The following is a 55,430-nucleotide window of genomic DNA, read 5'->3' on the forward strand; positions in this document are numbered from 1 at the left end:
AACCTGCTCCGCGCTGAGGGCATGTGCCTGGCTGGTGTCGCCGTTACTCGGTCCGAGTCGCGTGTTACTGCGTCCGTTGATCCGGAGGCGGCCGAACCTGCTCCGCGCTGAGGGCATGTGCCTGGCTGGTGTCGCCGTTACTCGGTCCGAGTCGCGTGTTACTGCGTCCGTTGATCCGGAGGCGGCCGAACCCGCTCCGCGCTGAGGGCATGTGCCAGGCCTGTGTCGCCGTCACCCGGTCCCACTCGCGCCTTATCGCGTCCGTTGATTTGGAGGCCGCCGACCCGCTCCTCGCTGAGGGCATCGGTGTAGTCGGCCGAGTTGCGCGTTCCGCGTTGTGCGCGGCGGTCGCGGAGCAGAATCGACAGGCGTGAACACCGTTGACCCAACCGTGGACCTCGTGGACCGCGCACTGACCCAGATGGGTGAGGTCATCGCGGCGATCCGGCCGGAGCTGGCGACGCTGGCGACACCCTGTGTCGGCTGGAATGTACAGGCGCTCGTGCGACATGTCATCGGGCAGAGCCTGCGGAATTTCCTGGATTCGGCGCGTGGCGAGATCGCCGATTGGGCGGCGCCGCCCGCCGAGCTGAGCCCGAACTGGACGGCAGAGTACCGCGCGGCAGCCGCGCCAGTTCTCGATGTCTGGCACCGGGCCGACCTGGAACGCCCGGTTCCGGTACCGGGCGGCGCAGAAGCGCCTCTGCGCAGCCGAGCCGACCAGCAGATCACCGAATTGGCCATGCACACCTGGGATCTCGCCCGCGCGACCAACCAGACCATCGACCTCGATCAGGAAGTCGCCGAGTACGGACTTGCCTGGTCGCACAAGATGCTGCGCCCGGAATTCCGCGGACCGGATAAGGCTTTCGACCTCGAGGTGCCCGTACCGCCCGACGCTCCCGCATACGATCGGCTAGCGGGATGGTTCGGCCGGGATCCGTCTTGGAAGTCACCGGGGCCGCAGGACTGATCGGTAGCCACCCGAAGGTCGGGAGCACGCGCCTGGCGGTCTCGACCGCGCCGGCCGGGGCACACACGGCGAGGTCGTCGCCGCCCCGCGACGAATACCGTGTTGCGGGTGGGGCAGATACGCACAGAAGATCTCGGCGACTGAGAAGCGCCGCTCGCAGTCCGTCTTCCCGGCATAGCGTGGTCGGGTGGAGAGCCGATTGTCGAGCAGCCCGACTCGAACATCGGCGAATCGGGTTACCAACCAGGCAGGTGGGCCGTCCGGTGTCCGGACCCGGTGCACCCCACCGTCCTCGCGCAATCGTCGCAGCGTGGGCCACGGATTCGCGGCGAACTCGGCATCGAAGATCTGCAAAGTCACGCCGCCATCATCCGGTGCTTTCCCCGCACGAGATCACAGCAACCCCCAGGTGTGGCGAAGGTCGCAGAATGTGCTGGTCATTTGGTCGGCGAGGTGCAAGGCTTAAGCGGTGACACATCCTCCGGATACCACGTCGGTCGCTACGGATCCCGCGACCGACAAGCTCGACATCGCGGTTTTCAAGGTGGCAGGAGTGGTCGTGCTCGGCGCGATCATGTCGATCCTGGACATCACCGTCGTAACCGTCGCGATCCCCAAATTCCAGAACGAGTTCCACACCACCACCGCGATCGCGGCCTGGTCGATGACCGGCTACACCCTCGCGCTGGCCAGCGTCATCCCGTTGACCGGTTGGGCGGCGGACCGGTTCGGCACCAAACGGCTGTACATGCTCGCGCTGACGCTGTTCGTGCTCGGCTCGGTGCTGTGCAGCCAGGCGTGGAGTATGGAGACGCTGATCGCCTTCCGCGTCATCCAGGGTCTGGGCGGCGGCATGCTGATGCCGCTCGGCATGACGATCATGACCCACGCGGCCGGTCCGCAACGAGTTGGGCGGGTCATGGCGGTGCTCGGGGTGCCGATGCTGCTCGGCCCGATCTGCGGTCCGATCCTGGGCGGCTGGCTTATCGACAGCTACGGCTGGAAGTGGATCTTCCTGATCAATGTTCCGGTCGGGGTTGTCGCGCTCATACTCGCCTTCATTGTGTTCCCCGCGGATAACCCGGAGCCGTCGGAATCCTTCGACTTCCTCGGCATGCTGCTGGCCTCGCCGGGTCTGGCGCTGTTCCTGTTCGGCATCTCCTCGATTCCGGGTGAGGGCACGGTTGTCGCGGCCAAGGTGCTCATACCCGCCGCCATCGGCCTGGTGCTTATCGTGCTGTTCGTCTTCCACGCGCTGCGCACCGAACATCCGCTGATCGATCTGCATCTGTTCCGCAACCGGTCGCTGACCTTCGCGGTGTTGACCATGGTGCTGTTCGCGACCGCCTTCTTCGGAGCGGGCCTGCTGCTGCCGACCTACTTGCAGCAGGTGCGCGGCGAAACGGCCATGGCGGCCGGTCTGCTGATGGTGCCGCAGGGTCTGGGCGCGATGTTGACGATGCCGATCGCGGGCCGACTCGTCGACAAGATCGGTCCGGGCAAGATCGTGTTGACCGGTATCTCGCTGATCTCACTCGGCACGGTGTTCTTCGTGCAACTGAAGTCGGATACGTCGTATCCGTTCATGTTGGGCGCGCTGTTCGTGATGGGCCTCGGCATGGGCTGCACCATGATGCCGACCATGACCGCGGCGATCCAGACGCTGACCCACCAGCAGGTCGCGCGCGGTACGACGCTGATGAACATCATCAACCAGTCCGCCGGGTCCATCGGCACCGCGACGATGTCGGTGGTGCTCAGCAGCTTGCTGAACCGGCATCCGTTCGCCAAGCCGGCGATCGCGTCGAACTACGATCCCTCGATCGCGGCGCAGCTGCCGCCCGGTGCGGTCGAGACCGGATTGAGCCAGGCCGCGACGGCGTTCAGCCACACCTACATCGTGGCAGTGGTGCTCATGGTGCTGACCTTGGTGCCCGCGGCATTCCTGCCGCGCACCAAGCCGAAGTTGCCCGAGGTCGCGGACACGCCTGCGCTGGTGCACTAGCGGCAGGATCCGAGTTCGCCTGTGTACCAGGCGAACTCGGATTACGGGCGGTTCGCGTCCAGGAATTCCAGGACGAGCGGGCTCGCGGTGCTTCGGAATTCGTCGAAGTAGGCGTGCCGAGCTCCCGGGATCCACGCCAGCCGCGCATCCGGAATCCGTTCCGCGAGCAGCGGTGCGTTCGCAGCGGGATTGAACCGGTCCTCGCTCCCGTGCACGATCAGCGTCGGAACCGCGATATCGGCGAGCACATCCCATGCGTCGTGCCTATTGCTCGCGTAGAGATGTATGCGCTTCGCGTAGGCAGGCATGCTCGGATCGCCGAGGGTGTTGAACGGTCCTGCGGCGCTCGCCAGATGCTCCGGGGTATACATCAGTTCCAACAGCGCCCGCCGCGCGGCGACCTGATCGGGCTGGGCCAGTGACTTCCGTACCTCGGCGTCCCGCTCGACCGCGTGGCGTCCACCAGGTGAGGTGCAGCCGAGCACCAACGTACGCACCCGATCCGGGAACCGCGCGACCAGCCACTGCGCGACCCGACCACCCATGGATGTGCCGTACACCGCGGCCTGCTCGATGCCGAGCTCGTCGAGCACCGCGATCGCGTCTTCGGCGAGTCCGAGGGTGCTGTACGGGATATCCGGCTTATCGCTGTCTCCGGTGCCGCGATAGTCCAGTGAGACGGTGCGATACGCGGTCTCGAAGTCGGCGCGAACTCCATCCCACCAATGATGGTTATTGGCCTGCCCGGCGAGCAGCAGCAGCGGCGCACCCGCACCGCCGGTCTGATAGGCGATGCGGACGCCATCCGCGGCCTTGGCATGCGGCACGTCGAACTCCTCAGCTGTAGAGCGCGACGAAACGCTCCAACGAGCATTCGATATCGCCCTTCAGCGCCCGCGCGACCCCGGAACCGATCGGGCCGAACAGTGGCGCGCCACCCAGATCGATATCGACGGTGACCTCCGAGCCCGCACCCTTCGCGGCAACGAGCAGTTCCAGCTTGAATTTGGTACCGCCCTTGCCCGCGCCGCTCAAGGCGAGTCGGCGCGGCGGTTCAGCGGCCTTGACCGTCCACGTGACCCGATTGCGCAATCCTTTGACCGATGCGACACCGACCAGTTGGGTACCGACGGTCAGCTCGGCGGGCACCTCGTTGCGCCACGCCTCGTGCATGAGCAGCCATTTGTCGAGTTCGGTCAGGTTGGAGGTATGCGACCAGGCCTCCTGCGGGGAAATCGGCACGTCGACGGACACCTTCAGCTTTGCCATTCGCGCATAGTATCCGGTACCCGCGGTTCGCTATTTATGGCATTCGGTCATACCGATCGGGTGGTAAGCGAAATCCATGGGGGCGCTAGCAGTTCGAGGAATCGGAATGTGGTCCTCGGTTCGAGAGAGACTTCCGGGCGATGCTGCTACTGTGGGCGGGTCGTCGGGTGCCGAGCTACTTATCGGCTCGATCCGCGCGGTAGGTGATTCTTCGAATCACTTGCCCTGCGGGCACTCTGGGGTTGGTGCCGCTGTCGATGTGGCCGCATTCGACGAATGTTGATCCTGGTCGGCGTCGCGAGGAAGGCAAGACAACGCGCAGTGACACCGGCTGTCGCAACGACGAGAGAGCTGATGAATCAAGATATCGCCGTGGTGCTTTCATGGATCCTCGCCCCCGCTCTCATTATTGCGGTGGCGGCGGCGTTGTATGTAGCGCAATACGCGAAACAACAGAAGATCCGCGCCGACGCCCTCAATAGAGCTAATCGGGCGCAAGAGGAAACCCTCGAGCACTTCGCCGGCCAGACACTGCCGGCGATGACCGAGGCGGTGCGTCGCTTCGAGGCACCGGTTTCGGCCATCGAGGTGCCGACGGGTCAGGAGAATTCCCGGTTCGTCCAGTGCCTGCAATGGATTTCCGAGCGTTACGCAGATGACCTGCGCCTGGTGCAGTCCGAGGCGCACGAGCAAGCCGCGCGCGAGGCCGAGGAAAAAGCGCAGCAGGCGATCAAGGCGACCGAGGAGGGCACTCGCGCCGAGATCGAATCCGCCTCGCGGGCCGCGACCAGTGCGGCGGTGCGCTCCTTCGGAACCTCCGTGGTCAGCCTCGGCGCGGATGTCAGTCAGGTGGTGAGCGCCGCGCTGCGCGAGCACCGTGACGACGAGGTCTACGCCACCCTGACCCGCATCGACCACACCGTGCAGCAGATGCTGCGGCAGGCGCAGTCGTATGTGATCGTCTGTGGTGGTCTGCCGGGTCGGCGCTGGCCCGCCCAGTCGCTCACCGATGTGGTCGGCGGCGCGATCGGGCGTGTCCGTGACTACCTGCGGGTGCGGGCCAACCAGCTCGACCGCATCGTCATCAGCCGCGCGGTGGAACCGCTCGTGCACACCCTGGCCACCCTGCTCGACAACGCGCTGCGCTACTCCCCGCCGACGTCGTATGTGGATGTGAGCTTCCAGGAGGGCCACCACGGCGTCACCGTCATCATCGATGATGCCGGTGTGCGGATGAACGCGGAGCAGATGGAGGAGGCCAGGCAGGTACTCGCCAACGAGCGCCCGATCGACATCCACCAGCTCGGCCCGTCCCCGCGCGTCGGTTTCCCGGGCATCGCGGCACTGGCCCGACGCTACGGGTTCACCGTCTACATCGATGGCCCGAACGTCTACGGCGGTATGCGGGCGATGGTCTACATCCCCGAGGCGCTGCTGGTCACCGCGGTGACGAACGCCGAGCCCGCCTTGCCCGCCGTCAACCCGGCCCCGGAGCCCGTGCCGACCGCTGTCGCCGAGGATAAGCCCTTCGAATTATCCCCGGTTCCGGTCTTGGCAGGGGTGAGCGAACAACCCGCCGAGAACGAGGACTTCGCTGTGCACGAGATCACCAGTGGCGGCCTACCCAAGCGACGCCGTCGGGCGGTGTCTTCGGTGCCGGCTCAGACCGGCACCGAATCCGAAGCGGGACAGGCTCGTCCCGAAATCGCTTCCGCCTGGCAGATGGGTTCCAAGAGCGGCCGCGAGGCTGCTGCCTCCGATAACAGCGAAGGGATGTCATCCTGATGAGCACACCGGTGACCGACAGCAGCAATAGGCTGGGTTGGCTACTCGAGGATCTCAGCAACGTTCCCGGCGTCCGGTTCGCGGTGCTGCTGTCCGACGACGGGCTGCGGATCGCGCATTCCGACGGTGTCAATAAGGATGATGCCGAGCGTTTCGCCGCGGCTGCCTCGGGTCTGCGCTCACTAGGTAAAGCGCTCGGCGAATTCTGCGGTGGCCTAGACAATGGTGTGCGCCAGAACATGACCGAATACGACCAGGGCATGATCCTCATTACCGCGGCGGGTGAGGGTGCGCTGCTCGGTGTTTCGACGACGCCCGAGACCGATATCGGGCTGGTCGCGCACCGCATGAACGAACTCGCCGGGCGGGTCGGGCACGAGTTAGGCGCCCAGCCGCGCGGAAGGGTTGAGGGCGGCTTGACGTCATGACGAGGTCCCGGCGAGATCCCGACTTGGTCCGGGCCTACGTGCGCACTGGCGGGCGAATCCGTCCCAGTCGTGAATTGGACCTGGTCACCCTGGTCGTCGCCGCCAAAGATCCGGCACCTGGTGCGACACCCGATGCGCGCCAGGTGCTGAACCTGTGCAGCCGTCGCAGCGCCCTGTCCATCGCCGAGATCGCCGCCTATCTCGACCTGCCGCCCTCGGTGGTGAAGATCGTCGTAGCCGATCTGCTGGACAGCGATCACCTGGCCACTCCGACCCCGGCCGAAGTCATGCCGGAGATCACCCTGCTCGAGGAGGTACTCAATGGGCTCCGCGCTCTCCCGGCCTGAGCGCACTGTCGACTATGTGCCGGAGACCGTGACCCGGTCGGTAAAGCTCTTGGTGGCAGGCAATTTCGGTGTCGGCAAAACGACATTCGTGAACAGCGTTTCGGAGATCCGGCCGCTGCGCACGGAGGAGACGATCACCGAGGCCAGTGTCGGCGTCGACGATATGGCCGGATTACCCGGCAAATCGCAGACGACCGTGGCGATGGATTTCGGCCGTATCACGCTGAATCCCACGCTCGCGCTCTACCTTTTCGGGACGCCGGGGCAGCGGCGTTTCGTCCCGCTGTGGGAGGAGCTGGCGCGCGGTGCGCTCGGCGCCCTGGTCCTGGTGGACACCCGGCGCATCGAGAAGGCCGACGAGGTGTTGTCCGTGCTCGAGGAGCGCGGGGTGCAGTATTCGGTCGCGGTCAACCAGTTCGAAGGCGCAAAGCGCTATCCGCTCGAAGAGATCCGGGACGCACTGGATCTCGCACCGGATACTCCGCTGACCTCGCTCGACGCGCGCCAGCGCAGCACCTGTCTGCGGTCGCTGATCACGCTCGTCGAGTTCCTATTCCATCGCCAGGAGTCCCGGAAGTAACCGACGCATTGTCTAAAGCTAGAAACCAGCCCGCCTCCGTCGCGTTCGGTTCGCCGATCGATACCGATGGCCCGCGCGTAGCGCTCTACTCCGAGGAGTACGCGGCAGATCCGCACCGCGCGTACCGGGAAATGCGCAGCCAGTACGGATCTCTGGTGCCGATCGACCTTTCGCCCGGTGTACCGGCCACTTTGGTGATCGGCTATCACACCGCCGTACGAATTCTCAACGATCCAGACCACTTTCCGGCGGATCCACGCACCTGGCAGCGAGATATTCCCGGCGAATGCCCGGTGCTACCGATGCTGGAATGGCGGCCGAATGCCTTGCGCAGCGCGGGAAATGAGCATTTGCGCTATCGACAGGCAAATGCGGTAAGCCTCGCCGAAGTCGATCTACACGCGCTGCATGCCGTCGTCGAACATGCCGCCATCCCGCTGATCAATGCCTTCTGCGGTGATGGTGCGGCCGATCTGATCAGCCAATACGCATTTCCGCTTACCTTCCAGGTGCTCAATGACCTGCTCGGCTGCCCGCCGGAGATCGGCCAGCAGGTTGCCACCGGGATGGCGGCCATCTTCGAAGGTGTGAATGCCGATAAGGGCAACGCGATGCTCACCGATGCGCTGTTCGAGCTCGTCACACTGAAGCGCAGCGTCCCCGGCGACGACATCACCTCGCGGCTGATCGCGCATCCGACCGTGCTCTCGGACGAGGAGATGATCCACCAGCTCGTCACCATCTACGGTGCGGGCATCGAACCGCAGCAGAATCTCATCACCAACACACTGCTGCTGATGATGACCGACGACCGATTCGCGGGCAACGTGCACGGCGGAAGTCTTTCCACCCGTGACGCACTCGACGAAGTGCTGTTCACCGACCCGCCGATGGCGAACTACTGCGTCTCCTACCCGAGACAGCCGATCCTGATCGACGGCGTCTGGCTGCCCGCACATCAACCGGTCATCATCAGCATGGCCGGATGCAATAACGATCCCGCCATCGGGGTGAGCGAATTCGGGCCCAACCGTTCGCATCTGGCGTGGAGTGTGGGTCCGCATTCCTGCCCGGCGCGGTCGGTCGCCTATCTCATCGTCCAGGACGCCATCGACCAACTGCTCGACGCACTTCCCGAAATGCGTTTGGCGACAGAGCCCGAACAACTCAGCTGGCGCCCTGGCCCGTTCCACCGGGCCCTGGTATCGCTGCCCGTCACCTTTCCCAAATCCCCTCCGCTGGTAATCCTTTAAGGAGATCTGTGGCGCAACAACCTACTACCCTGGATCTGACGGGAACCGATATCCAGGGCGAATCCGTACGCTTGCGTGAGCGTGGGCCGGTGGCGCTGGTGGAATTGCCCGGCGGTGTGCGGGCCTGGTCGGTGACCGATGCCGGGCTGCTCAAGCAGCTGCTCGTCGACGCGCGGGTGTCCAAGGATGCGAGCCAGCACTGGCCGGCCTTCATCAATGGCGAGATTCCGCAGGACTGGCCACTTTTCCTGTGGGTCGCGGTGAACAATATGTTCACCGCCTACGGTGCGGACCACAAGCGGTTACGCAAGTTGGTCGCGCCCGCATTCACCCATCGGCGCACCGAGGCGATGCGCGGGCAGATCGAGCGGATCACCGAGGAACTGCTCGCCGAACTCGCGAAGACGCCTGCGGGCGAATCGGTCGATCTGCGTGAGGGTTTCGCGTATCCGCTGCCGATCCAGGTCATTTCCGAATTGATGGGTGTGCCCGCAGAACTCAATCCGGGCCTGCGCAAATGCGTCGACGGAATATTCGACACCTCGCTCGGTCCAGCGGAGTCGCAGGCGAACTATATGGAGATGTATCGGATCCTGGGCGAGTTGGTGGCGTATCGACGCGACCATCCCGGCGACGATATGACGAGTCTGCTGATCTCACACCGCGATGAGGACGACGGGTCCCAGCTCACCGAGCAGGAGCTGATCGATACGCTGCTGCTGGTCATCAGCGCCGGGCACGAGACCACGGTCAACCTGCTCGACCAGGCGATCTTCGCGCTGCTGACCAATCCGCAGCAGCGGGCGACGGTTGTCGAGGAACGGGCGACCTGGGCCGATCTGGTCGAGGAGGCGCTGCGGTTCGAGGCGCCGGTCGCACATCTGCCGCTGCGGTTCGCGGTCGACGATATCGAGATCGACGGGGTGCATATCGCCAAGGGAGAGCCGATTCTCGCCTCGTATGCGGCCGCCAACCGTGACCCGAAAGTGCATGGTGACACCGCCGATCAATTCGATGTGTCCCGAGACAGTAAGGACCACTTGGCGTTCGGTTACGGCGTGCACCATTGCTTGGGTGCGCCACTGGCTCGCCTCGAGGCGCTGGTATCGTTGCCCGCGATCTTCGCGCGGTTTCCTAATATGCGGCTGGCAGCGGATCCGTCCGAGTTGGGGACGGTGGCTAGCTTCATCTCCAACGGGCATGCCAGGCTGCCGGTTACGCTGGATTAGTCCACCTGAAAAGCCGGGCCCCCTTCCGATTTCGATCGGGAGGGGGTTCGTGTCTTTCCTGGGTCAGCTCGATGCGGCCCTCTGATTGCTTCAGCTACCCTGCACCAGAGAAATTGACGGCGATCGGGGGATGATATTGACGCAGGGGTCATCGTCGAAACAGGTCGAACTCATCGGTCCGGTTGCGGGTGTGCTGGCGTATTGGATCGCCGGCGGCCTCATACTGACCGGGCCGATCTTCGCGCGGACCGGTGAGTCGTTGGCCAGTGGTCTGTGTCCGGGAATCCTCACACTCCCAATCGGAATCGGTATCGCATTCAGCACCTACGAGTGGCGGCGAACCGAGAAGCGATTCCGGATCGCCGGGGTCGCGGCGACAGTGGAGATCATCGCCGTCCACCGGATAATCCCTGGCGGCGAAAATCAGGACACCGCCGAACTGAGGGTGCGGATCAGCGGCCGAGAAATCGAACCGTTCGACGCGGACTGCGAGGTACCGACCGGCAGTCGGCCACCGCAGGTCGGTGACCGACGCAATGTGGTTGTCGATCCGTCCGACAACACCTTCGCAATCGGCTATGACCACCTGTTCCAGCAGGATTGATCGCCTGAGCAGGTCCATGATTCATTTCACCGGCGAGTCGGCCAATGACCCGGACGGCTCCCAGCAGTGATCCGCTAAGTCTCCGGCCGCTGATCGAGCAGTCCCGGTCGATTAGTTCGTGCACCCGCCCGACCGCGAACCGATGGCGGCCGGATCGGTGGCCAGGGGGCCACCGATCAGCAGACAGGCCAGGCCGTGGACCGTCGACCAGGCGGCGATTTCGGCACCGGGCCTGCGTTCCGGGTCCAGCAGTCCGGCCGACTGTGCCGATCCAGTGCGCGGCCGAGGGATCGCAAATCAGCGGATATGTTGACAGCGGTCACATGGGGTCGCATACTCGAAGATGTGACCAGTGGTTACTTTACGGTCGCTTCGTTGTCGTATACCGAAAAGTGCTGAAATGAACGATATTTCGATCGAAATCCCGTACGCGACCGGCATCTCCCGGCTCGGCATCGAACGCGCACTCATCGCCGCGGGCAGGAATCTCGGCAGTCTCCGGCCCGCGGATCTCGCGCTGGTCGAGGACTTTCACACCATGGGTCGCATCGCCACGTATCAACTGGTGGAGCTGACCGGCCTCACGCCGCGCAGCCGGGTGCTCGACGCCGGTAGCGGGATCGGCGGCACCGCCCGTTTCATCGCGGACCGATGCGGTTGCCCGGTGACCGCCGTGGATCTGACCGCCGACTATTGCGACACGGCCGAGTGGCTCAATGAGCTTGTCGGACTGCGGGATCGGATTGCGGTGCACCGAGCCGACGTCACCGCGCTGCCCTTCGCCGACGGCAGTTTCGACGCGGCCTTCAGCCAGCACGTGCAGATGAATGTCGCCGACAAGGAACTGCTCTACCGAGAAGCCCGCCGAGTCCTGGTAGCGGACGGGCTGCTCGCAATCTGGGATATCACCGCAGGTTCGGGTGGTGACCCCGACTACCCGTTGCCCTGGGCCGAACAACCGGAGCAGAGCCATCTGGTGCCTTTCGATGCATTGCGCGGGGCAATCGAGACGGCGGGTTTCGTCATCGAGCAGTGCAATGATCTGACCGAACAAGCGGCCGCGACCATGCGGACGATACTGGCTTCGCCACCCGATCCCGTTGGGCTGCATGCCTTCGTGCGGAACTTCGCTGAGAAGGCCGAGAATCTGACCCGCGGTCTGACTGGCGGTAGCCTCCGGGCCGTCCAGGTGATCGCTTCAGCAATCGCACCGTAATTGCAGAACCGTCGATCACAACATCTCGGACGCGGTGCCGAGGATGACGTCGAAGTACTCCGGGAAATGGGTGTCGAGATCGTCGCGGCGCAGACTGTGCATGCGGCAGGCCCCACGCTCCCGTGCCTGCAACGCCCCTGCCTCTCGCAGCACCCGCTGGTGGCTCGCCGAACGTCAGCGCCGCAAAGCCTTCGTGGGAAGAGCTCAGCCCGCCGCGCGCACTGCGGCGGCGCTGAGATTGTCGATGTTGGCGCAGGCGTCGGATGGGAGTGGCGGCCAGCTACCGTCCGACGGGTGATCGGGGTCTCCGTACTGGGCCAGAGGGACCGCGGTCCAATCGACGGCAAGGCGGATGAGATGACCGTTCAGGCGGCCGTCGCTACTCGGCCGGTATGTGAGGCTGACGGCGCACCGCGACGGGCCAGGGCCGTAAACGTTTGATCGGAGGATGATCCCGCTCAGGCCCGCTGCCTGGTAGGGGCCGTTGCCGGGTCCGGAGGATGCCTTCTGCTCGGTATCCATGCGGTATTCGAGATCGACCTGCAGGGTGTATTTCGCGCCTGGCTGGGTGAAATTCAGTTGGCAGCGATACGGAGCGATCCAGCTGGTCGAGTTCAAGGTCCAATCGCTGTACTGAGCTTTTACCGCGTCTGTGGCGGTGCAGGGATTCTTGCTGTACAGCACCCTCCCGTCGGCTGGCTTGTCGCGGGGAGTCAGGCTGTCCAGCCGATCGACGATCTTGCTGACATAACTCTTTGCTACATCGCACTTTTCGAGCCATGGCGTCTTGTCCGGTGCGCCGTCGGCTGGAACTTTGCGCAACCGCATCCGGTGTGCGTAGCCGGTGTGCCCGGCAGGTACGTAGTAATAGCAGGTGTCGGCGAAGGTGGGGTCGTCAGCCAGGTGGGAGCGGTAGATTGTGCGGCCGTTTACCGTTTCGGCCTTGTCCTGAGCACGGTCGGCATCGTCGTATACCTCACCGAGTGACAGTTCGAACAGGTAGAGCCCATCCTTCGAAGCGGGTTCGCCAACATGATCGCCTACCCTGAGTTGGCATCCGGCCAGGCCTGGCCCCTCGCGCGTCGCCGACTTCGCTCCAAGATTCATCGACTTCAACGGCTCGGTGTCCAACATTGAGCACGGATCGGTGGCGCGGATCCGTGCCATCAGCGGCTCAGCTTCGGCGCCGGTGACGATGGTGTCGTGCTTGCCTACCGAGTCCACGGGAGTGGATGGCCCGGTGGTGGTGGTTGGCGTGGAAGTTGTTGTTCCGGTTGACTTGGGGCTGCTCGCCGCCACCGGGTGCCCGGTTGCGTTCTTTCCGCAGCCGGTCGCCGCGCTCGCACAGAGGAGTGTCAGCGCGGCGGCTGCGGCCAAGGTACGGAGTGTCATTACATCCCTGTCGAAGTGCTCGCGGAGCAGGATACCTCGAACGCGCCGTCTCGAAAATTATCTCATAATTCGCTCGCCTGCTTGCTCAAGTGTCGGTAGAGCGTGGCACGCGAGACATCGAACTCGGCGGCAATCTCGTCGATCGGACGGCCGGAATCTCGCATGCGGCGAGCGGATTCGATCATGTCCGAGGTCATTGCGCCGGGGCGGCCGCGGCGGTTCGGGCGGGTGGTGGGGACCGCGGCTACCGGCAGGTGGATGGGGCGAGTTTGTGCGGCCGACGCGCCGAGTAACCGCCGGGCACCATCGAGAATCGCCGCACGCAACTCGTCGGCGGGCCGGTCGGCGAAGATGACCACCGGATCGCTCAGTGCCGCATAGACCTGCGCGGCCCGCACTCGAGTGGTGAAATCGGCATGCGGCCCGGCGATCAGTTCCTGTGCCGATAGCGCTATGGTCCGCAACCGCGCGAAGGTTGCGTCGTCGGCGGATAGTGCCTGGTCCTGCATCTGCATCCGCAACAACTGACCATGTGAAAGCCACACCTCCAGTAGCCCGCCCACCACCGCCCAGCGGCGCGCCTGCGCGTCCCGCCCGCGTGCCGCCGCCTCGAGCACCATTTCGCTGTCGACCAGCAGCGGCTCGACGAGCGCGGCGACAATCTCGCTCTTGCTTGGAAAGTGGTAGAGCACAGCGGTTTTCGTCAGCCCGACCTGTTCGGCGATCTCGCGCACGGACACCGTGTGGTATCCGCGCTCCGCGAACAGATCGAGCGCGGTCCGCAGGATGCGGGCACGCGAATCATCGGCCATGGTGACCGATACTACCGCTTGACTGACCGTTGGTCAGCGTCATACAGTTGCCTCGCTGACCAACGGTCAGATGTTTTCGAGACAAGGAGCGGGCAATGCGGATTCTGATCTCCGGTGCGAGCATCGCCGGACAGACATTGGCGTATTGGCTTGTGCGGCACGGCTTCGAGCCGACCATCGTCGAGCGTGCGGCCGGACTGCGCGTCGGTGGCCAGGGGGTGGACGTGCGGGATCAAGCGATCGAGGTCGCCGAGCGCATGGGCATCATGGCGCAGATCCGGTCGGCGGCCGCCGATGTCGCCGGTATGCGGTTCGTGAATGCCACCGGCGATCCCATCGCCCAGGTCGATATGCAGAAGATCAAAGACAAATATGCCAGCGCCGAGGTGGAGATCATGCGTGGCGATCTCGTCCGGATCTTGCACGACAACAACACCGACGTGGAATACCTGTTCGGCGATTCGATTCGGGCCCTCGACGAGGACGACGACGGCATCACCGTCACGTTCGAACACGCCCCGCCACGGCGGTTCGACCTGGTCATCGGCGCGGACGGCCTGCACTCCACCGTGCGGCGCTCGGCCTTCGGCCCCGAATCGAATTTCGTCCGCCACCTGGACCATTACTTCGCATTCGGCAACGCCGATGCTGCGCTCGGGCCCGACCGCTGGGTGAGCGTCTACAACACCCCGGGCGCGATGGCGGGCATCTACCGTTCCGGCAATCACGCACAGGCCAAGGCCTACTTCATGTTCCGCAGCCCACTGCTCGACCTCGATCCGCGGGATATCACCGCGGCCCGTGCGCTGCTGACCGACCGGTTCGGCACCGAATCCGCATGGCACGTGGCACAACTGCTCGACGGCGCCCTCGCCGATCCGGACTTGTATTTCGACTCCCTCGGCCAGGTCCACATGGATACCTGGTCGACCGGCCGCATCGCCCTCGTCGGTGACGCCGCCTATTGCGCCTCACCTGCCTCCGGCGCCGGTGCCGAACTCGCCCTCGTGGGCGCATATCGGCTCGCCGGTGCACTCGCGGCAGCGAATGGCGACTACCGCATCGGTTTTCGCCGCTACGAGCAGAGCCACCGCGCGCTGGTCGAACGCAAACAGCAGATCGGCCCGAATCTGCGGCTGATGGTGCCGAAAACCCGCTCGGGCATGGCAATTCGGAATACCCTCACGCGGCTGCCCGTGCTGGAGTCCATGGCGGGTATGGAACGCATCATGGCGCCGAAGACAAACGAGTCCTTGCCTGAATACCCCGAGAGTCCGGTCACTGCCAAGGCGTGTCGCCCGGCGTAGGGTGCCGACCATGGGGTTCTCAGTCGATCGGATCGACCACATCGTCATCAATTGCGTCGATATCGAGGCGACCGCCGCGTGGTACGAAAAAGTCCTCGGCATGCGGGTGGAGAAGTTCGGATCGAAAGGCCGCACCGCACTGTGCTTCGGCAATCAGAAGATCAACCTGCGGCCGATCGGTGCCCTCGCGGTCGACCCTGACTGGGTGACGGCGCGCACCGAGGCCGCAGGTTCGGCGGACTTGTGCTTCGTCACCCAAGCATCGCCCCAGGAAGTGCGAGATCACTTGGCGGCCTGTGGTATCGAGATCACCAATGGTCCGGTCACCAAGTCCGGCGCGATCGGTGACATGATCTCGCACTACTGCCGCGATCTCGATAGCAATCTGGTTGAGATCGCGGTCTATCCGGATCGCTGAGCTCAGCGGCGCAGGAATTCCAGGGCGGCGCGTTCGAAGGCCGCCTTGGCTTCGATCATTACCCAGTGGCCGCTATTCGGGAATACGTGCAGTTCCGCATTGGGAATCTGGCGCATCGGCACCAGTGCCATATCCGGCGGACTGACCCGGTCGTCCAACCCCCAGGTGAGCAGGGTGGGGCACTGCACCTTGTGCAGCATCGACCAATAGGGTGGCGTACTCGAATTCGCCAGGAATTTCTGCTGCATGGTCCAGGCGGCCGAGCTGTACATCATGGCGGCGGTTTTCTGGGTATCCGGATGCTGCGCGGCCGCCCAGCGTTCCTCGATGATCTCATCGGTGATGACCGCGGGGTCGTAGACCATGGCCCGCAACCAGCGCAGCAACTTGTCCCGATCGGGTTTGTCGGCGAATTCCTGCAGCAGCCGAATCCCTTCGCTCGGACTGGAACTGAAGATATTCGGACCGATTCCGCCGATGGTGACCAGCTTGCGCACCCGCTGTGGATGCGCAATCGCCAGATTCGCCCCGACGACACCGCCCATCGAATTGCCGACCATGGCCGCGGACTCGATGCCGAGCCCGTCCATGAATCGCAGCACCGCCGCGCCTGCGGTCAGCACGGGATGTCCGTCGACCGGGTCGCTCACGCCGAAGCCGGGAAATTCGAGGATGTAGCAGTGGAAGTGCTCGGCGAAGACCGCGAGATTCCCGCGATAGTTGCGCCAGCCGTTGACGCCGATTCCGGAGCCGTGCAGCAGTAACAGCGGCAGCCCGTCGCCAGCCTCGTGATAGCGCAGTACACCCTGATCGGTGGCGAGCTCTCGTTTCGTGCCTTCGTATGTCACGTCCATACCGGACACGTTAGAACACGTTCTAGCTTGGATCGTGCACCGCCGCTGATATCGACCCGCAAAGCGAACCGTTGGGTACATAATTGCGAAACGCTGGGCGATTCGGGACGCAGCGGTCTGGGCGACTATCTATGATCTGCGCTGGCAACTCGGCACCGTACGACGAGGAATCATGAGCTACCGAACAATCACGACCGCGACCATGCTGGGCACCGCGATCGCCGCATGGGCGTGCGCAGCGCCGACGGCGAATGCTGCGGTGACCCGGGTGGGGGTGATGCCGGATTCGAACTACGGCCTCGCGACCAACTACGGCACCGACTGTCCGGCCACCGCCGAGGCCTACGTCAACAATGCGGCCGAACTCGTCTCCTTCTACGACAACGGCGTTCTACTCGGAGTGGTCCGTCCGCTGGGCGGCATCGCCCTGCTGACCTGGATCCCGAAGACGACGGGCCCGCACACGCTCAGCGCCGTGCAGGCGCCGGACGTCACACCCATCGCAACGGTGGACGTTCGAGTCGGCACCGGCGTACACGTCGACTTCGCCTGCGTCGTCTTCGGCGGTTGATCTCAGCAGGCTCCGCGATTATGTGATGGATTCGGCCTCTGGGGTCTCAGAGCACCCCGATGGCCTTGAGTAGTAACAGGGTCAGACCGGCCGTGCCCGCGAAGGCGACGCCGCCGTCGCGGATCACGATGCCCGCGGGCGAGCCGCTGGCCCTGGAGAGAATTCCGGAAATCACCGCGACGATTATGCCGACGAGCACGGCGACGACAACGAACAAGGCCTGAACGGTAGTGGACACTCGACGCTCCCTCGGTGTGGATCGTCGCAGTGTAAAGAGTGCGTTGGCTATCGGGTAGCAAAGTTGCGGGATAGGCTGCGCCGGAGCAGAATCCGCCGATGACGGTCCAGTGGCGGCCAGGCGGTTCGGCTGGGTGCGCCGACGATTCACAGGAATCCCTCACGTAATTTTGGCACGGTTCACGGAAAACCGAGGTTCACTGGAGTTACAGATTTGTGCGGATCGGCAGTATTGGGGCAGGTCCAGCCCAAGGAGGTCAGACCTTGCAGACAACCGCTTCGATCGCCATCGTCCGCCCCGAGTCGGTAAAGCTCGCCATCACACCCGGTGTGGTGAGCACGCGTGGGCGGCGTTCGCTCAATGCGGACGCCTTCGCCACCTACACCGACCCCACCGTCGGGCGCACCGCATTCGTCGTCGCCGATGGGGTCGGCGACAACCTGCCGGCGGCCAGGGCGGCGCGGACCGCGGCTTCGGTCGCCGCGCGGATCGGCGCGGGCAATGGCGCGCTGGCCGGGGTGGTCGCGGCCCAACAGGAGTTGCTGCGTGAATTCCCGGAGGAGCAGGCCGACAGTGTGCTCGTGATCGCCGTGCTACCCGCCGCCGATCAGCCCGACGGCCCCTGCGATATCGCCTGGGTCGGCGACTGTCGCGCCTACCGCTGGAATGGTCGGGTGCTGCATCAGATCACCACCGACCACACCGTCGCAGAGTTCATGCGCGCCAGGGGGGTTCGCCCGGCGAATCGCATGGACCACCTTGTCACCACCTCCACCCGCACCGCCAGTCCGGACGTCGTCGGTCGCGCAGCCACCGGATCGAGCCGGGGCCGACTGCTGTTGAGCACCGACGGCGTGCACAAGCGGCTCGATATGGTCGCGATCAAGTCGATACTCGTCGCGGGCCGAACCGCGGCTCATACCGCGGAAACCTTGGTGGACAATGCGTTACAGGTCGGTAGCACCGATAATGCGACGGCACTCGTGGTGGACTGCCGCTGACCCCATTTCCTGCTAGAACTATGTGGTCGGTGCGTCTAGTGGAGTGTGGGGTTATGCGGGCGATTCAGATCAGCGAGCTGGGCGGACCCGAGGTGTTGCGGGAGGTGGAGCTCAATGCGCCGGAGCCGGGTTCTGGTGAGGTCGCGATCGATGTCGAATATGTCGGGGTGAACTTCGCCGACTTGCAGGCGCGTTCGGTGGGGTATCGGGTCCGGGATCTGCCGTTCGTTCCGGGGCTCGAACTTTCGGGGCGAGTGCGCTCGATCGGCCCCGATGTCGACGGGTTCGCGGTCGGCCAGCCGGTGGCGGCGATCACCGAGGGCGGCGCTTATGCCGAGGTCGCCGTAATTACCGCCGCCACGGTGTTCGCGGTGCCCGATGGTGTCGATTTGCGAACGGCCGCAACGCTTCCCACGGTCCTGCCGACCGCTTATGCACTGATCAATACCGTCGGTAGGTTGCAGCCGGGGGAGACCGTGCTGGTGCAGGCCGCTGCGGGTGGGGTGGGCACCGTGGTCGGGCAGGTGGCCAAGTTGGCCGGGGCCGGTGCGGTTTATGGCGTGGTCTCCAGCGAGGCCAAGGCGGAGTACGCGCGCAAACTCGGTTACGACGACGCCTTCCTGGCCGAGACCTTCGAGACCGATGTCCGGAAGGCTACCGGCGGACGCGGTGTCGATGTCGTGCTCGACCCAGTCGGCGGGCAGACGTTGCGGCGCGGTCTCGAATCGCTCGCGCTGTTCGGACGGCTGATCTCCTACGGCAACGCCAGTGGTGAGCCGGGCTGGCAGATCGGCCAGCCCGAGCTCTACCCGCGAGGACTATCGATCTCCGGATTCTCTATCCTCGGACTCACTGCCGATGCGCCGCAGGTTTTGCGGGAGATCGCCGATCGGGCGTTCCGGTTGGTCACCTCGGGGCAGGTGGAGCTGCCGATCACCGCGGAGTTCCCGCTGTCCGAGGTCGCCGAGGCACATCGATTGATGGCGAGTCGCACTTCGACCGGCAAGCTGGTGCTTGCGGTCAACGGTTGAAATCACTTGTCGGCCAGCCAGTTTCCGTGGAATCCGTAGGGCACCCGGGCGGGTAGGTGAATGGTCGCAACCGGTGGCCCGGCCAGCTCGGACGCGTCGAGGATGACGAGATCGCTCCGGTCGGTGTCGGCGTTGTAGACGTAGGTCATGAGATAGCCGTCGCCGCCGGGGCGCTCGTCCGCGGGTGCGAATGCGGCCTCGGCCGGAATGCGGCCCGGACCGAATTCGTGTGCCGTGCTGGTGCCGGTGTGCAGGTCGTAGCGCAGCAATGCGCCGCTGTCCCCGGCGACGGTGGCGTGGCCGAAGCGGGAGTCCAGACCCGCGAGCCGGTCGTCTATGCGCGGGAATTCGGCGTCGCGATCGTCGATCTGCTCCTCGGCGACAGTGCCGGTGACCAGATCGATGGTCCAGCGCCATAGCGAGGCCCGCTCCGAAAGGTGTGAATCCTGTCGCCACAGACTCTGATAGCGGATCACATGCAGCACGATCCGCCCCGGCTCATCGTGGGAATTGAGCGTGTGGAACACGTAGCACGGATCGATCGGGAACCACCGGATGTCGCCGTGCGGGTCGTCACGACGCAGTACCCCGAGCCGGGCCTGGTAATCGTCGCGCCACCGGAACGGCATGCCGCCACCGGATTTGGCGGTTTCGAGATCGAAAACCACTGGCAGATCCATGAATACGATATGGGCGGCGGTGAGGTTGAAGTCGTGGTGCATGGTCGCGACGGGCACCTCGATCGGGCGGCTGACCAGCAGATTGCCAGCGGCGTCCGCGCGGTGGTAGGTCAGATAGGGCGCGGTGAGGTCGTAGCCGAAGAAATGCAGTTCGCCGGTGGTGGGGCAGGTCTTGGGATGCGCGGTCATGGCGGTGCGCAGCTTGCCGTCGAAATCGTAGGGGCCGACCGTATCCAGCTCACAGGTCAATTCGTACGGGTAGGACGATTCGACGAGTGCCAGGGTGCGTCCGGCATGCCGGATGACGTGGGTATTGGCGAGCCCGGCGGTGAGGTCACGGTTGCCATCGGCATCGCGGACCGCGGTGCCATCGGTGAAGGTGGAGGTGCGGACCCACCGGTTGCGATAGGAGACCGCGTGGCCCTGTTCGAGCCGGACCCCGTGCACCATGCCGTCGCCGAGGAACCAGTGCGGGGAGGCCGCAGCGTGCGGATTCGGGCCGTTGCGCAGGTACCAGCCGGTCAATGCGGCAGGAATCATTCCGGTGACCGGTAATTCGTAGGCGGTGAGCTCTTCGGTGACGGGCGCGTAGTTGCCGGTGAGGTGTGCAACCGAGGTGGACATCACGGATACCAATCTGTTCAGGATGCGGAAGGGTCGAGCGAGTTCGCCTTCGCCCGGATGAGGGCGACGTAGCGGATCGTGAAAACCACCGGAAGGACGAAGGCGAGTATCTGCACCGTGGTGCGCACGCCCGACGCGGAGTGTGCGAGCGCGGCCAGCGCGACGCAGCCGATCACGAAACTCGCGGTCCACACCGAAGTGATGACGTATGCCGTGCGGATGAAGATCGGATGATCCCAAAGTTCCTGCGGTGTCGTCTGTTTGGCGATCGGTAGCGTGAATGGCGTGCGCACGGCCAGCGAGACGCCCGCGACCAGGGCGAGCACGCCGGAGGACAGTGCCGGGGTGTAGGGGTGCAGGGCACTGTTCGGATCGGTGAAGGCGATGACGGTCAGTGCCGCGAAGAAGGCAACCGAGCCGATATCGATGGCCATGGCTTCCATGCGCTGACCGGCACGGATCTGCTGGGCGATGCCGAGCACCGAGACACCCGAGGCAGCCAGCGCGCCCCACTGCCAGTACTGCGACGGAACCACGGCGAAGAGGATCCATGGGGCGAAAGCGCGCAGATAGGACATGTCGGAGAACTCCTCGATATTCCAGTTTTGACATGTCTAAGTTAGAGGCTGATCTTTCGACATGTCAATAGTGGAAGGTAGGGTGATGGCATGAGTCTTCGGTACGCCCTGCTCGGACTGCTGGCCGATCGTCCGGCCAGCGGCTACGACCTGTTGCAACGATTCAAGGTGTCGCTGGCCAATGTCTGGCCCGCCACCCAGAGTCAGATCTATACCGAACTCACCAAACTCGCCGACGCGGGCTCGATCGCGGTTTCGGACGAGGGTCCGCGCGGCCGCAAGGAGTACACGATCACCGAGGCGGGGCTGACGGATTTGCGGGAGTGGCTCACCACGACCAAGCCGAAACGTGTGGCGCGCAACGAAATGCTGCTGCGCGTCTTCTTTCTCGGCGCGGTTCCCCGGGCGTATGCCCGCGACTACCTGTCCGATATCGAAAACGGAGCCAAGAAGGCCGGGGCCGAACTGGCTGCACTCGAGGCGTCGATCGACTGGGACGATGACGACCTGTCCGTCTACGGCCGCATCGCGATGGAGTGGGGGCAGCGCTTCCATGCGATGAGCCAGGAGTGGGCCGAGTGGGCCATCGGGCAGATTCCGGAGCGCTAGTTCGAATATGTTTCGAGTCAGGACTTCGACCGATCCTCAAATGTGAATATCAGGATGACATACTCATGAGTTAGAGAACTATCTTCAACAATATGGACCTGACCTTGAATGATCTTCATACTCACACTGAGGTGATCGAACCGATCACATGTCGCCAATCCGCCGGATCGACGTACAGGAGTGTTGATGAAGATCGGAATTCCCCGCGAGGTCAAGAATCACGAGTACCGGGTCGCGTGCACAGCCGCGGGTGTGCACGAGTTGGTTTCGCGCGGACACGAGGTGTACATCGAGGCCGGTGCCGGCCAGGGATCGGCGTTCGAGGATATGGCGTATGCGGCCGTCGGGGCACGGGTGCTGGATACCGCCGACGAGGTCTGGGGCACCGCGGAAATGGTGCTCAAGGTGAAAGAGCCAGTAGCCGAGGAGTATTCGCGCATGCGCGCGGGGCAGCTGCTGTTCACCTACCTGCATCTGGCGGCATCCAAGGAGTGCACCGACGCCCTGCTGAACTCCGGGATCACCTCGATCGCCTATGAGACCGTCGCCGGTAAGGATGGATCGCTGCCGTTGCTCGCGCCGATGAGCGAGGTCGCGGGACGGCTCGCGCCGCAGGCCGGTGCGTATCACCTGATGCGTAGCGGCGGTGGCCGCGGCGTGCTGATGGGCGGTGTGCCGGGGGCGCGTCCGGCCAAGGTGGTCGTGCTCGGTGGCGGCGTTTCAGGGAGCAATGCGATCGCCGTCGCGGTCGGTATGCACGCGGATGTGACGGTACTGGATCTGAACATCGCGCGCCTGCGTGCGCTGGACGAGCAGTATCGCGGTCAGGTGCGGACCATCATCTCCAACAGCTTCGAGGTGGAGAGTCTGGTCCGGGAGGCGGATCTGGTGATCGGCGCGGTGCTGGTACCCGGTGCGAAGGCGCCGACGCTGGTGTCCAATGACCTTGTCGCACAGATGAAGCCGGGTTCAGTGCTGGTCGATATCGCCATCGATCAGGGCGGTTGCTTCGCGGATTCGCGCCCGACCACCCATGCCGAGCCGACCTACCGGGTGCACAACTCGGTCTTCTACTGCGTCGCCAATATGCCCGGCGCGGTGCCGTACACCTCGACCGTCGCCCTCACCAATGCCACACTGCCGTACGCGATTTCGCTCGCCGAGCGCGGCTGGCGCGATGCGGTCGCCGCAGATCCGGGCCTGGCGGCCGGTCTGAGCACGCACCGCGGACACCTGCTGTCCGAATCCGTTGCAGCCGCGCACAACTACGCTACTGAGAGGCTGGCCGCCTAAGCGGGATGGCAGCCGGGGCTGAGCTAAGTCATCGGGCTGGTTCGCGGGCGCACGTGCTCGAAGATAAGGATCGTCTCGGTGGAGGCGACCGCGGGATGTGCGCTCAGATGTTGCAGTACGAAGACCCGAAGTCCCTCGGTGTCGGCCGTGGCGACATGGATCAGATAGTCGTCGGCGCCTGCGATGAAATACACGTTCAGCACTTCGTCGAGTTCGGCCAATTGCTCCCCGAACTCGGCGAGGTGCGGACGTGCATTGCCATGCACCCGAACCGCGATCATGGCCTGTAGATTCCGGCCGAGCGCGGCCGGATCGATGTCGGCGTGGAAGCCGCGAATCACGCCGCGCTCCACCAGCGACCGTACCCGCCCCAGACACGTCGACGGCGCGATGCCCGCGACATCGGCGAGCGCGCTATTGGTCATGCGGCCGTCGCGTGCGAGCTGATCGAGCAGTATCCGGTCGATATCGTCCAATTGCACCGCCGGACCGGGCGCGGTCCGCACGGCACCGACCGCCGGTCCGATCGGCGAATCAATCTTCCTCACCAGGTCAACTGTATCGAAGATCATTCGATCGAGGGCCGGTCACTGCGCTAGGATCGTCGCGTGGGTATCTACTGGCATGCCGTTACGCCGCCGCCGTGCGCCTGATCGGGCGCACCTGCTGAATTCCTGATTCGCGGTCCGGGCTGTTTCTGAGGACAGTCTCGAGGTGATGTCGTGCGCCCGTTTCGAATCCCTGTCGAATTCGATGACGGAAGTGCATGGCCTTGTCTGATATCAAAGATGTTGTTGCGGTTGGGCATTCGAGTGTTCGGGCGTTCAGTGGTCCGGTTCCCATCCTGACCGCGGCGGTGCTGTGGGGGACTACCGGAACCACGAGTTCATTGGCTCCCGCGGGTGCGTCCGCTGCGGCGATCGGATCTGCCGGGTTGGTGCTCGGTGGGCTGTTGTTGTTCTTGTCCGCCGGTGCGCGGTTACGGTGCACTCGCGGCGAGTGGTGGTTGGTTGTGGTCGGGGCGTTGGCGGTGGCAGGGTATCCGGTGACCTTCTATCCGGCTGTGGGGCGGACGGGGGTGGCTGTTGCCACGGTGATCGCGCTCGGTAGCGCGCCGGTTTTCGCCGGTCTGTTGGCCTGGGTGTCCGGACAGGGGAGGACGAGCCGGCGATGGGGCGGCGCCACCGCGGCGGCGGTACTCGGCGGTGCGGTCCTCGTGCTCGGGCCGGAGGTGACGGGCGGGACCGCGCAGGTCGACCTGCTCGGCATCGTGTTCGCCGCATTCGGTGGACTCACCTACGCCGTCTATTCGCTGATCGGCGGCAGGCTCATCGCGCATGGTCATTCGTCGAATGCGGTGATGGGCACGATGTTCGGCATTGCCGGATTGCTCGTGCTGCCGGTTGTGTTGTGTACCGAGACTTCCTGGCTGCATACCGGTCGCGGTATCGCGGTGGCACTGCATTTGGCGGTGTTCACCACCTTCGTTGCCTATCGTCTGTTCGGTTACGGCCTGCGGCATACGACCGCGCAGGTGGCAACGACATTGACGCTCGCCGAACCCGCCGTGGCCGCGGTGCTCGGTGTGGTTGTGGTCGGTGAGCGGTTGCCGATCGTGTCATGGTGCGGGTTGGCTGTGCTGGCACTCGGGCTCGCATTCCTGACGATCGGCGTGCGCGACCGCTGACGGTTCGGTGCTCGACGCCGCAAGGTTACCGATTCGCTTGGGCCAGTGCGGATTCGGCGGCGTCGAGCACCTTGCCGAAGGAGTGGAGAATCACCGGTTTGGCGAGGACGCGGGTGAACCAGGCTGCGGCGAACGGTAGGCGCGCCTCGGCGGTGGTGGTCCAGGTGACCCGCGTGCCGCCGTCGACCTCGGTGAAGATCAGTCGGCCACCCTCGTGGCGCGACGCCGGAACGCTGCGCTCGACGAGGTAGCTGAATTCGTGCGGTGCGTTGTAGCCGGTGATGCGTTCGCGGAACCAGCCGATGCCCCATGTCAGGATTCGGACGGCGCCGAGCCCGTACGGTGCCGTCTCGCCCTGTTGGATCAGGTGCTCGCGCAGCACGATTCGCGCCTTCGTGTAGTTACTTGCGTTGGTCAGCCAGTCGAAGACGTCATCGATCGGCGCCGCAATGACGCGCTCGATTGTCATGGTTTCCATAACACCCCTCCCATTTGTCTACTACATGCGATAGTAGTGTCGTGAGAGGCGGGATGCCAGGGCTACTGCCCTGGAGCTGGCGCCTTGGCGCGCAACACCTCCAAGAACGCGCGCATCCACTGCGGATGGTCCGGCCACGCGCGGCCGGTCACGATATTGCCGTCGACATGGGCCGGACTGTCTTCCCATTGTGCGCCAACGGCATTCAGATCCGGTGCCAACGCCGGATAGGCGCTCGACGAACGACCGTTGAGCGCGCCCACGGCAAGCAGAATCAATGGACCATGGCACAGTGCCGCGATCGGTTTGTCCTCGTCGACGAAATGTTTGACGACCCTGCGACACTCCGCATTGCCGCGCAGATACTCCGGCGCGCGTCCGCCGGGCAGTACCAATGCCGCGTACCGACTCGGATCGACATCGGCCAGCGCGATATCGGCGGGCCAGGTGTGTCCGGGTTTCTCGGTATAGGTATCGAAACCGTCCACGAAATCGTGCACCACGAACTGCAGCTTCTTGGCGGTGGGGGCGGCCACCTGGACCTCGTACCCCTCCTCGAGCAGCCGCTGGTAGGGGTACATGACCTCCAGGTCTTCGGCCGCGTCTCCGGTGATCAGCAACACGCTTGTCACGGGACATCACCTCCGGTGCGAATTTTATCGACAATCGGCAGCGGAGGCAGGGGCTTTCGGGCTACGTAAGGCGGGGATGCGGCCGAATTCGTTCGAGTTGGGCGGCGACGGACAGGATGGTGGTCTCACCATTCGACGGTCCGACCAGTTGGACCGCCAGCGGGAGCCCATCGCTGGCCATGCCCGCGGGTAGTGAGGCGGCGGGATGTCCGGTCACATTCCAGAGTCCAGTAAAGGCAACCATCGGGACCGAGGCGATTTGTGCGCGGACGGTATTCGTATTGTCGAGGACACCGACCCGCGGTGGGCGGTGTGCGATGGTGGGGGTCAGCAACAGATCGCACTTGTCGAAGATGCGATCGGCCTTGCGCGCCAAGGCTTCACCGCGGCGCATGGCCCATTCGACCACCGGCCGACGTGCCCAGAAAGCGAGCGCCAGGGTTTGGCGAGTACGGCGTTCGAGCCGTTCCGGATGGTCGACGAGCGGGATCTCGGCGCGCACACCACCGTAGAACTGCGGATAGAAGGCGAACGTGAAATCGGGATAGTCCGGATCGATCTCGAAGACCGTGTGGCCCAGTTGGGTAAGGAGTTCGGCGGTGTCGTGCACCGCACGCACATGTTCGGGAACCGCTCTCGCGAGAACCGTCTGTGATTTCGTGGTGTAGCCGATGCGCAGGCGCGTCGGTGCGCGCCGCGCGGCCTCCTCGAACGACATCGCCGGATCGGGCGCGTGGAAGCGATCGGCCGGTGTGGCGCCGCGGATGACGTCGTAGATGATCGCCGAATCCAGCACGCTTCGGGTGAGTGGTCCGATAACGCCCAAAGCCCACCACAGATGTGTGTTCGGTGCGGTCGGCACCCGTCCGCGCTGGGTTTTCAGGCCGAAAAGTCCGCAGCAGGCGGACGGAATGCGGATCGAGCCGCCGCCGTCCCCACCGAGCGCTGCGGGCACCAACCCCGCGGCGACCGCCGCGGCGGAGCCGCCGCTGGAGCCGCCGGTGGAGCGAGTCCGATCCCACGGATTGCGGGTCAGCCCGTAGGTGGTGGACTCGGTGTAGGGCCACTGCCCGAATTCCGGCATGGTGGTCTTGCCGACGATGACCGCACCCGCCGCACGCAGCCGCCGCACCACCTCGGCATCGGCGACCGCCGGGGTGAGGTTGGCGCGGGTACCGAAGGTGGTCGGGACGCCCGCCACATCGATCTCGTCCTTCACCGCGATCGGGATGCCGTGCAGCGGTCCACGCGCCGCGACGTCCAGCTGATCCCGTTCGATGGCTTCGGCGATGGCCTGTTCGTGCAGCACGCGAGTGAAGGCATTGAGCTCGCCCGCCTCTTCGATCCCGTCGAGGGTCGCCTCGATCAGTTCACGGGCCGTCAGCACCCCTTGGTCCAGCAGTTGCCGCTGCTCCCACACACCCGCGGATACGACCTCGCGAAGATCCATCTCTACCGCTCCCTCCGACCCACACGTCGTGTTGTTTCGATCGAGCTGCGAGCAGTCGTCACCTGGCCTGACCTGTGGAATCAGTCATTGATCCGAGCACCGACAGTAGTTAGTCAACTGACCATTCCGCAATTGATACGGACCGCGCGTGCGCTGGGTTCAATATTGCAGGTAACAATATTTCCGAACGCTACAGCCAGGGCACCCCGGCCCGCAGCAACACATTGGCGTACGGCCGGGCCTCGCCGGTGCGCACCACGAATCGGCAGGCTCCGATGCGCTGTTTGAAGTCGTCGTGGTCGATCAACTCGGCGTTGAGGCCGCTGAGCAAGCCCGCGGCCTCCGGATTAGTGTCCGCGACGTCGCGGCTGCCCCAAGCGGCTTCGACAGTCACCTCTCCCAGGATCAGTTCGAGTACCGGCTCGAACCGCGGAAATCCGTAGCTGATGCCCAGGTCGATGACCGGCACGCCGACAGGTGTCGGCAGACCGGAATCGCTGACGGCGAAGAGGTCGGTATGGCGCAGCGCCGTGAGTGCGGCGAGCAATTCGGCGTGAATGAGTCCGCTGGTGCGCAAAGTTCGATTCCTTGTCGAAGAAGGGGGTCAGACGAGGGGCTGGGCGATGGGGATGGCCGCGAGCGCTGTGACGATCTGAGCCCCGGTGGGGTAGGAGGCGTGGGTTCCCGGTGTCTGGACGGCGAGCGCACCGGCCGCGGTGGCGTAGGCCACGGCGCCACCGAGCGGCATACCATCGGCGAGTGCGGTGGCCAGCGCACCGACGAAGGCGTCGCCCGCACCGGTGGAATCCACCGAATTCACCTGTGGCGCAGCCTGATAGCCACCGGCAACCGGGGCCGGCACATCGCAGCGGTGCGCCCACACCGACCCGGCGGCCCCCAATGTGGCGACGACGGACTGCACCCCGCGCAGGCACAGCGAACGGGCCAAGTGGAATGCCTGCTCGGGAGTCCGCGCGGTGGTTCCCGTCAGTGCCGACAGCTCGGATTCGTTGACGATCAGCGGATGGCAGCGGCGCAGCAGCTCATCCGGCAGCGCCGTCGCCGGAGCGGCATTGAGGACGAACCGGCGCGCTCGGCGCGCGGCCCATTCGACCACGTTCGGCGGCACTTCCAACTGTGCGACGACGACTTCCGCCGACCGCAGCAAGTCGGCCTCGGCCATGGTGTCGAGTTCGGATTCGGGTTCCCAGCCGAAGTTGGCGCCGGGGTCGACCACGATCTGGTTCTCGCCGTCGGCGACGGTGATGTAGGCGGTTCCGGTCCGCGCGTCCTGCACCTCGCGCAGTGCGGTGAGCTCGACACCATACTCGCGCAACGATTTTCGCAGTCCGGGATCGGCATCACGGCCGATTCTGGCAATGAATTCGACCCGGCCGCCCGCTCGTGCCACCGCGACGGCCTGATTGGAACCCTTGCCGCCCAGGTTGGTTCGCGAGCGCAGTGCCAGCACGGTCTCGCCGGGCCGCGGCAGCTGTTGCACCTCACAGACGATGTCCTGGTTGACCGAGCCGAGGACGACAACCGTCACGACTCGGCTCCGTTCGCGGTGAGCTCCAGATTGCCGGGTGCGGCACCGGTGATCAATGCGACCAACCGGTCGCCGTCCACTTCGTTGATCCGATGTGCCGCAACGGATTTGCCGCGTCGCAGCACCATGACATTGTCGCAGATCCGCATGACCTGTGCCAGATCGTGGCTGATGATCAATACGGTGATCCCGCGCTCGCGCAGGCCGCGCACCAACTTCTCGACCGCCACGGTCTCCCGCACGCCGAGCGCGGCGGTGGGCTCGTCCATGATCACCATGGATTTGCCCCAGGCCACCGCGCGGGCGATGGCGATGCTCTGGCGTTGTCCGCCGCTCATCCGGCGCACGGTGGTACGCACCGAGGGCACATCGACATCCAGATCGCGCAGGATCTCGCTGCTGCGGGCGATCATCGCCCTGCGGTTGACGATGCCGAACGGATATACCAATTCGCGGTTGAGAAACAGGTTCTGCCACACGGCCAGATCGTCGATGAGAGCGAGATCCTGATACACGGTCTCGATACCCATCTTGCGGGCGTGCTCCGGTGAGCGCAGGCGCACCGGTTCACCCTTGAACAGGATCTGCCCGGTATCCGGTGTCTGCACGCCGGTCAGGCAGCGCACCAATGTCGACTTGCCCGCGCCGTTATCGCCGACCAGGGCGGTGACCTCGCCCTCCGGAATCGTCAGCGAGACCCCGGCCAACGCGCGCACCGAGTCGAAGGACTTGGTGAGCTCGCGCGCCTCCAGCAATGGAATCGTCATGTCCTTGGCCTACTTTCGGAAGCGGGCGATGCCGGCGGCAAGCAGTAGCACCGCGCCGACGGCGACCGGCTGGTAGTACTGCGAGATGCCGAGAATGGTGAACCCGTTGATCAGCGAGGTGAACAGCACCGCACCGCAGACGGTGCCGAGCACCGACGCCTTGCCGCCGGACAGTGACGAACCGCCGAGCACCACTGCGGCGATCGAGCTCAGCAGGTAGGTGGTCTGCAGCGACGGATCCGCGCCGCCGTTGCGGGCGACCAGCATGACACCGGCTATGCCGCACAGCAATCCGGACATGGCGTAGGCGAACAGCCGGATCCGGTTCACCGAGATACCGGTGTCGCGCGCGGCCTCCAGTCGTCCGCCGGCGGCGAGTAGATGAGTGCCGATCCGGGTGCGGAAGATGATGCCCGCCACGACCAGTGCGGCGAGCAGTGCCAGCAGCCAGAACCAGCGCACCGGACCGATACCGTCGAGTGCGAGCCGTTGTAGGAAGCGGGAACTCACGGCCTCGGTATTGCCATGCGTCAGCAGCAGGGTGATGCCGTTGAGCACGCTCAACATGCCGAGTGTGACCACGAAATCGGTCATATGCAGTCGGCCGACCAGCACACCGTTGACGACGCCGACCGCCAGTCCGGCGAGGATCGCCGCCCCGATGGCGACCGCCATCGGGTAGCCGTGGCTGGCCAGATAGCCGAGAACCGCTGCCGCCCATGGCAGATTGGCGCCGACCGACAGATCGATGCCGCCGACGGTGATCGCGAACTGCTGACCGAGCGCGAGCACGGTGAGGATGGTCGAGGCGACCAGCAGATCGCCGATATTTTCCGCCGTCAGGAAGTTCGGGGTGGCGATGAAGAATGCCACCCACAACACGACCAGGGCCAGCGGTGCCGCGAATTCGGCGACCTTGGCGAGGATCTCCGTGCGCCCCTCACGCGCGCGGAGTTCTTCGGTTGCCTCTGCGGTCACTTGTTCAACAGCCCTTCCACCGGGTTGTCGAAGGCGACGATCGGGCGCGGGAACGCCGCGATCTGCTGGTCGACATTGTCCTTGCCGATGAAGGCGATGGGGGAGACCACGCGCTCGGGCAGCTTCTTGCCCTGGTGCTCGGCCAGGCAGCTCTGCACCGCGAGTTGTCCTTCGGCATACGGGTATTGGGTCACCGTGCCGGTCAGGGTGCCCGCCTTGACGGCATCGAGGGCGGCTTGGATGCCGTCGACGGAGATCACCTTGATCTGGCCGGTCCGGCCCGCGTTCTTGATGGCCTGTGCCGCACCGAGGCCCATGGTGTCATTGGCCGCGAAGATGCCGGTGATATCCGGATGCGCCTTCAGGATCGCCTCGGTGACCTGCAGGCCCTTGTCCTGTTCGTAGTCGGCGGGCGCCTTCTGCACGATCTCCAGCTTGCCCGCGACGGCATCGGTGAAGCCCTCGTCGCGGTTGATGCCGTTCTGCTCGCCCGCGATCCCCTGCAGGATTGCGACCTTGCCGGTGCCGCCGAGCGCCTCGAGCATCTTCTGCCCGGCGATGCGGCCCGCATCGAGATTGTCCGAGCCGATGAAGCTCGCATACGACACCCCGGCCTGAGCGGAGGCCTTCGCATCGATCTGGGTGTCGAGATCGAGGATCGGAATGTTCTTGCGCGCCACCGGCGTCAGCGGCGTGATCACATTCGTGGCATTGACCGGCACCACACCGAAGCAGTCGTAACCCTGCGCGGCCAGGGTGGAGATCTGGGCATTCTCACCGTCGGCGTCGGTCTCGGACTGTCCGGCCTGCACCGTGACCTTCACCCCGAGCTTCTGTCCCTCCGCGAGGGCGCCGTCACGCAATGCCGCCCAGTAGGGGTTGGTGAAGTTCCGGGTGACGATCGCGATCTTGAAATCGCCGTCGCCTCCGTCCTGTCCACCGCGACCGCAGGCAGCGGCGGCAAGCGCGCCGATGAGGACAAGCGGCGCCATTGCACGCCTGAATCGAGCATTCATCGTGAGTTCGACCTATCCGTCTCAAGTATCAACTCGTGTTGATCAACGCGAGTTGATGAGTAGTGTGTGACCCGAGTCACCGGCTGTCAAGTACTTGTGCGGAGTGCTTGGATGGACGGTCGGAGCAAGGAGAGATTTCCGATGGCAGTCACACGAGCCGACGTGGCGCGGCTGGCCGGTACGTCACCGGCGCTGGTGAGCTATGTGCTCAATGGCGGACCGCGGCAGGTCGCGCCCGCGACCAAGGCCCGGATCGAGGCGGCCATCGCCGAACTCGGCTACCGGCCCAATATGTCCGCGCGCAGCCTGCGCATGAACCGCGGACATGCGCTGGGCATGGTGATTCCGGACGGCGCGAACCCGTTCTTCGCCGAACTGTCCGCAGTGATCGAGGCGGCTGCCTTCGCGCGAGGGTATCCGCTGTTCGTCGGCAATGCCGCCGGCGACGCGCAACGCGAACGCGCCTATGTGCGCACCTTCATCGATCGCAGAGTCGAAGGGCTGCTTGCGATTTCGTCGTCCTGGGAGACCGGCATCGCCGATGCCTGCGAGGAGGCGGGCATGATCTTGGTGGCACTGGACCGCGTCATCGATCCGGCGCGTTGCGCGCACGTCATGTGTGATTCGGTCGCGGGCGCGGAGCAGGCCGTCGCCCATCTCATCGGACACGGTCACCGCGAAATCGCCTGCCTGAGCGGTCCGCACGTGTCCACCGCGGAGGACCGCGTGCAGGGCTACCGAAATGCGTTGGCGGCCGCCGGACTTGCCGAAGGACGTATCGTGCGAACGGATTTCGGCGGTGCCGCGGGCTACCGCGCACTGGCCGACCTCATGGCCGATTCACGCCGCCCCACAGCGATTTTCGTAACCAGCGATTTACAGGCGATGGGTATGCTCCGCGCCGCCTACGACGCCGGACTGCGCGTACCCGACGACCTCGCCGTGGTCGCCTTCGACGGAATCGAATACTCCCGCTACACCCGCCCCGGTCTGACCACCATGGTCCAGCCCACCCGTCTCATGGGCGAGACCGCCATCGACCTGCTACTACAACAGCTCGACGACCACACACCCCGCCCCGGAGTGGTGAATCTCGAAGCGGCACTGCACACCAGAGGTTCGTGCGGCTGCCCCGACGAGTTCTGAGGGCTACTGGTCGACGGTGAGGCCTTTGGCTTCCAGGATCGCGGCCAGGTTCGAGACCTGGATGGGGGTCTCACCCGTTTTGTAGCGTTCGATGTAGGTCGCCTCTGCGGAGTCGCGCTCGCGGGAGGCGGCGATTGCGGATCGGATTTCTTCGCGTCGGATGACCACGACACCGTCGCAGTCGCCCTTGACGATATCGCCCGGATAGATGACTTGGCCGCCGAAGACAAGGGGCTGGTTGATGGGGCCGAGGGTTTCCTTGACGGTGCCCTCAATGGAGACATGCTTGGCGAAGACCGGGAACCCGAGTTCGCGGATTTCTCGGGTATCGCGTACGCCGCCGTCGGTGACGAGGGCGGAAATGCCGCGGGCGGCACACGCATTGGCGAGGACGTCGCCGAATTGCCCGGCGGGCTGGTCGCCGGATGCTACGACGAGCACGTCGCCGGGTTGGGCATAGCTGATCGCGACCTGCAGCATGATGTTGTCGCGGGGGTGGCAGACGACGGTGAATGCGGATCCGCAGAAGGACATGTCGCGGTCGATGGGTTTGATGTCCGAGTCGAGTGCGCCCTTGCGGCCCTGGGCCTCGTGGATGGTGGCCGCCGAGAAGGTGCCGAGTTCGTCGATGAGTGCGCGGTCGGCACGGTCGATCTTGGTGGTGACGTGAACCATGGTTTCTCCGTGATGGGGTCGGGCTGTGGTCAGCTCAGTGCGGCAACGGCTTTCGCGATTTCGGCGGCGGCGGTGCGCAGCACGTCCGCTGAGGTGGCGAAGGAGATGCGCAGGTATGACGGCGCGCCGTAGGCAGAGCCCTGGATCGTCGCGACCGAGGCGGTCTCGAGCAGATACAGCACGACGTCCTGGTCGTCGTGCAGCACTCGGCCGTCCGGCGTCCGCTTGCCGAGGAGTCCGGCGCATCCGATGAACAGGTAGAACGCGCCCTGCGGCCGCACCGGTGCGAGTCCGTCCACGTCGGCGAGCAGGTCGAACATGAGGTCGCGGCGCGCGCGGTAGCGCACGATCGACTCGGCGACGAAGCTCTGGTCGCCGGAAATCGCCGCGGCCGCGGCCGCCTGGCTGATCGAGGACGGGCAGGACGAGCTCTGCGACTGCAGTTTGTTGATCGCCGCTATGAGATGTGGGTGCCCCACTCCGTACCCGAGTCGCCAGCCGGTCATCGCGTAGGACTTGGAAACTCCGTTGACGACGAAGATCTGATCGCGCAGTTGCGGCGCCACGGACAGCAGGCTCGGGGTGCGCTGATCGGTGAAGACGATCTCGTCGTAGATCTCGTCGCACAAGATGTTCACGTGCGGGTGCCGCTCCAGCACGGTGGCGAGTGCCGCGAGTTCCTCCGCGCTATACACCGCGCCGGTCGGGTTGGACGGCCCGTTGAGGATCACCCATTTCGTGGCAGGAGTGATCGCCGCCTCCAATCCCGCTGCGGTGAGCAGGAATCGGTCCGATTCGGGGCAGTCCACGACAATGGGCGTGCCACCGTGCAGGGTGACCATATCCGGATAGGACACCCAGTACGGCGACGGCACGATGACCTGGTCGCCTTCTTCGACCGTCGCCATCAGCGCCATGAAGATGACTTGCTTGGCCCCGCCGCCGACGGTGATCTCGTTGTCGCCGACTGTGCTTCCGGTCCGGTCGAGTATCCGCGCCGCAATAGCCTGCCGCAGCTCCGGAATACCGTTCACCGCAGTGTATTTGGTGAGCCCGGAGTTCATGGCTGTGATCGCTGCGGCCTTCACATGATCGGGGCTGTCGAAATCCGGTTCGCCTACGGTCAGGTCGAGGATCACCCGACCTGACGCGCGTAGCTCACGAACCCGTTGTGCGGCAGCGGAACTCGGCGATTCTCGCATCCGCTCGACGCGGGCGGCGAGGGCAGCGAGGGGAACGGGAGACATGCTTTCCTCCTGGGGAGATCGACATAGGGTTCAGAAAGCCAGCAGCACTTTGGCGGAGGCCGCGGCATCCTTGGCGACGGCGAAGGCCGCCAAGGCATCTCGAAGGGGGAACTCGTGGCTGATGACCGACTCGACGACTAGGCTCCCATCGGCGAGTGCGTCGAGTACCGCGTCGATCTCGTCGTTGAAGCGGAACGATCCGACGACCTCGAGTTCACGTGTGACGACCAGCGACAGCGGCGCGGGCTGAAGTCCGGTGGGCAGTAGCCCGAGCAGGACCACCCGGCCACCTCGGGTGGCGCCACGAATGGCGGATTCGAGTCCGAAGCGGTTGCCGGAGCATTCGATGACGATGTCGGCGTCCACCGCGGCGATCATGTCGGTGTCGTCGGCCTTCAACGTTGTGGTCGCGCCGAGTTCGCGAGCAATAGCCAGTGGATAATCATGGATGTCTACTGCCGTGATCGCGGCGGCACCGGCGCGGCGCAGTACCGACACCACTAGCGCGCCGATCGGACCGCAACCGATCACCAGCGCGTTCTTTCCCGCGACCTCCCCCGCGCGCGAAACCGCATGCCAGGCAACCGAAGCCGGTTCCGCTACGGCCGCCGTTCGCAGCGGAAGACCATCGGGCAGCGGTCGGAGCATCCGGGACGGCAGCACCGCATAACGCGTGAATGCTCCGTGTGTATGAGGGAATTGGGCCGCACTGCCGAGATAGGTGCACCCGGGCGACAGGTTGGGACGATCGGTGGGATAGCGCGGGCTGTTGCCGCCCGGCGTCGCCGGATGTACCGCCACCCGGGTACCCGTTCCGGGCCCGCCACCGTCTGCGGCCTGCTGGACCACCGTGCCGACCACCTCGTGTCCGAGTAGCATCGGTGCCTTCAGGATCGATTCGCCTGCGGCTCCATGGGTCCAGTAGTGCAGGTCGGATCCGCAGATGCCGCCGTATGCGATTTCCACGACCGTATCGGACGGTCCCGGCGGTGTAAGGGCAATGGCTTCGACGCGAAGATCGCCCGCCGTATGTGCCACGACTCCCAATGTGCGAGAAGGCAATTCGGTCATCGGTAGCAGCGACCTCAATCCTGCCGCCGGACGAATTCGAGCCCACCGGGCACCTGGAACGTCGGCGTGATCTCGATCAGACCCAAATTCACATGCCGCGGTGCGTCGATCGCGAACTCGATGGTGTCGGCGATGTCTTTCGTCGTAATGGATTCGTAGCCTTCGTAATAGGTCTGCCATGCCTCCCGCATCGCCTCGGGTGTGCCGCCGAGATTGCGTCCGAAGATTTCGGTCTCCACCCGGCCGGGGCAGATCTCGGTGACCCGGACACGCCTGCCGATGACATCGTTGCGGAGCTGGCGCGAGATCTGGTGGATCGCGGCCTTTGTCGCGTGATAGGCCGTGTGGCCGTAGAAGTTGTAGAGACCCGCGATGGAGCTGATATTGACAACATGACCGAGGTCTCGTTCGACCATGCCCGGCATCAGCAGCCGACACAGATGTAGCACGGCACGGAGATTGACGTCGACCATGGCATCGACCGATTCCGGTGCTGCGTCGAGGATATTCCCGGTGGCCGATACCCCGGCGTTGTTGACCAGGACATCGATTTCGAGCTGGCCGACCGCATTGGTGAGTGCGGCGGTATCGGTGACATCGACAGCGAGCGGGATCATCCCGGTCCGTGCGGCCACCTCGTCGAGCCGTGCGGCGTCGCGGGCGACGCCGTACACGGTGAGGCCACGCTTGGCGAGCGTCTCGGTGATCGCGGCTCCCATCCCGGTATTGGCTCCGGTGACGAGGGCGGTTCGGTAGTCGTCGAAAGGCATGACACTCCTTGTCTCGGGTGAGTCCGTTCTGCTTGTGGTCAGAGCGTGTCGCGCAGGGGCAGGTGGGCACGGTCGGTGACGGTGCTGACCGCCGCGAGCGTGCCGAGTGCGGTGGCGACGGCATAGACGGCCGGGACGTAGATGCCGAAATGCGGGATGAGCCAGGTCATCAGCAGCGGTGCGGTGCCGCCGAACAGCGCCGATGAGATGTTGTAGCCGAGCCCGTAGGCGGAGTACCGGACCCGGGTCGGGAACAGTTCGACGATGAGGATGTGGATGACCGCGGTGTGCCCGGCGAAGATGACGGCCATGATGCAGGCGCCGAGCACCGCGAGTGCGAAACTGCCGGTCGCGATGAGGGCGTAGCAGGGGATAGCGCCGACGGCCATCGCGATCGCGGCACCGGCGATCACCTTCTTACGGCCCAGCTTGTCCGACAGTGCACCCATGAAAGGAATCGCGATGCTGATCGCCACCAGACTGGCGGCGGTGACGATAAGTGCTGTGCCGGTGGAGAATCCGATCTTGTCGCCCTTGAGGAAAGTCGGCATGTAGGAGAACAGGACGTAATAGCCGGAGCCGTTCATCAACGGGATGAACAGGGCGAGCAGCATGGCCCTGCGGTGTTCGGGCGTCGCGAACGCTTCTTTCAGCGGGTTGCGTGACAGGCCGCCGGATTCCTTGAGCTTGCCGAAATTCGGGGTGTCGCTGATGGCGCGGCGAATGTACCAGCCGATCAGGCCCATCGGGATCGCGATGAGGAATGGAATCCGCCAGGCCCAGCTGCCGAATCCGCCGCCGTGGATGGCACTCGCGTTCAACCACGGGGACATCGTGAAGGCGACCAGGGTCCCGGTAAGCAGGGCGAGGAAGGAGGCGATCTGGGCGTAGCTGGTGATCAGTCCGCGTTTGCCCTCGGGCGAATGTTCGGCGAGGAAGGTCATCGCACCGGCGGCCTCACCGCCGACCGAGAATCCCTGTGCCAACCGCAAAGAGATCAACAACGCGGGTGCCGCGACGCCGATGGCCGCATAGGTCGGCAGGACACCGATACCTGCCGTCGCGACGCTGATCAGCATGATGACGAAGACGAGCATCTTCTGGCGGCCGATCTTGTCGCCGAGGATGCCGCAGACCACCGCGCCCAGCGGACGCACGAAGAAGGAAATCGCATATCCGGCGAAGACCAGCAGCAATGCGTCACTCGACTTGGAAACATCGAAGAACACGATGGCAAGGGCGGTTGCCATGAAGGCGAAGATGCCGTTGTCGTATAGCTCGACGAAGATGCCGACGCAGCCGGCCAGTACGACCTTGCGGATCGAGCCGGACGGCGCCGCATGCGTGTGGTCGGTGGGCACGGACCCGGCCGGGGCCGGAGAGATCGTGTCGGTCATGGGTACTCCAGGTGACTGTGGCGGATCTGGTCTGCGCGGGGCCCCTGCGTGGTTACGCAAGCTGCCGCATTCGGGGCCTGACCGTGCAGACCGGGCCGGTGGCAAGTGTTGGTGTGGATGGGAATTCGGAGGCAGTCGTAGGCATTTGCCACACGGGTGCGTAGTCGATCGATCGCGGCCTGCTGCGCGCGGTAGCGGCGCAGCGCGTCGGGAATGCCGATGTGCCGGAATCGGACTCGCTGACCGGGCCGGGCCTGTCCCAGTTGCGACAAGCCGGTTGCGGTGACGACTGCGAGCACTGGATAGCCCGCTGTCACGCCGCGGCCACGGTGCAGCACGAGCAGTTCGTTTCCGGCGGGCACTTCGACGGCTCCGATCGGTACGCCCCGGGATAAGACCTCGGTCCGGCTCTCTCGTTGCGGGACGGCACCATCGGGACTGAGCCGGAGTCCGATGTGATTGCTGTTGTCGCCGATGACGAACGAGGTATCGAACAGTCGCGTGGCGGTGCTGCCGAATTCGGCGATATCGGGTCCATCGGTGACATCGATGGTCCAAATTCCGGTGAGCGCGGGGCGTGCAATGCCGAAGTGGAACAACGGAATTCGGAAATGTGGGTGGTCGAGTAGCGGCCCGTCGATCTCGACGTCGACATTTGCCCCCGCAGTCAGTTGTCGACCGAAACCGAGTACCGGATCCGGAGCGCAGCTGTCGAGCAGATAGTTCGCGGAAATCGTCCCGTGCACCGCGACGTAGACCCGAAGTCCGTCGCGGATGCCGCGAACGGTGAGTTCGGTGCCTGCCGCCCAGATGAACGGTTCCCACTGGGAGCGGGTGACACCGTCGACGCATACGTCGGCGGGTGCACCGGTGATCGCGACGAGTAGATCGGTGCTCGCGACGGCACCGAAATCCAGCGCGACCAGTTCGAGCAGCGGTGCCGTGCGCGCACTGCCGACCAGGGCGTTGGCGACTTCGGCGCTGTACTGGTCGAGGGCACCGCCGGTCAGCTGGCCGATCCGTGAGGCTCGGCGGCGACCAAGATCCTGGACGGTGGTGATCCCCGGGATCGTCACGGTGATGGTCTCAGCCATGCAGCACCCCCTCGAACCGGGACCATTCGTGGGCCGCGATGGCATGGAACCGAAACGTGTCGCCGGGCCGGAAGGCGGACAGCGGCTCGGTCGTCGGGTCGACCATGGTGCGCGGGGTTCGACCTATGACGGGCCATCCGCCGGGCGCTGGCCGTGCCGAAACGACAGCCTGTCGACCGGCCACTGCCACGGCTCCGGCGGGTACATGCGGGCGCGGGACGACGCGTCGGGGTACCGGCCGCGGGAAGGCGGGACCGTCGAGCATCGGCGCGCCGCCTGGGGATCCGAAGCAGCGCATGGTGAGTGGTGAGGATCCGTGCACGCGGATCACCTCGGCCGGGGACAGCCCCAACTGGTCAGCCACGTCGTCGAGATCCGGACCGTACTCGCCGCCGTAGACCACGGGGATATCGAAATGCCGGGCCGGGCGTGGCGTCGGTGCTACCGAATCTCGTACGAGATTCGCGAGCAGCTGTCGAATATCGTCGTGAGTGCTTGCCGCGCAGTCGAATTCGATGAGCACGGCGTCGTAGGTGGGAATGACGCCGGTAATCGCGAAGCGGTCCGCATCGGTGTCGATCGCGGCAGCGATCGCGTGCACAGCTCGCCAGCATTCTTCTCGGTCGGCACCCTGCGCAGTGACGCGTACGGCGGAATCACCGCAGGCCACGACCCGGAAGGCGACTCCCGCTACACCGGACATGGTTCGTTTTCCTTACCGGCACGATCCGCGAGTACCTCGGGCAGCGGGACGATGTGCACACCCGCCGCAATGAGCGCGGTCCGGATCGCCCGTGCATTGCGTACTGTGTCTGCGTTGTCGCCGTGCAGAAGCAGTGTGTGCGGACGGACAGAAAGGCTTGTGCCGTCGACGGATTCGATGATCTCCTCGGTCACCATGCGCACCGCTCGGCGGGCGAGGACCTCGGGGTCGTGGATGACCGCACCCGGCTCGGATCGCGGGACGAGGGTGCCGTCTGCGCGATAAGCGCGATCCACGATGCCGACGATTCCGACCCGAATCCCCTGTGCGCGAGCGTGGTCGGCGAGTTCGCCGTCCTGGGCGAGCACGATCAGGTTCGGATCGAACGACCCGACGGCATCGACCACGGCCGCGGCGTAGTCGGCGCGGGTCGCCACCAGGTTGCCCAGGCGGCCGTGCGGCGCCACATGCGACACCGTGGTGCTGTACGCGACGGTGAAGGCGTGCAGCGCGCCGAGTTGGTACAGGACATCGGTGCGCACCTCGTCGGCGGAGAGGTCCATGGCCCGCCTACCGAAGCCGACCAGATCCGGAAAGCTGGGGTGCGCGCCGATACCGATGCCGCGGGCAACGCACTGACCGACCGTCCGGTCCATGGTCTGCGGATCGCCCGCGTGGAAACCGCAGGCGATATTGGCGGAGGTGAGGACGTCGAGCAGCGCGTTGTCATCGCCCATCGTCCACGCCCCGAAACTCTCGCCGATATCGGCGACGAGATCGATCTTCCATGCCATGGATGCCTCCGCGGGGTGGGAAACTGCGAGCACCGTATGAGTGAACGTGCGGTGTAAAAGGACGCTACGCAGGTTCGCCCCGGCGCGGGTAATACCGGTTTCGAGTGAGGCGATAACGAACCTCTATGGTGTCTGAGCAGCGACTATGCGGTGGGCTCACAATGTCGGCCGTGAATTCGGTACCGCCACGTTTCCGCAGAGCAACAATACGGAAATCATCGCGTGCGACGACGTTGCTGCGAGAAAGGTGGATCGACGACGTGGATACTCGACGCTTGTTTTCGTTCGTGCGCATCGTGGATGCCGGCAGCATCACCCGTGCCGCGGATATCCTGCACATCGCGCAGCCCGCGCTGAGCCAGCAGATGACGGCCCTGGAGGCCCAGTTCGGTCAGCAACTGCTGATCCGGCACAAACAAGGCGTTGAACCCACCGACGCGGGCCGGGCGCTGTACCGGCACGCGCAGATCATCCTGCGTCAGGTGCAGAGCGCACAGGCCGAGGTGAGTGTGGTCGGCCGCGAACTGGCGGGCGGTGTTTCCGTCGGGCTGGCGCCCTACAGCACGGTCAACGCGATCGCTCTGCCGTTGCTGACCGCGGTGCGTGAGCGGTATCCGAGCATCCTGCTGCACATCAACGAGAACTTCGGCGGCGTGCTCAGCGAGGCGATGATGACCGGCCGGATGGATATGGCGCTGCTGTATGACACCGGACCGATCAAGGGTGTGACCTTCGAGCCGCTGCTCACCGAGGAACTGATGGTCGTCGCCCCGGCGGGGACCGGGCTGCCGGGTACGACCGGTTCCGCGGTCTCGATCGCGCAGCTGAAGAGCCTGCCGCTGCTGCTGCCCGGCCCGATGCACACCATCCGGAAAGTGGTGGAGCAGGCCTACGATCACGCGCTGGAACATGCGCATGTCGTGGGAGAGGTGGAGTCGGTGGCGCTGATGGCGCAGGCGGTGCGAAATGGCTTGGGCTCCACCGTTTTACCGTTATCGGTGGCCCGCCGGACCATGACCGTCGACAATCTGGAATTGCGCCGCATCGAACCGCCGATCACGGTCCAGGTATCGCTGGGCACCCCGACCAATCAGCCGCTCTCGAAACCGGCGGAGGCCGTGCGCGAAATACTGCGCGCTGTCGTCGCCAACTACGTCAGGAACAGTGCGGGGCGCACGGCTCAATAACCCCGTCGGATGTCGATGGTCGCGAGCAGCGGTTGTCCGGTGGCGAACCGTTCGACGTTCGCCGTGACATGATCGGCGAGCACCGCGGTGAGGCCCGTCGCGGGATTGGCGACATGCGGGGTGACGATGGCGTTGGGCAGCGTCCAGAGGGGATGGCCCGCCGGAAGCGGTTCGGGTTCGGTCACATCCAGGGCGGCGCCGCCGATCGATCCGTCCTCGAGTGCGCGTACCAGCGTATCGGTATCGATAAGCGAGCCACGAGCCACATTCACGATCCAAGCGGTCGACTTCATTCTGGCGAGAGCATCCGCATCCACGAGGTGTGTGGTGTCCGGTGTCGCCGGTGCGGCGAGCACGAAATGATCTGCTCGCGACCAGATTTCGGTTATCCGATCCGCCGCGACCGTCTCGGCGGCGCCGGGCACCGGAGCGCCCGACCGGGTGACTGCCAGTACCTGTGCACCGAATGCGGTGAGCAAGGGGATCATGGCACGGCCGATGCCGCCACAGCCGACGATTGCCACGGTCGAGCCGTGCAGCGTCCCGACCCGTGGGTCGAAATCCGACTTGCGCCAGGATGTCGCGCGTACCTGCTCGGCAAGGACCCGTACACCGGCGAGCAGCAGCAGGACGCCGTGCTCGGCGACGTTGCGCGCGTACGCACCGGCCGCTGAGGTCCAGACGCGAGTCTCATCGATGATCCCGGCGGAGATCCAGGGTTCGACGCCGGCGGCGGGCAACTGCACCCAGCGCACTGCGTCAGGCAGCAGGTCGGGAAAGGTGGCCGGTCCCTGCGTCCACACCACCGCGTCCGCGTCGGTGAGTGGAACGAGAATGCCGCCGCCTTGCTCGATGCCCTTGGCGAGGGCGGAGTCGGAATCGGGACCGAGATGGATTCGCGGACGGCTGATATTCGGCACGGTTGCCTTTCGAGCTGGAAGTGGATCAGACGACGGCGGTCAAACCGCCATCGACATACAGGATCTGGCCGTTGACGAAATCCGATGCGGGCGAGGCGAGAAACAGCAGCGCACCCACCAATTCGTCGGTACGTCCCCACCGTCCGGCCGGTGTGCGCCTGGTGAGCCAGTCACTGAAATCGGCGTCGTTCACCAGCGCGGCCGTCAACTCGGTATCGAAGTAGCCGGGCGCGATCGCATTGACCTGCAGTCCCAGTGGAGCCCAATCCGCGCACATGCCGCGGGTGAGCATCTTCAGCCCGCCCTTGCTCGCCGCATACGGCGCGATCCCCGCCCGGCCCAATTCGCTTTGCACCGAACAGATATTGACGATCTTGCCGCGTCCACGTTCGACCATCGCGCGTGCGAATTCGCGCCCCACGCAGAAGGCGCTGAACAGATTGGTATCGAGCACGCGACGGAAATCTGCGTCGGAGAATTCGAGCAGCGGGCTGCGATGCTGGACTCCGGTGTTGTTCACGACGATATCCACCGGGCCGATCTCTTTTTCGACCTGCTGCGCCGCGGCGGTCACCTGCGCGGAGTCCGTCGCATCGAATGCACAAACGTGGACTACCGTGCCGGTCTTGTCTGCGATCTCGTCCCGGCTGCGGGCGAGTGCCGCCGCGTCACGGCCATTGAGGACGACCGTCGCTCCCGCCTCGGCGAGCCCGGTTGCCAGCGCATATCCGATACCGCGGCTCGAGCCGGTGACCAGGGCGATCTTGCCCTCGATATCGAAACTTCGATGCGCACTCACCGCGCCACCGCCCGGTCCCGAGCGAACCCGACCACCGACCGCGCGATATCGTCCGGCCCCGCCCCGACATCCAGTACGATCCCGAACTCATCCGGCCCGAGCGGCTCCAGCAATGCGAGTTGAGAATCGAGCAGGATGGGCCGCATGAAATGCCCGCGTCGTGCCGCCATCCGCGACCGAATCGTGGTGGGCGAGCCATGGAGGTGCACGAAAGCGACTGGTGCAGAGATATTTCGGAGCACATCCCGGTACTGTCGCCGCAACGCGGAACACGCCACCACACCGGCACCTCGTGTGCACATCCAGTCGCGTACGGCCTCGAGCCACGGTGCCCGGTCCGCGTCCGTCAGCGGAATACCTGCGGCCATCTTCGCGACATTCGACGGGGGATGCAGATCATCGGCATCCAGGAACTCGCCGCCCGTCATCTCGGCGACCCGCCGCGCGATCGTCGACTTCCCGCAACCCGTCACGCCCATCACCACAATGTGGGGTCGCCGATCGCCGTCCATGAATATTCCCGTCCGCCGGTGTCCAGATACGCAGATCGACCATGCCCGAACATGTCGCGTCGGGGCAATGATCAGGTGATACGAGTCCTGGAGGACGTCATAACGAAAGACGAGGGATGAACCGCGAGGGCGGCTGAAGATCGGGCGCTTCCAGGTGCCCCACGCACTCCATAGCCGGCAGGGGACCTGAAAATCGCGAGCCAGAGAAATGCGCTGAGCTGCAATGGTTCTCGGTGAATGAACTACCGAGTACATGATCGACTCCTGCCGCGTGGCGATGCGGCGTATCGCCGACGGAGGGCTCTTTTCGGTCTATGGCTGGTAGCACGCCCCACCGACGGCCATTGGTCCGTCGGTGGGGCGGGGCTCGGTTATCCGCAGTGGACCTCCGAAGTTATCCGCAGTGGACTCCGAATTCCTCCCAGAGGTCGTCCTTGATGCGCCCGCCCCAGTCGATGCACTTGCCTTCCGCTTCGACCTTCGCGTACGCGAAGTCGGAGAAGACGCGGTCGTCGTTTATGACCACCTGGGAGTGGTCCTTCGACTGCCGGACGGCGGCGCCCATCGAGATCGGGTCGCCCGGCTTATCGCGCACGGTGACTACGCAGTTGGTCCGGCCGTCGTAGGTGAGAAAGACTGTGCCGCCCTTCAACTCGTGCGAGTCGATCACCTTGAAGCCGCCACCGCACTGGCCGTCGTATGTTGCCGCGGACGCGGTGGCCGGGAGGAATACCGCCATCCCAGCGGTGATCCCGATTGCGGCCGCACATGCGGCGATCAGCTTTTTGGCGTTGCTCAAGGTCGAACCCTTCCCTCTTCCATCCATGTGACATCTAGCGTTCGGCTTTTTACCCCGCGTGCTCGGCCGCCAAACTCGGGCACCATCGTTGCTGCCACGCCGAACCTACGGCAGCAGTTGATAACCGGCTATTTGCGGCCTTCCAGATCTGGGAACTTTCGCACCGGATCAGAGCGCCGGGCGGAAATCTTTTTCCAACGGTCGGTGCAGACCGGCACGTCACACCCGGACTGCGACGGGTTCCGCGGAGATGGTGGGCTCGGAGAAGTCCGGAGTCCGGCGGTTCGGGATGGTCGCCGAGATCGCGGCACCGAGTACGGCAACACCGCAGCCGATCAGCAGTGCGACCCGGAATCCGCTTTCGGTCGGAATCGCGTGCCCGCCCATCGAGACGGTCATCTGGGCGAGCACCGCTCCGATCACGGCAGCAGCGGCAGACGTGCCAACCGAGCGCATCAGGGTGTTGAAGCTGTTGGCGGCAGCGGTTTCCGATACCGGGACCGCACCCATGATCAGCGCGGGCATCGCGCCGTAGGCGAAACCTGTTCCCGCACTGATGATTACGGTGACGGCCAACATCCCCCATGTTGAACCCATCAGCGCCATCGAGGCGGCATAGCCGAACGCGATGATCAGGCATCCGATGACCAGGGTGAACTTGGGACCGCGGGCGGCCGAGAGCTTGGCGCCGACCGGCGAGATCAGCATCATGACGACACCCGCCGGTGCCATCCACAGTCCCATCGCCATCATCGACTGGCCGAGGCCGTAACCGGTGGCGGTGGGCAGTTGCAGCAGTTGCGGCATGACCAGCGACTGGGAGTACATGGCGATACCGACTACGACCGAGGCGGCATTGGTCAGCAGTACCTGCGGCCGTGCGGTCACGCGCAGATCGACCAGCGGCGCATCGACCAGCAGCTCCCACCAACCCCAGACCAACAGCAAGACCACCGCGGTGACGAACAAGCCGAGGATGCTGGCACTGGTCCAGCCCCAAGCGGCGCCCTTGGAGATCGCGAGCAGCAGCGATACGAGTCCGGCACCGAGGCCGATCGCTCCGAGTACGTCGAAACGTCCGGTGCCGCCGCTGTTCGGGGTATCCGGGATGATCGCGAATATCAGCACACCGACCAGCGCGGCAAGTGCGGCGGAGCCCCAGAACAGCCCCCGCCAGTTGCTGTATTCGACAACTGCCGCGGACAGCGGCAGGCCCATGGCGGCGCCGATGCCGAGCGACGAACTGATCAGCGCGATGGCCGCACCCAACCGCTCGGGCGGCAGCAGATCACGCAGCGCGCTGATGCCCAACGGAATGATGCCGACACCCGCACCCTGCAGGCCGCGGCCGATGATCATCGGCACGATCGAGGTCGCGACGGCGCAGACGAGTGATCCGGCGACCAAAGGAACGATCGAGGCGAGCAGGATCCGCCGCTTGCCGTAGAGGTCGCCGAGTCGTCCGGCGACCGGAGTGATCACGGCGCCGACCAGCAGGGTGATCGTGACCACCCAGGTGGCATTGGATGAGGTGGTGTGCAGCAGCTGCGGCAGCTCACCGAGTAGCGGCATGACGAGTGTCGCCATGAGTGAGGCGACGATGCCTGCGATGGCCAGCACGGCGAGGACGCCGCCTGGCCGGGCAACGGGGCTTGGAGTATTCACGCGCGTCTCCATATTGGTGGAAATCAGGAAAAGAATGTTGGACGCATACGATGTGCGTAATGCACACTGTATGGCATATACATGTTGCATGCTAGATGCACGCGATGTGTGTGACGCACATCGCGTGGTATATCTGGTGCTACGGAATCCAGGCGCAGGTCGGCGCGGATCGGCAGAAGGACCCGAAATGGACAAAACCCTCGACAAGATCGAGTTCGAGACCATGCTGTTCGGCCGGTACAGCCTCGCCTCCCGACAGCTCGGCGGGCGTCGACTCGATCGCAACACCTACACATTGCTCAATCGGCTGCGGGTGGCGGGCCCGATGACGATCGGGCAGTTGAGCGAGGCGGTTGGCCAGGACGTGTCGACGCTGAACCGGCGGACCGCGGCCATGGTGCGCGACGGTGTGGTGGAACGCATCCCGGATCCGGATGGCGGCATGGCCCGCAAATTCCGCATTACCGCCGAAGGCGAACGGCAACTCGACCGCGAACGCGACGAATCGATCGAAACCTTGGCGGCGATCCTCGCGGACTGGTCACCGCAGGACGCGGCCGCCTTCGCCGATTACCTGCAGCGTTTCAATATCGATATCGAGCGCTATCTCGGCCGCCCCTGGCCGCGCCCGTAGTCGTCAGATCGCGGTGCCGATGTCCTGGGTGACCAGGTGGTCGAGGGCTCGTTCCGCGACGGCGGCGATCGTCATCGACGGATTGCATGCCGCGGCATTGCCCGGCAGCAGCGCACCGTCGACCACATAGAGCCCGCGCTGACCCAGGACCCGGCCATCGAGATCGCAGACCGATCCCATGCTCGCACCGCCGAGGGCGTGCCAGGTGGACGGGAACAGTGCGTTGGTGTCCACCAAAATGCTTGTCGGACCGGCGATTCGGCGCACGGTCGGATCGATGTGATTGTTCTGGATACTCGCGTCGCCGTTCTTGGGCCACTGCAGGATCGCGTCGTCGTTGGCCGAATCGTAGACGAACCGGCCGCGGTCGGCGCTCACGCCGTATCCGACCAGCATGGTGCTTTTGGCATCCATCTGCATCGGCGGTATGGATGCTTGGATGACAGTGAAGGCGGCCTGGGGATCGTTCCAGTTCTTACTTCCGTAGACCACGGGACCGCCTTGAGCCGCACCGAAATCGGCGATGGGGTCGGTCCAGACATAGATCCGGTCGGCATTGGTGCCCCACTGCTGACCCAGCCCATCGGGCAGGTCCGGAATCTTTCCTTTCGCGCCGGCCCGTACCAGCAGCTTGGTGGTGTTCAGACTGCCCGCCGACAGTACGAGGGCATTGGCCGTGATGATCTTGTTTTCCAAGACATTGCCCGAGGTGTCGAGCCGTTCGACGTACACGACCCAGCGGCCGTCGGCGCCGCGTTCGACATCGGTGACCTGGTGCAGCGTCTGCACCTCCACCCGGCCGGTCGCCTCGGCCGCGGCGATATAGGTGACATCGACCGAATGTTTACCGCCGTTGTTCACGCCCATCGCGCCGTCGCCGTTGGTGTACGACGGTTTCATCTCACCCCGTAGCTCGGCGAGTGCGTAGTTCCAGTCGATGGGCATCGGAATCTTCGACAGTGGCAGCCCGGCCTGGCGCACATGATCACCGAATACGCGTGCGGCCGTGTAGTTCCGGTCCGCGATCAACTCGTCGGGCGCCACCGCGAGGCCGAGCATGTGAGCCACCCTCGGATAGTGCACTCGATCCATGGTCGCCCAGTCGAGTTCCTCGGGCAGATTCGCATCGAATACCGGTTGGGTGGGCTGCAGCGACATGCCCTGGTAGATGAGCGAGCCGCCGCCGAGGCCCGCGGCGCACAGGGCGGTCATATTCGCTCCGGGTACCGCCTCGACGAGGCCGGTGTAGGGCTCGAAAACCAGCGGTGTACCGAATAACGTCGGGCTGGACCGGTACCAGAGCACCCGCTTGTCGAGCGCCGAGGCGCGCGGAAAGGTCTCCGAATTCGGCCCGGTCGGCCAGCGCATCCCGCGTTCGAGCAGTAACACCGGCACCCCGGCCTGGGCCAGGCGCAGCGCGGTGACCCCGCCGCCGAATCCGGATCCGACCACCACGACGCGGCGTTCCTCGCGGGTGAGCGGGACGCTGTTGACCCGTGCGGCGATACCGTGCGTCGGGTTGGTGCTTCGTGAGCCGAGTATGGCGACACCGGCCGCCGCGGTCGCGGTCAACAGGGTCCGGCGGGTGATCACCGACATGCTCTTCCTCACTCACATAACCGGACGGTCTTGTCCGGTTGGGTCGATAGTTTGCTGGAGACTGTGGAAGGAGTCAAGCGGTAGGTTGGGCGAATGACAGCGTCGCGCCGAGCAAATCCCGGACCGAAAGCCGCTGCCGAAAACCGAGCGGCTCTGATTCGAGCGGCTCGAACTGTGTTTGCGGAGAACGGTTTCGACGCACCATTCAGTTTGATAGCGCGCGCGGCAGGTGTCGGGCAGGGCGTGCTGTACCGGCATTTTCCGACCAGGGAGAGCATTGCGCTCGCGGTATTCGAAGAAAATATCGTCGAGATCGAAGTACTTGCCGCCGACCCGGCGACCACGGTCGGGGACGTGCTGGCCCTGATCGTCGATCAGCTGACAGCGTCCGCGGCCTTCCTCGCCATGATCTATCCGTCGAACACCGAGGACGAGCAGTTGCTCGGCGCGGCTTGGCGGCTGCTCGGCCTCATCGGCCAGATGCTCGACGACCCCGGCCGGCGCGGCGATATCCGCGCCGACCTTACGGCGACGGATATCGTCATAGCGGTGGCGATGCTGGCGGCCCTGCTGGCGAAGACCGACCCGGAATCCAGACAGGCCACATCCCGGCAGGCATGGGCAATATTGGAGCGTGGCCTGCGCACGTGATGCCCGTGGCGAGAGTGTGCAGTAGCTCGCCGCGTGGGCGTGGATCGGCGAGTACGGTCATCACCATGAGCAAGGCCATAGTTGAGCTGTCTCATCCGATCTCGGACGGCATGCTCACCTATCCGGGCCTGCCCGCACCGCGAGTCACCATACATACCGCGCGTGACCGGTCGGCACTGGTCGACATGACCCACGAGATCGCGCGCGTGGATACCGTCGGCAATGCGGGGACATATATCGACGCGCCCTTCCATTTCGATGCCGACGGCGCCGATATCGCCGAGCTGCCGCTGGAACGGCTGTTCAACGTGCCGATCGTTATGATCCGCGCGGCGGGAATCCGCGTAGTGGGACCTGATCTGCTCGGCGACCCGGCACGGCTATGGGGCAAGGCGGTGCTCGTGCACACCGGCTGGTCGGCGCGCTGGGGTTCGTCCGAGTATCGAGGCCCCGGGCATCCGTACTTGGTCGGTGAGGTAGCCGATGCGCTGGTCGCCGCCAATGTGGCACTGGTCGGCATCGACTCGCTCGACGTCGATGACACATCCCTGCCGACGCGACCGTGCCACCACACGCTGCTCGGGGCGGGAATCCCGATCATCGAGCAGTTGACGAACCTGGACGCGGTCCCCGACATCGGTGCCAGGCTGGTCGCACTGCCTGCGCCGGTGCGTGGGATGGGCTCGTTTCCGTTACGGGCTGTTGCCTGGACCGATCTGTCAGTATTTGGGTGAGGTCGGCGGTCGGTATGCCGCATCGACCAGGCGCATGCCCGCGATGTCATCCCGATTGTGCCACTGCGGCAAGGCTTTCCAGCGGTGGTGCAGCCGCTCGACTGCGTCTGTATCGAGTTCGACGCCGAGGCCCGGTGCGTCGGGGACGGTGACGGCACCCTCTTCGAAGACAAAGGGTTCGGTGATCACATCTTCGGGCTGCCATGGGTAGTGGGTGTCGCAGGCGTAGGTCAACTCGGCGACGGTGGCGGCCACGTGGGTCATTGCCGCGAGGCTGATTCCTAGGTGGGTGTTCGAATGCATCGAGACGCCCTTGCCGTATGCGTGGCAGACCGCGGCCAGGTCGCGGGTGGCGAACAGTCCGCCCCAGAAGTGATGGTCGGACAGCACGATCTGGACCGCATCGATATCGAAGGCGGGGCGGACTTCCTCGATCGAGGTGACGATCATATTGGTGGCCAGGGGCATTCCGGTGCGGCGATGCACTTCGGCCATATCCTCGCGGCGCGCGGTGGGGTCCTCGAGGTATTCGACGACGCCCGAAAGCTGCTCGGCCACAGTCGTTGCGCTGGCCAGCGACCAGCCGCCATTGGGGTCCAGCCGCAGCGGATGATCCGGAAATGCCTTGGCCAGTGCGTCGATCGCGGCGACTTCCTCCTCCGGCGGGAACACACCGCCCTTGAGTTTGAACGAGCGGAATCCGCCATAGGTGGCGAACTTTTCGGCCAGGCGGACGACGCCATCGGGGTCGATCACCTCGCCCCAGTCGTCGGTCGGTGCGTCGGGGAACGGATGTTCGGCCCACTTGTAGAATAGGTAGCCGGAGTAGTCGACCCGGTCGCGGACCTTGCCGCCGAGCAAGGCGTGCACCGGTAGGCCGAGTTCGCGACCGTGGGCGTCGAGTGCGGCGGATTCGAAGGCCGATATCACGCTGAGGCGGACCTTATCGGTGGTGAGGGTGCCGCGCAGACCACCCGCGATCGGGTTGTCGATCAGCACCTCCCCGGTGGTGTTCGCACCGAGCAGGCGAATGGCGTTGATCGCGGCGACCGGCATGCCGATCAGTTGTTCGGCGAGGTCGGCCGCGCGTTCGAGGTAGACGCGATCGCCATAGGTTTCGCCGAGACCGTGAGCGCCGCTGTCGGTTTCGATCTCGACAATCAGGCGCGGCGTATACGGCTGGTGCACGCCGCCGACATTGAGCAGGGGAGCGTCCGCGATGAGGATCGGGGTCAGTCGAACATCGGTGATAACAGGGGACATGTCAGTCTCGCTTTCCGTCGACCCGGCGCGGCAGCCGCCACGGGTTGGCCTCGCGCAGGGCCGGTGGAAGTAGGTCGTCCGGGAAGCCCTGCCAGGCGACCGGCCGCAGGAAGCGGGCGATGGCGGCGGTGCCCACGGAGGTGGCGGTCGGCGCGGTAGTGGCCGGATACGGGCCGCCGTGCTGTTGGGCCCAGCTGACCGTGACGCCGGTGGGCCAGTCGTTCCACAGCAGTCGGCCCGCGAGTGCGGTGAGGGCCGGCAGCAGGGGACGCACATCGTCGATCTCGGAGGTCTCCGCAACGATCGTGGCGGTGAGACCGGGCTCGAGCTGGCGCAGAACCTGTTCCAGCTCAACGGGATTCGAGTATTCGACGACCAGTGCCGCCGGGCCGAAGCATTCCGCCTGTAGGGCCGCGCCGCCTGACCGGAAATCGGTGGCTTGCACGCTCAGTAAGGTCGGTGCGAGTAGATCCTTCGGTGCCGAAAGGGCTGTGACTGTGGGATTGTCGCGCAGGGTGGTGACGCGCGATCGGAAGCCGTTGGCGATGTGGTCGTTGAGTAGCGGCCGTGGTGGCACGGCTGCGACCGCCGCGGTCAGCGCATCGGTGAGTCCGTGCTCCGAAGGCAGCAGCAGCACACCGGGCTTGGTGCAGAACTGTCCGGAGCCGAGGGTGAACGATCCGACGAAACCCTCGACGATCTGTTGTCCGCGCGCGCGGATCGCTCCGGGCAGGACCACTACCGGATTGACGCTGCCGAGTTCGCCGTAGAACGGGATCGGGCGCGGTCGCGACGATGCGATATCGAACAGTGCCCGGCCACCTGCCAGGGAACCGGTGAACGATGCGGCGGCGATATCCGGATGACGCAGTGCGGTAGTGCCCGCTTCGACACCGTGGATGACCGCGAAGGTGCCTGCCGGGGCGCCGGCCGTCGTCAGTGCCTCGCGTACAATGGCTCCGGTCCGTTCGGAGAGTCGCGGGTGGCCCGGATGTGCTTTGAGGACAACGGGACAGCCTGCGGCCAGTGCCGAGGCGGTATCGCCACCCGCGACGCTGAACGCGAACGGAAAGTTGCTCGCCGCGAAAACGAGTGTGGGGCCGATCGGCACTAGGCTGCGCCGGATATCGGGTCGCGGTCCCATCGGCCAGCTCGGATCGGCGTGATCCACAGTGGCGGCGAGGAATTCGCCATCGGCGAGCACTTGGGCGAAGAGTCGCAACTGGAAGGTAGTGCGGGTCAATTCGCCACGCAGGCGCGGTGTTTCGGGCAGATGGGTTTCGGCCGCGGCGAGCGGGACGAGTTCATCGGCGGCCGCGTCGAGGGCGTCGGCGATACGGGTGAGCCACTGCGCGCGTTCGGTGGGTGTGGTGTCGGCTAGGCGGCCTGCGGCATCGGTTGCCGCGGCGATGATCCGCTCTAGTTCGTCGAGGTCGGTGTCCATGAAATCCTTCCGAAGGTTGGCGGTGGTGCTGTTCAAGCGATCGTGGCGATCAGTGGTGCGGGCGGCAGCGAATCGAGCAGTTCGATGACTCGGTGCAGCGCCGGATTGGCGCACTCGCGTCGCCAGATCGCGTGCAGGACAACGGGATCTTCGACGCCGATGAGCGGCCGGAACCGCACGCCGTCGGGATGCAGATGGGTGGCGGTTTCCGGTACCAGTGCCAGACCGCGTCCGGCGGCCACCAGCGCGAGCATGGTGTGTACCTGGGTGAGTTCGTGGGTGGCGGTGTATGGCACGGCCGCGAGGATGCCGGAAACCAGATCGGCGAAATAGCGGGCCGGGCCCGGCGCGTACACCAGCATCGTCTCGCCGCCCAGTTCCTCGATCGCGATCGGACCGTTCCCGGCCAGTTTGTGCTGTTCCGGCACGGCCAGCATCAAGCCTTCGGAATGCACCAGCCGCGAATCGAATTCGCTGCGATCGAACGGCGGGCGGGCCAGCGCCAGATCGAGGCCACCGCTGCGTAGATTCTCGAACTGGTCGGAACTCACCATCTCACGCAGCACGATCTCGACCTGGTCGAGCCCGGCCTCGATGTGGTTGAGGAACCGGCCGAGGAATCCGAAGCCCGACGCCGCGGTGAAGCCGATCCGCACCGTGCCCGCCCCGCCCGCGGCTACCAAGCGGGCGGTGCCGGGCGCAGCGCCCGCCATGGCCAGGAGACGACGCGCCTCGGTCAGGAAGACCTCGCCAGCCGGGGTCAACTGGACCTGCCGCTGGGAGCGGTCGAAGAGTTCCACCCCGATATCGCGTTCGAGCTTCTGGATCTGGCGGCTCAGCGGTGGTTGCGTCATCTGCAGGCGTTCGGCCGCCCGACGGAAATTGCCCTCCTCGGCCACCGTGACGAAGCCGCGGACGTGCTCCAGCGACAGCATCGACATCGTTCTCCTCCTGCGTTGTGGCGTGCACTCCGCCTCGCCCGCAGATTGCGCTCTCCGCAGGCTATGACTCGCTACTGATACTCGTCCAACGCCAATTCGGCATCAACCGATACCTTGAAGGTATTCATCTGAGGGTGACGATCTCGACCCAGTTGGGGTCGCGACCGACACCGAGTTGTTGGCGCGGGATGAGCGAGCCGGTCGCGGGATCGATGGCGTAGCTGGTGACGGCATCGGATTTCTGCCCCGCGACCACCAGGAACCGCCCGCTGGGATCGATGGCGAATCCGCGCGGCTGGGTCTCGGTGGGCGTGTGTCCGAGCGGATCGAGCAGCCCGGTCGCCGAGTCGATACGGAATCCGGTGATCGTGCTCGAAGTCCGTTCGGTCACATAGAGATAGCGGCCATCGGGTGTGCGGCGCAGCTCTGAAGTCCAGGGTGGCCCATCTGATTCGGGCGGCAGCACCGACGCTGAGGCGATCAGAGTGAGCGTGCCCGTATCGGATTCGAAGCGGTAACTGTTCACCGTACCGTCCAGCTCATTCGCCACATAGGCGAAGGAGCCGGACGGATGGAATACGAGGTGGCGCGGACCAGCGCCAGGTGCGGCCTCGACCCGCGGCGGCTCATTCGGTGTGAGCCGGCCGGTTCGGGCATCGAAGCGGTACTGCAGAATCACATCACCGCCGAGTGATGCCGCGAACAGATACCGGTTCGACGGATCGGTCAGTATCGAATGCGCATGCCGCGGTGTCGATTCCACCGTGACCGGCGGTCCGACGCTGCCATCGGATGCGATCGGATTGACCGCGATCTTGTCGCCCGAATACGAAGCGCTCAGCAGATAACGCCCGCTTCGATCCGTCGCGAGATAGGCCATATTGTCCGGCAACGGCGCGGTCGATAGCGGTGTCAACCGCCCCGTCGCCGGATCTGTGGCGAATACCGCCACCGCGAAGGGGGCCGAGCGCAGCGATGCGTAGAGGTACCGGTGGTCCGGACTCATCGCCATGGGCATCACCGCGCCGTCCACCGGCCACGACTCGACGAGCGTCAGCGCACCGTCGTCGTCGAGTCGCAGCACCGAGATTTCGCGACTGTCGGCATTCGAGACATAGACCACGCTCATGCGGATTTTCGGCTGACCCGGGCTCGCAGTTCCAACTCGATTTGTTCCAGACTGCGACCATTGGTCTCCGGCACGAACCGCTGTACCAGCAGGAACATCACCACGCTGACCGCGGCGAAGATCCAGGCCGAATAGCCGAGTCCGAGGTGATCGTTCATCACCGGGAACAGGAACGTGATGGCGAAGGTCGAACTCCACAGCACGACACTGCCGACGCCCATGCCGACACCGCGCACCCGCAGCGGGAAGATCTCCGCCATCATCACCCACACCACCGCGCCCCAACCCAATTCGTAACCCGCGAGATAGACATTGAGCAGAATCAGCGTGGTGAGGCCGGTAATGGTGTGATTGTGCACACCGAGCACGATGGCGCCGAGCAGGAACAGGGACGAGGCCATACACACATTGCCGAGCAGCAGCAAAGGCTTTCGGCCCCAACGGTCTACCACGAAGATCACCCAGGCCGTGAATGCCACCTTGATCGCACCCAGCACAATGGAAGCCAGCAGTGAGGTCGAATTCCCGAAGCCGAGATCTTTGAACATGGTCGGCGCGTACACATTCACGGCATTGACGCCCGAGAACTGTTGTCCGACAGC

Annotated in this window: 60 protein-coding genes (1 of these 60 cut by a window edge); 23 read left to right on the top strand and 37 right to left on the bottom strand. The window is 65.0% G+C overall.

Annotated elements, in window-relative coordinates; translation table 11 throughout:
• Positions 1 to 370 precede the first annotated feature (370 nt).
• Positions 371 to 973 (top strand): TIGR03086 family metal-binding protein, encoded by a 603-nt coding sequence (locus tag ACIBI6_RS04580; RefSeq protein WP_396955312.1) that lies wholly within the window; start codon positions 371 to 373, stop codon positions 971 to 973.
• Between the two features lie 469 nt (positions 974 to 1,442).
• Positions 1,443 to 2,978 (top strand): DHA2 family efflux MFS transporter permease subunit, encoded by a 1,536-nt coding sequence (locus ACIBI6_RS04585; RefSeq protein ID WP_396955313.1) that lies wholly within the window; start codon positions 1,443 to 1,445, stop codon positions 2,976 to 2,978.
• 41 nt (positions 2,979 to 3,019) lie between these two features.
• Here ACIBI6_RS04585 and ACIBI6_RS04590 read toward each other — a convergent pair whose 3' ends face one another.
• Positions 3,020 to 3,805, bottom strand: coding sequence for an alpha/beta fold hydrolase (locus ACIBI6_RS04590; protein WP_396955314.1), 786 nt, complete (start codon positions 3,803 to 3,805; stop codon positions 3,020 to 3,022).
• Between the two features lie 10 nt (positions 3,806 to 3,815).
• Positions 3,816 to 4,247 carry an SRPBCC family protein gene (locus ACIBI6_RS04595; RefSeq protein ID WP_396955315.1) on the bottom strand — a complete coding sequence of 144 codons (432 nt, stop codon included), beginning with the start codon at positions 4,245 to 4,247 and terminating at the stop codon, positions 3,816 to 3,818.
• A 354-nt stretch (positions 4,248 to 4,601) separates the two neighbouring features.
• On the opposite strand from ACIBI6_RS04595, the gene ACIBI6_RS04600 reads away from it, so the two are divergent.
• The 8 genes from ACIBI6_RS04600 to ACIBI6_RS04635 all read left to right on the top strand — a co-directional run bounded on the left by ACIBI6_RS04600 (position 4,602) and on the right by ACIBI6_RS04635 (position 11,689).
• Complete coding sequence (locus ACIBI6_RS04600) at positions 4,602 to 6,032, top strand: sensor histidine kinase (protein ID WP_364354733.1); 1,431 nt, start codon at positions 4,602 to 4,604, stop codon at positions 6,030 to 6,032.
• Positions 6,032 to 6,460: a roadblock/LC7 domain-containing protein gene (locus tag ACIBI6_RS04605; RefSeq protein WP_062987265.1), complete on the top strand. Its 429-nt coding sequence runs from the start codon at positions 6,032 to 6,034 to the stop codon at positions 6,458 to 6,460. Before ACIBI6_RS04600 ends, ACIBI6_RS04605 begins: the two co-directional genes overlap by 1 nt.
• A complete protein-coding gene (locus ACIBI6_RS04610; protein WP_364354738.1) occupies positions 6,457 to 6,807 on the top strand; it encodes a DUF742 domain-containing protein in 351 nt (116 codons plus the stop codon). The genes ACIBI6_RS04605 and ACIBI6_RS04610 overlap by 4 nt, the downstream gene beginning before the upstream one ends.
• Positions 6,782 to 7,387, top strand: a complete 606-nt coding sequence (locus ACIBI6_RS04615; protein WP_040689533.1) for an ATP/GTP-binding protein — start codon at positions 6,782 to 6,784, stop codon at positions 7,385 to 7,387. The genes ACIBI6_RS04610 and ACIBI6_RS04615 overlap by 26 nt, the downstream gene beginning before the upstream one ends.
• Before the next feature lie 8 nt (positions 7,388 to 7,395).
• Entirely contained in the window at positions 7,396 to 8,640 is a 1,245-nt protein-coding gene (locus ACIBI6_RS04620; RefSeq protein ID WP_396955316.1) for a cytochrome P450, read from the top strand.
• 8 nt (positions 8,641 to 8,648) lie between these two features.
• Positions 8,649 to 9,869 (top strand): cytochrome P450, encoded by a 1,221-nt coding sequence (locus ACIBI6_RS04625; RefSeq protein WP_364354747.1) that lies wholly within the window; start codon positions 8,649 to 8,651, stop codon positions 9,867 to 9,869.
• Between the two features lie 130 nt (positions 9,870 to 9,999).
• Positions 10,000 to 10,473 (top strand): hypothetical protein, encoded by a 474-nt coding sequence (locus ACIBI6_RS04630; RefSeq protein ID WP_396955317.1) that lies wholly within the window; start codon positions 10,000 to 10,002, stop codon positions 10,471 to 10,473.
• A 400-nt stretch (positions 10,474 to 10,873) separates the two neighbouring features.
• Positions 10,874 to 11,689: a class I SAM-dependent methyltransferase gene (locus ACIBI6_RS04635; protein WP_396955319.1), complete on the top strand. Its 816-nt coding sequence runs from the start codon at positions 10,874 to 10,876 to the stop codon at positions 11,687 to 11,689.
• Positions 11,690 to 11,704: 15 nt separating this feature from the next.
• Here the strand turns inward: ACIBI6_RS04635 and ACIBI6_RS04640 are convergent, their stop codons facing one another.
• From ACIBI6_RS04640 to ACIBI6_RS04650, 3 genes are all read right to left on the bottom strand, one after another.
• On the bottom strand, positions 11,705 to 11,842 hold the full coding sequence (locus ACIBI6_RS04640) for an ArsR family transcriptional regulator (RefSeq protein WP_396955320.1): 138 nt from the start codon (positions 11,840 to 11,842) through the stop codon (positions 11,705 to 11,707).
• 51 nt (positions 11,843 to 11,893) lie between these two features.
• A complete protein-coding gene (locus ACIBI6_RS04645) occupies positions 11,894 to 13,081 on the bottom strand; it encodes a DUF3558 family protein (RefSeq protein WP_396955321.1) in 1,188 nt (395 codons plus the stop codon).
• Between the two features lie 62 nt (positions 13,082 to 13,143).
• Complete coding sequence (locus ACIBI6_RS04650; RefSeq protein WP_364354759.1) at positions 13,144 to 13,893, bottom strand: TetR family transcriptional regulator; 750 nt, start codon at positions 13,891 to 13,893, stop codon at positions 13,144 to 13,146.
• 95 nt (positions 13,894 to 13,988) lie between these two features.
• Here ACIBI6_RS04650 and ACIBI6_RS04655 point away from each other — a divergent pair, with 95 nt between their 5' ends.
• Together ACIBI6_RS04655 and ACIBI6_RS04660 are read left to right on the top strand one after the other, a co-directional pair.
• The gene (locus ACIBI6_RS04655) at positions 13,989 to 15,200 is read left to right on the top strand and encodes an FAD-dependent monooxygenase (protein ID WP_396955322.1); all 1,212 of its coding nucleotides are present in this window, start codon (positions 13,989 to 13,991) and stop codon (positions 15,198 to 15,200) included.
• Between the two features lie 10 nt (positions 15,201 to 15,210).
• On the top strand, positions 15,211 to 15,618 hold the full coding sequence (locus ACIBI6_RS04660) for a VOC family protein (RefSeq protein WP_364354765.1): 408 nt from the start codon (positions 15,211 to 15,213) through the stop codon (positions 15,616 to 15,618).
• 2 nt (positions 15,619 to 15,620) lie between these two features.
• On the opposite strand, the gene ACIBI6_RS04665 is transcribed toward ACIBI6_RS04660, so the two are convergent.
• Positions 15,621 to 16,472: an alpha/beta fold hydrolase gene (locus ACIBI6_RS04665; RefSeq protein ID WP_364354768.1), complete on the bottom strand. Its 852-nt coding sequence runs from the start codon at positions 16,470 to 16,472 to the stop codon at positions 15,621 to 15,623.
• Positions 16,473 to 16,644: 172 nt separating this feature from the next.
• Between ACIBI6_RS04665 and ACIBI6_RS04670 the strand changes: the two genes are divergently transcribed.
• A complete protein-coding gene (locus ACIBI6_RS04670) occupies positions 16,645 to 17,043 on the top strand; it encodes a hypothetical protein (protein WP_396955323.1) in 399 nt (132 codons plus the stop codon).
• Positions 17,044 to 17,089: 46 nt separating this feature from the next.
• Here the strand turns inward: ACIBI6_RS04670 and ACIBI6_RS04675 are convergent, their stop codons facing one another.
• Positions 17,090 to 17,281, bottom strand: a complete 192-nt coding sequence (locus tag ACIBI6_RS04675) for a hypothetical protein (protein ID WP_364354774.1) — start codon at positions 17,279 to 17,281, stop codon at positions 17,090 to 17,092.
• Positions 17,282 to 17,544: 263 nt separating this feature from the next.
• On the opposite strand from ACIBI6_RS04675, the gene ACIBI6_RS04680 reads away from it, so the two are divergent.
• Both ACIBI6_RS04680 and ACIBI6_RS04685 read left to right on the top strand, forming a co-directional pair.
• Positions 17,545 to 18,282 (top strand): serine/threonine protein phosphatase, encoded by a 738-nt coding sequence (locus tag ACIBI6_RS04680; RefSeq protein ID WP_364354777.1) that lies wholly within the window; start codon positions 17,545 to 17,547, stop codon positions 18,280 to 18,282.
• A 53-nt stretch (positions 18,283 to 18,335) separates the two neighbouring features.
• Positions 18,336 to 19,313, top strand: a complete 978-nt coding sequence (locus tag ACIBI6_RS04685; protein WP_396955324.1) for a zinc-binding alcohol dehydrogenase family protein — start codon at positions 18,336 to 18,338, stop codon at positions 19,311 to 19,313.
• A gap of 2 nt (positions 19,314 to 19,315) precedes the next feature.
• Here the strand turns inward: ACIBI6_RS04685 and ACIBI6_RS04690 are convergent, their stop codons facing one another.
• Positions 19,316 to 20,617 (bottom strand): carotenoid oxygenase family protein, encoded by a 1,302-nt coding sequence (locus ACIBI6_RS04690; protein WP_396955325.1) that lies wholly within the window; start codon positions 20,615 to 20,617, stop codon positions 19,316 to 19,318.
• Between the two features lie 17 nt (positions 20,618 to 20,634).
• Positions 20,635 to 21,195 carry a hypothetical protein gene (locus ACIBI6_RS04695; RefSeq protein ID WP_364354786.1) on the bottom strand — a complete coding sequence of 187 codons (561 nt, stop codon included), beginning with the start codon at positions 21,193 to 21,195 and terminating at the stop codon, positions 20,635 to 20,637.
• A 90-nt stretch (positions 21,196 to 21,285) separates the two neighbouring features.
• Here ACIBI6_RS04695 and ACIBI6_RS04700 point away from each other — a divergent pair, with 90 nt between their 5' ends.
• Complete coding sequence (locus ACIBI6_RS04700; protein ID WP_364354789.1) at positions 21,286 to 21,804, top strand: PadR family transcriptional regulator; 519 nt, start codon at positions 21,286 to 21,288, stop codon at positions 21,802 to 21,804.
• Between the two features lie 186 nt (positions 21,805 to 21,990).
• Positions 21,991 to 23,097 (top strand): alanine dehydrogenase, encoded by a 1,107-nt coding sequence (gene ald, locus ACIBI6_RS04705; protein ID WP_396955326.1) that lies wholly within the window; start codon positions 21,991 to 21,993, stop codon positions 23,095 to 23,097.
• Between the two features lie 23 nt (positions 23,098 to 23,120).
• Here ald and ACIBI6_RS04710 read toward each other — a convergent pair whose 3' ends face one another.
• On the bottom strand, positions 23,121 to 23,624 hold the full coding sequence (locus tag ACIBI6_RS04710; RefSeq protein WP_364354991.1) for an Lrp/AsnC family transcriptional regulator: 504 nt from the start codon (positions 23,622 to 23,624) through the stop codon (positions 23,121 to 23,123).
• Between the two features lie 245 nt (positions 23,625 to 23,869).
• On the opposite strand from ACIBI6_RS04710, the gene ACIBI6_RS04715 reads away from it, so the two are divergent.
• Positions 23,870 to 24,784: an EamA family transporter gene (locus tag ACIBI6_RS04715; protein ID WP_396955327.1), complete on the top strand. Its 915-nt coding sequence runs from the start codon at positions 23,870 to 23,872 to the stop codon at positions 24,782 to 24,784.
• A 25-nt stretch (positions 24,785 to 24,809) separates the two neighbouring features.
• Here ACIBI6_RS04715 and ACIBI6_RS04720 read toward each other — a convergent pair whose 3' ends face one another.
• The 8 genes from ACIBI6_RS04720 to ACIBI6_RS04755 all read right to left on the bottom strand — a co-directional run bounded on the left by ACIBI6_RS04720 (position 24,810) and on the right by ACIBI6_RS04755 (position 31,630).
• Positions 24,810 to 25,262 carry an SRPBCC family protein gene (locus tag ACIBI6_RS04720; RefSeq protein ID WP_396955328.1) on the bottom strand — a complete coding sequence of 151 codons (453 nt, stop codon included), beginning with the start codon at positions 25,260 to 25,262 and terminating at the stop codon, positions 24,810 to 24,812.
• 62 nt (positions 25,263 to 25,324) lie between these two features.
• Positions 25,325 to 25,894, bottom strand: a complete 570-nt coding sequence (locus tag ACIBI6_RS04725) for a DJ-1/PfpI family protein (protein ID WP_364354801.1) — start codon at positions 25,892 to 25,894, stop codon at positions 25,325 to 25,327.
• 61 nt (positions 25,895 to 25,955) lie between these two features.
• Positions 25,956 to 27,344, bottom strand: a complete 1,389-nt coding sequence (locus ACIBI6_RS04730; protein WP_364354804.1) for an amidase — start codon at positions 27,342 to 27,344, stop codon at positions 25,956 to 25,958.
• A 190-nt stretch (positions 27,345 to 27,534) separates the two neighbouring features.
• On the bottom strand, positions 27,535 to 27,921 hold the full coding sequence (gene rbsD / locus ACIBI6_RS04735) for a D-ribose pyranase (RefSeq protein WP_364354807.1): 387 nt from the start codon (positions 27,919 to 27,921) through the stop codon (positions 27,535 to 27,537).
• Positions 27,922 to 27,948: 27 nt separating this feature from the next.
• Positions 27,949 to 28,893 carry a ribokinase gene (locus ACIBI6_RS04740; protein ID WP_364354810.1) on the bottom strand — a complete coding sequence of 315 codons (945 nt, stop codon included), beginning with the start codon at positions 28,891 to 28,893 and terminating at the stop codon, positions 27,949 to 27,951.
• Entirely contained in the window at positions 28,890 to 29,660 is a 771-nt protein-coding gene (locus ACIBI6_RS04745) for an ATP-binding cassette domain-containing protein (protein ID WP_396955329.1), read from the bottom strand. Before ACIBI6_RS04745 ends, ACIBI6_RS04740 begins: the two co-directional genes overlap by 4 nt.
• Before the next feature lie 9 nt (positions 29,661 to 29,669).
• Positions 29,670 to 30,638: an ABC transporter permease gene (locus tag ACIBI6_RS04750; protein ID WP_396955330.1), complete on the bottom strand. Its 969-nt coding sequence runs from the start codon at positions 30,636 to 30,638 to the stop codon at positions 29,670 to 29,672.
• Positions 30,635 to 31,630: a substrate-binding domain-containing protein gene (locus ACIBI6_RS04755; protein WP_396955331.1), complete on the bottom strand. Its 996-nt coding sequence runs from the start codon at positions 31,628 to 31,630 to the stop codon at positions 30,635 to 30,637. The genes ACIBI6_RS04750 and ACIBI6_RS04755 overlap by 4 nt, the downstream gene beginning before the upstream one ends.
• 165 nt (positions 31,631 to 31,795) lie before the next feature.
• On the opposite strand from ACIBI6_RS04755, the gene ACIBI6_RS04760 reads away from it, so the two are divergent.
• Positions 31,796 to 32,800: a LacI family DNA-binding transcriptional regulator gene (locus ACIBI6_RS04760; protein WP_364354822.1), complete on the top strand. Its 1,005-nt coding sequence runs from the start codon at positions 31,796 to 31,798 to the stop codon at positions 32,798 to 32,800.
• A 3-nt stretch (positions 32,801 to 32,803) separates the two neighbouring features.
• Here the strand turns inward: ACIBI6_RS04760 and ACIBI6_RS04765 are convergent, their stop codons facing one another.
• Genes ACIBI6_RS04765 through ACIBI6_RS04800 form a run of 8 tightly spaced genes read right to left on the bottom strand, consistent with a single transcriptional unit; the run spans position 32,804 to position 40,551 of the window.
• Positions 32,804 to 33,475, bottom strand: coding sequence for a 4-carboxy-4-hydroxy-2-oxoadipate aldolase/oxaloacetate decarboxylase (locus ACIBI6_RS04765; protein ID WP_396955332.1), 672 nt, complete (start codon positions 33,473 to 33,475; stop codon positions 32,804 to 32,806).
• 29 nt (positions 33,476 to 33,504) lie between these two features.
• On the bottom strand, positions 33,505 to 34,722 hold the full coding sequence (locus ACIBI6_RS04770; protein ID WP_396955333.1) for an aspartate transaminase: 1,218 nt from the start codon (positions 34,720 to 34,722) through the stop codon (positions 33,505 to 33,507).
• A gap of 30 nt (positions 34,723 to 34,752) precedes the next feature.
• On the bottom strand, positions 34,753 to 35,793 hold the full coding sequence (locus ACIBI6_RS04775; protein WP_396955334.1) for an L-idonate 5-dehydrogenase: 1,041 nt from the start codon (positions 35,791 to 35,793) through the stop codon (positions 34,753 to 34,755).
• A gap of 14 nt (positions 35,794 to 35,807) precedes the next feature.
• Positions 35,808 to 36,563 carry an SDR family oxidoreductase gene (locus ACIBI6_RS04780; RefSeq protein ID WP_364354834.1) on the bottom strand — a complete coding sequence of 252 codons (756 nt, stop codon included), beginning with the start codon at positions 36,561 to 36,563 and terminating at the stop codon, positions 35,808 to 35,810.
• A 38-nt stretch (positions 36,564 to 36,601) separates the two neighbouring features.
• On the bottom strand, positions 36,602 to 37,960 hold the full coding sequence (locus ACIBI6_RS04785) for an MFS transporter (RefSeq protein ID WP_364354837.1): 1,359 nt from the start codon (positions 37,958 to 37,960) through the stop codon (positions 36,602 to 36,604).
• Positions 37,957 to 39,054 (bottom strand): biotin-dependent carboxyltransferase family protein, encoded by a 1,098-nt coding sequence (locus ACIBI6_RS04790; protein WP_396955335.1) that lies wholly within the window; start codon positions 39,052 to 39,054, stop codon positions 37,957 to 37,959. The genes ACIBI6_RS04785 and ACIBI6_RS04790 overlap by 4 nt, the downstream gene beginning before the upstream one ends.
• Positions 39,047 to 39,757 (bottom strand): carboxyltransferase domain-containing protein, encoded by a 711-nt coding sequence (locus ACIBI6_RS04795; RefSeq protein WP_364354843.1) that lies wholly within the window; start codon positions 39,755 to 39,757, stop codon positions 39,047 to 39,049. The genes ACIBI6_RS04790 and ACIBI6_RS04795 overlap by 8 nt, the downstream gene beginning before the upstream one ends.
• Complete coding sequence (locus ACIBI6_RS04800) at positions 39,745 to 40,551, bottom strand: LamB/YcsF family protein (RefSeq protein ID WP_396955336.1); 807 nt, start codon at positions 40,549 to 40,551, stop codon at positions 39,745 to 39,747. Before ACIBI6_RS04800 ends, ACIBI6_RS04795 begins: the two co-directional genes overlap by 13 nt.
• Before the next feature lie 275 nt (positions 40,552 to 40,826).
• On the opposite strand from ACIBI6_RS04800, the gene nac reads away from it, so the two are divergent.
• The gene (gene nac, locus ACIBI6_RS04805) at positions 40,827 to 41,738 is read left to right on the top strand and encodes a nitrogen assimilation transcriptional regulator NAC (protein WP_364354849.1); all 912 of its coding nucleotides are present in this window, start codon (positions 40,827 to 40,829) and stop codon (positions 41,736 to 41,738) included.
• Here the strand turns inward: nac and ACIBI6_RS04810 are convergent.
• The 5 genes from ACIBI6_RS04810 to ACIBI6_RS04830 all read right to left on the bottom strand — a co-directional run bounded on the left by ACIBI6_RS04810 (position 41,732) and on the right by ACIBI6_RS04830 (position 46,433).
• A complete protein-coding gene (locus ACIBI6_RS04810) occupies positions 41,732 to 42,658 on the bottom strand; it encodes a D-isomer specific 2-hydroxyacid dehydrogenase family protein (RefSeq protein ID WP_396955337.1) in 927 nt (308 codons plus the stop codon). The two genes, nac and ACIBI6_RS04810, sit on opposite strands and share 7 nt — an antisense overlap.
• A 25-nt stretch (positions 42,659 to 42,683) precedes the next feature.
• Positions 42,684 to 43,457 carry a glucose 1-dehydrogenase gene (locus ACIBI6_RS04815; protein WP_364354855.1) on the bottom strand — a complete coding sequence of 258 codons (774 nt, stop codon included), beginning with the start codon at positions 43,455 to 43,457 and terminating at the stop codon, positions 42,684 to 42,686.
• Positions 43,454 to 43,969: a gluconokinase gene (locus ACIBI6_RS04820; RefSeq protein ID WP_364354858.1), complete on the bottom strand. Its 516-nt coding sequence runs from the start codon at positions 43,967 to 43,969 to the stop codon at positions 43,454 to 43,456. The genes ACIBI6_RS04815 and ACIBI6_RS04820 overlap by 4 nt, the downstream gene beginning before the upstream one ends.
• Before the next feature lie 394 nt (positions 43,970 to 44,363).
• On the bottom strand, positions 44,364 to 44,768 hold the full coding sequence (locus ACIBI6_RS04825; RefSeq protein ID WP_364354861.1) for a spore-associated protein A: 405 nt from the start codon (positions 44,766 to 44,768) through the stop codon (positions 44,364 to 44,366).
• A 219-nt stretch (positions 44,769 to 44,987) separates the two neighbouring features.
• Positions 44,988 to 46,433, bottom strand: coding sequence for an MFS transporter (locus ACIBI6_RS04830; protein ID WP_396955338.1), 1,446 nt, complete (start codon positions 46,431 to 46,433; stop codon positions 44,988 to 44,990).
• A gap of 187 nt (positions 46,434 to 46,620) precedes the next feature.
• Here ACIBI6_RS04830 and ACIBI6_RS04835 point away from each other — a divergent pair, with 187 nt between their 5' ends.
• Positions 46,621 to 47,067: a winged helix-turn-helix transcriptional regulator gene (locus ACIBI6_RS04835; protein ID WP_364354867.1), complete on the top strand. Its 447-nt coding sequence runs from the start codon at positions 46,621 to 46,623 to the stop codon at positions 47,065 to 47,067.
• Between the two features lie 3 nt (positions 47,068 to 47,070).
• Here ACIBI6_RS04835 and ACIBI6_RS04840 read toward each other — a convergent pair whose 3' ends face one another.
• On the bottom strand, positions 47,071 to 48,666 hold the full coding sequence (locus ACIBI6_RS04840; RefSeq protein ID WP_364354870.1) for a GMC oxidoreductase: 1,596 nt from the start codon (positions 48,664 to 48,666) through the stop codon (positions 47,071 to 47,073).
• Positions 48,667 to 48,759: 93 nt separating this feature from the next.
• Here ACIBI6_RS04840 and ACIBI6_RS04845 point away from each other — a divergent pair, with 93 nt between their 5' ends.
• Together ACIBI6_RS04845 and ACIBI6_RS04850 are read left to right on the top strand one after the other, a co-directional pair.
• Entirely contained in the window at positions 48,760 to 49,317 is a 558-nt protein-coding gene (locus ACIBI6_RS04845; RefSeq protein WP_364354873.1) for a helix-turn-helix domain-containing protein, read from the top strand.
• Between the two features lie 65 nt (positions 49,318 to 49,382).
• A complete protein-coding gene (locus ACIBI6_RS04850) occupies positions 49,383 to 50,051 on the top strand; it encodes a cyclase family protein (RefSeq protein ID WP_364354876.1) in 669 nt (222 codons plus the stop codon).
• Here the strand turns inward: ACIBI6_RS04850 and ACIBI6_RS04855 are convergent.
• From ACIBI6_RS04855 to ACIBI6_RS04875, 5 genes are all read right to left on the bottom strand, one after another.
• Positions 50,037 to 51,314, bottom strand: coding sequence for a glucarate dehydratase family protein (locus tag ACIBI6_RS04855; RefSeq protein WP_364354879.1), 1,278 nt, complete (start codon positions 51,312 to 51,314; stop codon positions 50,037 to 50,039). The genes ACIBI6_RS04850 and ACIBI6_RS04855 overlap by 15 nt on opposite strands.
• A 1-nt stretch (position 51,315) precedes the next feature.
• Positions 51,316 to 52,758 carry an aldehyde dehydrogenase (NADP(+)) gene (locus ACIBI6_RS04860; RefSeq protein ID WP_364354882.1) on the bottom strand — a complete coding sequence of 481 codons (1,443 nt, stop codon included), beginning with the start codon at positions 52,756 to 52,758 and terminating at the stop codon, positions 51,316 to 51,318.
• Positions 52,759 to 52,790: 32 nt separating this feature from the next.
• On the bottom strand, positions 52,791 to 53,699 hold the full coding sequence (locus ACIBI6_RS04865; protein WP_364354885.1) for a LysR family transcriptional regulator: 909 nt from the start codon (positions 53,697 to 53,699) through the stop codon (positions 52,791 to 52,793).
• Positions 53,700 to 53,823: 124 nt separating this feature from the next.
• On the bottom strand, positions 53,824 to 54,828 hold the full coding sequence (locus ACIBI6_RS04870) for a beta-propeller fold lactonase family protein (RefSeq protein ID WP_364354888.1): 1,005 nt from the start codon (positions 54,826 to 54,828) through the stop codon (positions 53,824 to 53,826).
• A protein-coding gene (locus ACIBI6_RS04875; protein ID WP_364354891.1) for a sugar porter family MFS transporter crosses the window boundary here: on the bottom strand, positions 54,825 to 55,430 show its 3' portion. 783 nt of this gene lie beyond the right edge of the window; 606 of the gene's 1,389 nt are visible here — the last part of the coding sequence; its start codon lies off the right edge, out of view; it ends in the stop codon at positions 54,825 to 54,827. Before ACIBI6_RS04875 ends, ACIBI6_RS04870 begins: the two co-directional genes overlap by 4 nt.

The organism is Nocardia sp. NPDC050412, from assembly GCF_044458825.1.
GTDB lineage: Bacteria > Actinomycetota > Actinomycetes > Mycobacteriales > Mycobacteriaceae > Nocardia.

Bases quoted from the DNA above. Each gene is read 5' to 3' on its own strand.
- ACIBI6_RS04785 (WP_364354837.1), bottom strand. From the start codon at position 37,960: ATGACCGACACGATCTCTCCGGCCCCGGCCGGGTCCGTGCCCACCGAC.
- ACIBI6_RS04615 (WP_040689533.1), top strand. From the start codon at position 6,782: ATGGGCTCCGCGCTCTCCCGGCCTGAGCGCACTGTCGACTATGTGCCG.
- ACIBI6_RS04730 (WP_364354804.1), bottom strand. From the start codon at position 27,344: ATGGATCTTCGCGAGGTCGTATCCGCGGGTGTGTGGGAGCAGCGGCAA.
- ACIBI6_RS04870 (WP_364354888.1), bottom strand. From the start codon at position 54,828: ATGAGCGTGGTCTATGTCTCGAATGCCGACAGTCGCGAAATCTCGGTG.
- ACIBI6_RS04650 (WP_364354759.1), bottom strand. From the start codon at position 13,893: ATGGCCGATGATTCGCGTGCCCGCATCCTGCGGACCGCGCTCGATCTG.
- ACIBI6_RS04645 (WP_396955321.1), bottom strand. From the start codon at position 13,081: ATGACACTCCGTACCTTGGCCGCAGCCGCCGCGCTGACACTCCTCTGT.
- ACIBI6_RS04840 (WP_364354870.1), bottom strand. From the start codon at position 48,666: ATGTCGGTGATCACCCGCCGGACCCTGTTGACCGCGACCGCGGCGGCC.
- ACIBI6_RS04665 (WP_364354768.1), bottom strand. From the start codon at position 16,472: ATGGACGTGACATACGAAGGCACGAAACGAGAGCTCGCCACCGATCAG.
- ACIBI6_RS04835 (WP_364354867.1), top strand. From the start codon at position 46,621: ATGGACAAAACCCTCGACAAGATCGAGTTCGAGACCATGCTGTTCGGC.
- ACIBI6_RS04795 (WP_364354843.1), bottom strand. From the start codon at position 39,757: ATGTCCGGTGTAGCGGGAGTCGCCTTCCGGGTCGTGGCCTGCGGTGAT.
- ACIBI6_RS04850 (WP_364354876.1), top strand. From the start codon at position 49,383: ATGAGCAAGGCCATAGTTGAGCTGTCTCATCCGATCTCGGACGGCATG.
- ACIBI6_RS04790 (WP_396955335.1), bottom strand. From the start codon at position 39,054: ATGGCTGAGACCATCACCGTGACGATCCCGGGGATCACCACCGTCCAG.
- ACIBI6_RS04695 (WP_364354786.1), bottom strand. From the start codon at position 21,195: ATGTCCTATCTGCGCGCTTTCGCCCCATGGATCCTCTTCGCCGTGGTT.
- ACIBI6_RS04635 (WP_396955319.1), top strand. From the start codon at position 10,874: ATGAACGATATTTCGATCGAAATCCCGTACGCGACCGGCATCTCCCGG.
- ACIBI6_RS04770 (WP_396955333.1), bottom strand. From the start codon at position 34,722: ATGTCTCCCGTTCCCCTCGCTGCCCTCGCCGCCCGCGTCGAGCGGATG.
- ACIBI6_RS04845 (WP_364354873.1), top strand. From the start codon at position 48,760: ATGACAGCGTCGCGCCGAGCAAATCCCGGACCGAAAGCCGCTGCCGAA.
- ACIBI6_RS04765 (WP_396955332.1), bottom strand. From the start codon at position 33,475: ATGGTTCACGTCACCACCAAGATCGACCGTGCCGACCGCGCACTCATC.
- ACIBI6_RS04670 (WP_396955323.1), top strand. From the start codon at position 16,645: ATGAGCTACCGAACAATCACGACCGCGACCATGCTGGGCACCGCGATC.
- ACIBI6_RS04855 (WP_364354879.1), bottom strand. From the start codon at position 51,314: ATGTCCCCTGTTATCACCGATGTTCGACTGACCCCGATCCTCATCGCG.
- ACIBI6_RS04690 (WP_396955325.1), bottom strand. From the start codon at position 20,617: ATGTCCACCTCGGTTGCACACCTCACCGGCAACTACGCGCCCGTCACC.
- ACIBI6_RS04595 (WP_396955315.1), bottom strand. From the start codon at position 4,247: ATGGCAAAGCTGAAGGTGTCCGTCGACGTGCCGATTTCCCCGCAGGAG.
- ACIBI6_RS04800 (WP_396955336.1), bottom strand. From the start codon at position 40,551: ATGGCATGGAAGATCGATCTCGTCGCCGATATCGGCGAGAGTTTCGGG.
- ACIBI6_RS04820 (WP_364354858.1), bottom strand. From the start codon at position 43,969: ATGGACGGCGATCGGCGACCCCACATTGTGGTGATGGGCGTGACGGGT.
- ACIBI6_RS04745 (WP_396955329.1), bottom strand. From the start codon at position 29,660: ATGACGATTCCATTGCTGGAGGCGCGCGAGCTCACCAAGTCCTTCGAC.
- ACIBI6_RS04780 (WP_364354834.1), bottom strand. From the start codon at position 36,563: ATGCCTTTCGACGACTACCGAACCGCCCTCGTCACCGGAGCCAATACC.
- ACIBI6_RS04630 (WP_396955317.1), top strand. From the start codon at position 10,000: ATGATATTGACGCAGGGGTCATCGTCGAAACAGGTCGAACTCATCGGT.
- ACIBI6_RS04610 (WP_364354738.1), top strand. From the start codon at position 6,457: ATGACGAGGTCCCGGCGAGATCCCGACTTGGTCCGGGCCTACGTGCGC.
- ACIBI6_RS04865 (WP_364354885.1), bottom strand. From the start codon at position 53,699: ATGTCGATGCTGTCGCTGGAGCACGTCCGCGGCTTCGTCACGGTGGCC.
- ACIBI6_RS04760 (WP_364354822.1), top strand. From the start codon at position 31,796: ATGGCAGTCACACGAGCCGACGTGGCGCGGCTGGCCGGTACGTCACCG.
- ACIBI6_RS04755 (WP_396955331.1), bottom strand. From the start codon at position 31,630: ATGGCGCCGCTTGTCCTCATCGGCGCGCTTGCCGCCGCTGCCTGCGGT.
- ACIBI6_RS04720 (WP_396955328.1), bottom strand. From the start codon at position 25,262: ATGGAAACCATGACAATCGAGCGCGTCATTGCGGCGCCGATCGATGAC.
- ACIBI6_RS04700 (WP_364354789.1), top strand. From the start codon at position 21,286: ATGAGTCTTCGGTACGCCCTGCTCGGACTGCTGGCCGATCGTCCGGCC.
- ACIBI6_RS04600 (WP_364354733.1), top strand. From the start codon at position 4,602: ATGAATCAAGATATCGCCGTGGTGCTTTCATGGATCCTCGCCCCCGCT.
- ACIBI6_RS04860 (WP_364354882.1), bottom strand. From the start codon at position 52,758: ATGGACACCGACCTCGACGAACTAGAGCGGATCATCGCCGCGGCAACC.
- ACIBI6_RS04655 (WP_396955322.1), top strand. From the start codon at position 13,989: ATGCGGATTCTGATCTCCGGTGCGAGCATCGCCGGACAGACATTGGCG.
- ACIBI6_RS04605 (WP_062987265.1), top strand. From the start codon at position 6,032: ATGAGCACACCGGTGACCGACAGCAGCAATAGGCTGGGTTGGCTACTC.
- ald (WP_396955326.1), top strand. From the start codon at position 21,991: ATGAAGATCGGAATTCCCCGCGAGGTCAAGAATCACGAGTACCGGGTC.
- ACIBI6_RS04775 (WP_396955334.1), bottom strand. From the start codon at position 35,793: ATGACCGAATTGCCTTCTCGCACATTGGGAGTCGTGGCACATACGGCG.
- ACIBI6_RS04685 (WP_396955324.1), top strand. From the start codon at position 18,336: ATGCGGGCGATTCAGATCAGCGAGCTGGGCGGACCCGAGGTGTTGCGG.
- ACIBI6_RS04660 (WP_364354765.1), top strand. From the start codon at position 15,211: ATGGGGTTCTCAGTCGATCGGATCGACCACATCGTCATCAATTGCGTC.